We start from the raw sequence: 57,671 nt of genomic DNA, 5'->3' as shown, positions 1-57,671 counted from the left end.
TACCCGGTGTTCCGCGAGACCCTCGACGCGGCGTGCACGCACCTCGACGCCGCGGTCGCCGAGGGAGGGCGGCCGCTGCGCGAGGTGATGTTCGCTGCCGAGGGGAGCGAGGCCGCGGCGCTGCTCGACGAGACCTTGTACGCGCAGCGGGCGCTGTTCGCGCTGGAGGTCGCGCTGTTCCGGCTGCTCGCGTCGTGGGGCGTCCAGGTCGACCTCTTGCTCGGGCACTCGATCGGGGAGCTTACGGCAGCGCACGTCGCGGGGGTGCTGTCGCTGCCGGACGCGTGCGCGCTGGTGGGGGGGCGCGCGCGGCTCATGCAGGGGCTGCCGGGTGGCGGGGCGATGGTGACGGTGCACGCGTCCGAGGAAGAGGTGCGGGCGCTGCTGGCGGCGCGGCGGGAGGCGGGGGACGGGGCGGGCGCGGAGATCGCGGCGATCAACGGGCCGACGTCGACGGTGGTGAGCGGGGACGCGGCGGCGGTGGGGGAGGTGGCAGCGCGGTTCGAGGCGCAGGGGCGGAAGACGGCGCGGCTGCGGGTGAGCCACGCGTTCCATTCGCACCACATGGACGGGATGCTGGAGGCCTTCGGGCGGGTCGCGGAGGGGCTCACGTACCGGCCTGCGCAGATCCCGATCGCGTCGAACGTGACGGGGCGGATGGCGACGGACGCGGAGCTGAGCTCGCCGGCGTACTGGGTCGACCACGTCCGGCAGGCGGTGCGGTTTGCCGACGGGATCCGCGCGCTGCACGGCGAGGGCGTCCACACCTTCCTCGAGCTCGGGCCGCACGCCGTGCTGTCCGCGCTGGCGCAGGACGCGGTGGAGCCTGCGACGCACGAGGGCGAGCGGAGGGGCTGCGTGGCGATCCTGCGCAAGGATCAGCCGGAGGATGGGACCGTCACGGCGGCGGTCGGCGAGCTGCACGCGCGCGGCCACCGCGTCGACTGGAGCGCGTACTTCGATCGGCGCGAAGCTGCGATCCGCCCGCGGCAGGTCGAGCTGCCGACGTACGCGTTCCAGCGCCAGCGGCACTGGCTCGATGCGCCGAGAGCCAGCCGCGCGGATCTCGCGTCCGCCGGGCTCGCGGCGGCGGACCACCCGCTGCTGGGGGCCACGATCGTGCTGGCCGGCAGCGAGGGGGTGCTGTTCACTGGCCGGCTCTCGCGGGTCGAGCACCCGTGGCTCGCCGGCTACGAGGTCTTCGGCGTGGTGATCTTGCCGGGGACCACGTTCGTCGAGCTCGCGGTCGTGGCCGCGCACCGGGTCGGGCTTCCGCAGGTGGAGGAGCTCGCGCTGGAGACCCCGCTCGTGCTCCCGGCTCAGGGGGGCGTGCTCGTGCAGCTTACGGTCGGCGCCGTCGACCAGGGCGGCCGGCGCTCGCTCGAGATCCACGCGCGCGCCGAGGACGCGCCCGCCGGCGTGACCTGGACCCGGCACGCCATCGGCACGCTCGCGACTGCATCACCGGCCAGCGAGCGCATGGCCGCGCTGCACGCGTGGCCACCGCCGGGCGCCGCCGCGGTCGCGCTCGAGGGAATCTACGAGCGGCTCGCCGCAGCGGGGCTCGCCTACGGCGCGGACTTCCAGGGGCTGCGGGGGATCTGGCGGCGCGGTGACGAGCTGTTCGCCGAGGTCGAGCTCCCCGCAGCCACGGCCGCCGACGCTGGACGCTTCGCCTTGCATCCGGCGCTGCTGGATGCGGCGCTGCACGCGCTGGTCGCGCAGGAGCTCGAGGAGACCAGCGGCATCGCGCTGCCGGGCTCGTGGCGCGGTGTGTCGCTGCGCGCGGTCGGCGCGTCCAGCCTGCGCATACGGTTCGCGCGCGGCGGCGCGGAGCACACGACCTCGCTCGCCATCGCCGACGGCGCCGGCGAGCCCCTCGCGCACATCGAGGCGCTCACCGGCAGGCCGGCCTCCGCGGCGCAGGTGCGCGGCGCGCCGGGGGCCTCTCAGGACGCGCTGCTGCGGCTCGAGTGGACCGAGCTGTCGCGCATCGCTTCCGCGCCGGGACGATCCGAGCGCTGGACGCTCGTCGGTGCACCCGAGGGGCTCGAGCTGCAGCCCGCCGGTGTTGTGCTCGATCGCCACCCCGATCTCGCCGCGCTGATCGCCGCGCTCGATCGCGGCGCCTCGGCTCCTGATGCGGTCGTGGTGCCGTGGCGCTCGCGTGTTGCCGCCGCGGCGCCGGCCGACGTGATCGCCGGGGCTCACGAGGCCACCGCGCGGCTGCTCGCGCAGCTCCAGGCGTGGCTCGCCGACGAGCGGTTGGCCTCGTCGCGCCTCGTCGTGCTGACCCGCGGGGCGGTTGCCGCGCGCTCCGGCGAGGACGTGCCTGACCTCGTCCACGCACCGCTGTGGGGACTGGTCCGGTCCGCGCAGAGCGAGCGCCCCGATCGATCCATCTTGCTGGTCGACAGTGATGACACCGAGGCCTCACGCGCGGTGCGGTTCACCGGCGGAGACGCGGCGGAGACCCAGCTCGCGCTACGCGGGGGCACATGTCTGGTCCCTCGGCTCGCGCCGGCGCGGGCCGAGCGAGCGCGCACCGTGCCGCGCCCGCTCGCTCCGCAGGGCACGGTGCTGATCACCGGCGGCACCGGGGCCCTCGGCGGATTGCTCGCCCGCCACCTCGTCCACGTCCACGGCGTGACGCACCTCGTGCTCGCGTCGCGGCAGGGCCCCGCGGCGCCCGGCGCCGACGCGCTCGGCCGCGAGCTCGAGGCCGCCGGGGCACGCGTCACGATCGCCGCGTGTGATGCCGCCGACCGGGCCGCGCTTGCGGCGCTGCTGGCCGGGATCCCGCGCGAGCATCCGCTGACCGCGGTCATCCATGCCGCGGGCATGCTCGACGGTGGCGTCGTCGGTGCGCTCACGCCGGAGCGGCTGCGCGCCGTCCTTGGCGCCAAGCTCGACGCCGCCGTGCACCTGCACGAGCTGACGCGGACGCTGGAGCTATCCGCGTTTGTCCTGTTCTCCTCCGTCGCGGGGGTGGTCTTTGGCGCCGGCCAGGCCAGCTACGCCGCGGCCAACGCGTTCCTCGACGCGCTGGCCCACCATCGCCGCGCCCAGGGGCTCCCCGCGCTCGCGCTCGCTTGGGGACTTTGGAAGACCGGCGCCGGGATGGACGCGCGCCTCACCGACGGTGTCGTCGAACGGCTGGGACGTGGTGGCCTGCGCCCGCTGTCGCCGGACGACGGGCTCGCGCTGTTCGACGCTGCCCTCGCGCGACCCGACGCCGCGCTCGTCCCGGCGCGGTTCGATGCCGCCGCGCTGCGTTCGCACGCCCATGCCTTGTCCCCGGTGCTCCGAGGCCTGGCCGGAGGCCCTGCAGCGCGTCCGGTGGTCACGCACGCCGCGGCGACCTCCTCGCTCCAGCACCGTCTCGGCGCGCTGTCGGCCGAGGACCGCGAGCGCGCCCTGCTCGAGCGGGTACGCGTGGAGGTCGCAGGCGTGCTTGGCCTGGGAGATCCCAGCACCGTGCCGGCCGAGCGGCCGTTGCGAGAGCTGGGGCTCGACTCGCTGATGGCGGTCGAGCTCCGCAGCCGCCTGGCCGACGCGACGGCCGCCCGGCTGCACACCACCCTGCTGTTCGACCACCCGACGCCCGGAGCGCTCGCGCGCTTCCTCGCCCACCAGCTCTTCGGGGGCCCCGAGGGACAGCCCGAGGCCGCGCCCGCGCCTGCGCCCGATCCGAGGGCCGGCGCCGACGAGCCGATCGCGATCGTGGCGATGGGCTGTCGGTTCCCCGGCGGCGTGCGCATGCCCGAGGACCTGTGGCAGCTCCTGGTCGAGGGCCGCGACGCCATCGCCGGCTTTCCGGACAACCGCGGCTGGGATCTGGCGACGCTCTACGATCCGGATCCGGAGGCCGTGGGCAAGGCCTACACGCGCGAGGGAGGCTTCCTCCACGACGCCGATCGGTTCGATGCCGAGCTCTTCGGGATCAGCCCGCGCGAGGCGCTGGCGGTCGATCCGCAGCACCGGCTGCTGCTCGAGACGACGTGGGAGGCCGTGGAGCGCGCGGGCCTTTCCCCGACGACGCTGCACGGCTCCAAGACCGGCGTGTTCGTGGGGGTGATCTACAACGACTACGCGACGCTGCTGCGCGACGCCCCGGGCGATCTCGAGGGTTACGTCGGCCTCGGCAGCCTGCCGAGCGTGGCGTCGGGGCGGATCGCGTACGCGCTGGGGCTGCACGGTCCCAGCCTCACCGTGGACACGGCGTGTAGCTCGTCGCTGGTGGCGATCCACCTCGCGGTTCAGTCGCTGCGTCGGGGCGAGTGCACGCTCGCGCTGGCGGGTGGGGTCACGGTGATGGCGACCCCGGGCATGTTCATCACGTTCAGCCGCCAGCGCGGACTTTCGCCGGATGGCCGGTGCAAGGCGTTCTCGGCGGCGGCGGATGGGACGGGCTGGGGCGAGGGCGCCGGCATGCTGGTGCTCGAGCGGCTGTCGGACGCGCGGCGCCACGGCCATCCGGTGCTCGCGGTGCTGCGCGGCTCGGCGGTCAACCAGGACGGCAGGAGCCAGGGGCTGACGGCGCCGAGCGGGCCGGCCCAGGAGCGGTTGATCCGCGAGGCGCTCGCGGACGCGCGGCTCCGGCCCGACGACGTCGACGTCGTGGAGGCGCACGGCACGGGCACGAGGCTGGGCGATCCGATCGAGGCGCACGCGCTGCTGGCGACCTACGGGCGAGATCGATCCGAAGATCGTCCGCTGTGGCTCGGGAGCCTGAAGTCCAACCTGGGACATACCCAGGCGGCGGCGGGCGTGGGCGGGGTGATCAAGATGGTGCTGGCGATGCAGCACGGGGTGATGCCGCGGACGCTGCACGCGGCGGAGCCATCGCCGCACGTCGACTGGTCGATGGGGGCGGTGCGGCTCTTGAACGAGCCGGTGCCCTGGGTCGCGGACGGGCGACCGCGGCGGGCAGGCGTGTCGTCGTTCGGGGTCAGCGGCACCAACGCGCACGTGATCCTGGAGCAGGCGCCGCCTGGCGAGGAGCCGCCGGAGGGGGCGGGCGGAGCTTCGCTGGCGGTGCCGGTGCTGCTGTCGGCCCGGAGCGAGGCCGCGCTGGCTGCTCAGGCCGTGCGATTGCGCGAGCACCTCGAGGCGCATCCCGGGCTCCCGCTGATCGATGTCGCGTACTCGCTCGCTACCACGCGCGCGCGGCTCGAGCATCGGGCGGCGCTGGTCGCCCGCGATCGGGCCGGGCTGCTCGACGCGCTGACATCCGTCGCGCGGGGAGAGCCGACGCCGCACGCGGTGGTGGGATCGTCCACCGGTGGCGGCAAGGTCGTGTTCGTGTTCCCGGGGCAGGGCTCGCAGTGGCCGGGCATGGCGCGCGCGCTGCTCGACACGGTGCCGGTGTTCCGCGATCAGATCGCGGCGTGCGAGCGCGCGCTTTCGCCGCACGTGGATTGGTCCTTGCTGGCGGTGCTCCGCGGCGAGCCGGGCGCGCCGAGCCTCGAGCGGGTCGATGTGGTGCAGCCCGCGCTGTTCGCGGTGATGATCGGGCTCGCGGCGCTGTGGCGCGCGATGGGCGTCGCGCCGGATGCGGTGATCGGGCACAGCCAGGGCGAGATCGCCGCGGCGCACGTGGCCGGTGCGCTGTCGCTCGAGGACGCAGCCGCGGTGGTCGCCCTGCGCAGCCGCGCGCTGACCCGGCTCGCCGGCCGGGGCGCGATGGCGGCGGTGGAGCTCGGCGCCGCCACGCTCGCCCCGTACCTCGCCCCGTTCGGCGCGCGGGTGGCGATCGCGGCGGTCAACAGCCCGCGCGCGGTGGTGGTCGCGGGCGAGCCCGAGGCGATCGAGACCCTGCTCGAGCGGCTCGCGGGCGCGCAGATCTACGCGCGCAAGGTGCGCGTGGACTACGCGTCGCACGGCGCGCAGGTGGAGGCAGTCGAGGAGGAGCTCGTCCGTGCGCTGGCGGGGATCACGCCGCGCGCGGCGGCGATTCCGCTCTACTCGACGGTGACGGGCGGGCCGGTGGCGGGTGGCGAGCTGGATGGAGCGTACTGGTACCGCAACCTCCGCCAGACCGTCCGGTTTGCGGACGCCGTGCAGCGAGCGATCGCGGACGAGCACCGCTGCTTCGTCGAGGTCAGCCCGCACCCGGTGCTCGCGCCTGCGCTGACCGAGACGTTCGAGGGAGGCGCCGCCGCGGCGGGCGCGGTCGTCGGCTCGCTGCGGCGCGACGACGGCGACCTCGCACGCATGCTGATGTCGCTCGGCGCGCTGCACGCCCACGGTCAGCGCGTCGACCTCCGCGCGTGCTTCGAGCTGCTCGGCGACGTGGCGAGCGGCGAGCCCGGGAGGCAACCGCGCCTCCGGCGGGTCGACCTGCCGACGTACGCGTTCCGGCGCCAGCGATACTGGCCGGAGGTCCGGCCGCGCCATGCGGCGCCGCGGAGCACCCGCGCTGCCGGGGAGCACCCGCTCCTGGGCGTACCGTTCGTATCCTCGCTGCACCCCGAGGAGCGGCTCTGGGAGCAGCCTGCGCTCATCGACGCTGCGCCGTGGCTCGTCGAGCACCGGCTCGGCGGCGAGGCGATCTTGCCGGGCGGGGTGTACCTCGAGATGGCGCTCGCAGCGGGCGCCGCGCTGCACGGCGCGGACGGATTCGAGCTCGCCGGCGTGCGCTTCGAGCGGATGCTGTCGCTGCCCTGCGGCGCGCTCCAGGTGGCGATCGCGCGGGAGGCGGGACGCGCCACGGTGGCGATCGCGTGTCGCGCGGAGGGAGCGGAGGCGTGGACGCGCCACGCGGTCGCGGAGCTCCACGTCGCGCCGCGGACGCGGCAGCCGCGCGAGACGACGCCGGCGGAGATCCGGACGCGCTGCGCGGGCGTCGTGGACGCGGCCGAGCACTACGCGCGCATCGAGCAGCTCGGCGTGGCGTACGGACCCCGGCTTCGCAGTGTGGAGCGGATCTGGGTGGGAGACGGCGAGGCGATCGGCCTCGTGCGCGTGCCGCCGGAGCTGTCGGGCGAGACGGCCGACTATCAGGCTCATCCGGCGCTGCTCGATGGTTGCTTCCAGGTGATGATGGCGCTGGTGTGCGCGCGTTCGGCGGAGCGCACGCTCGTGCCGATCGGGTTTGCCCGCGTGCGGATGCACGCGCGCCCGCCGGCGCAGGTCTGGGTGTACGTCCGCGGCGACGCGCGAGACCTGAAGCTCGCGGTCCTCGACGACGACGGCGGCGTTCTCCTCGAGCTGGGCGACGCGCAGCTCGTGCCGCTTCCGACCGCGACCGATCCGTTCGACGACTTCGTCCACGGCGTGGCCTGGCGTCACCGCGAGCTGCCGATCGAGGCTCCTGCGCAGGCGCGGCCTCGGGAGCGAGCGCCGTGGATCCTCCTCCGCGACGCGCACGACACCGGCGCGGGGCTGGCGCAGGCGCTGCGCGCACGGGGCGAGGCGTGCATCGAGATCGACGCGGCCGAGCCGGTGGAGCTCTCCAGGCTGCTCGCGGGCGCCTGTCGCGGCGTGGTCCACTGCGGGAGCCTCGATTCCGCGCCCCGGGCAGAGACGACGCCCGCGACGCTCGAGGCGGATCTTCGCCGCGGAGCGCACGCAGCGGTGGTGCTGGCGCAGGCGATCGTGCGGCGCGCGTTCCGGAACCCGCCGCGGCTGATCCTGGTGACGCGCGCGGCGCAGGCGATGGGGACCGGTCCGGTCTCGGCGGCCCAGGCGCCGCTGTGGGGGCTTTCGCGCGCGGCGGCGATGGAGCACCCGGAGCTCGAGTGGACGTGCATCGATCTGCCGGCGGTGCCGCTGTCCGGCGAGGCAGATCTCCTGGCGCGCGAGCTCCTCGCGGGCGACGGTGAGGAGCAGATCGCGCTGCGCGCGGAGGGCCGGTTCGTGGCGCGTCTGGTGCGGACGAGCCTGGGCACGCCGGCGCAAGCGGGCGCGCCGCCGGCGAAGATCGCGGCGGATCGGACGTACCTCATCGCGGGCGGGCTGGGCGGGCTGGGCCTCGTGCTGGCGCGCTGGATGGTCGAGCAGGGCGCACGTTCCCTGGTGCTGGTGGGCCGGAGCGCGCCGGGGGAGGCTGCGCGAGTGTCGATCGGCGCGATGGAGGCGCTGGGCGCGAAGGTGCTCGTGGTCCAGGGGGACATCTCGCGCCGGGCCGACGTCGATCGGATCGTCGGTGCGATCTCGCGCGATCTACCGCCGCTGCGCGGCGTGGTGCACGCCGCGGCGGTGGTGGCAGACCGCACGGTGCTGGAGCTTGCGGACGTGGAGCTCCTGGCCACCGCGAGGCCGAAGATCCTCGGCGCGTGGAACCTGCACGAGGCGACGCGGGAGATGCCGCTCGACTTCTTCGTGATGTACTCGTCCATGGCGTCGGTCCTCGGCGTGCCGGGGTTGGCGGCCTATGCGGCGTGCAATGCCTTCCTCGACGCGCTGGCGCATGCACGCGCCGCAGAGGGGTTGCCGGCGACGAGCATCCAGTGGGGCCTGTTCGCGGAGCTGGGCGTGGCGGTCGAGAACGGCCGCGGGCTCCGGCTCTCGGCGCGGGGCATCGGGGCCCTCACGCCGGCGGAGGGCACCGAGCTGTTCGGCCGCGTGCTCGCGCACCCGCGCGCCGAGGTGGCGCTGTTCCGGCTCTCGCTGCGCCGGTGGCTCGAGGCGACGCCGCAGGCGGCGGGTACACGTTACCTCTCCGAGCTGCCGGTCGAGCTGGCTCGCCCCGCGGGGCCTGCGCCCTCCGGGCTCCGCGAGGTGCTGGCGAAGGCGCCGCCGGCGGACCGCGTGGATCGGATCGCGGCCCACGTGATCGAGCAGCTCGGCCAGGTCCTGCGTGTTCCACCGGCGCGCATCGATCGCGGCACGCCGTTCCAGAGCCTGGGCCTGGACTCGTTGATGAGCCTCGAGATGCGCAACCGTCTCGAGAAGAGCCTGGGGCTCCGGCTCCAGCCGACGCTGTTTTTCACGTTTCCGGCGGTGCAGCCGCTGGCCCAGCACCTGCTTTCGTGTCTGGACCTCCCGGCGGCCGAGGCCCCCTCGGTCGCCCCGCTCCCCGCACCGGACGGTGATGGGGTGGAGCGCGGCCAGCACGAGCCGCTGGCGATCGTGGGGATGGCCTGCCGGTTTCCGGGGGGCGGTGACAGCCCGGACGCCTACTGGGATCTGCTGGTGCGCGGCGTCGACGTGGTTCGCGAGATCCCGGCCGATCGGTGGCCGGCCGAGGCGCTCCCCGGCGACAATCCCGCGGCGCGATCCGCGGCGCTGCTCGATCGGGTCGATGGCTTCGACGCGGCGTTCTTCGGCATCTCGCCGCGCGAGGCCGAGAGCCTCGATCCGCAGCAGCGTCTCTTGCTCGAGATCGCGTGGGAAGCGCTGGAGGACGCCGGGCAGCGGCCGGAGGCGCTCTCGGGCACCGCGACGGGCGTCTACGTCGGCTTCAACTCGCTCGACTACCAGCATCGGTTGATCCTGCGGGGCACCTCCGACGTCGACGCGTACAGCGCCCTGGGCAACCTGCTGAGCACCGCGAGCGGCCGGATCTCGTACACGCTCGGGTTGCAGGGGCCGAGCATCTCCGTGGACACGGCGTGCTCCTCGTCGCTGGTCTCGGTCGCGCTGGCGTGTCAGGCGCTGCGCGCGGGGGAGTGCGATGTGGCGATCGCGGGTGGGGTCACGCTCCTGCTGTCGCCCTACACGATGGCGATGGTGGCGGGGACCCAGGCGTTGTCCCCGGATGGTCGCTGCAAGACGCTGGACGCGCGGGCGAACGGCTTCGTCCGCGGCGAGGGCTGCGGGCTCTTGGTGCTCAAGCGGCTGTCGGACGCACAGCGCGACGGCGACCCCATCCGCGCCGTGATCGAGGGCTGGGCGGTGAACCAGGACGGGCGATCGGCCGGCCTGACCGCCCCCAACGTGTTCTCGCAGCAGGCGCTGCTCCGCACGGCGCTGGCACGCGCGCGCGTGTCGTCCGACGAGGTGGGCTACGTGGAGATGCACGGCACGGGGACGCCGCTCGGCGATCCGATCGAGGCGGCCGCGCTCCGCGAGGTGATCGGCGGGCCGCGGACCGATGGCTCGCCGTGCGTGCTGGGCGCGGTGAAGACGAACCTCGGGCACCTCGAGGCCGCCGCGGGCGTCGCCGGGCTGATGAAGGCGGTGCTCTCGCTCGAGCACGAGGTGATCCCGAAGAACCTGCACTTCCGGACGCTGAACCCGAGCATCTCGTTCGAGGGCACGCCCTTCACGATCCCGACCGAGGCGGTGCCCTGGCGGCGCGGCGACCGGCGCCGTGTGGCCGGCGTGAGCTCGTTCGGGATCAGCGGGACGAACGCGCACGTGGTGCTCGCGGAGGTGCCGGCCGTGACGGCGGCGCAGACGGAAGCGAAAGCTCAGCCGGAGCTTTTGGTGCTGTCGGCCCGGAGCATGGGGGCGCTGGAAGCACAGGCAGGGCGGCTGGCGGCGCACCTCGGGGCGCATCCCGAGCTGCCGCTCGGCGACGTGGCGTTCAGCCTGGCGACCACGCGCAGCGAGCTGCCGCATCGGCTCGCGGTGGTGGCGACCGCGCGTGAGGCGCTCGCGGAGTCGTTGTTCGCGGTGGCGCGAGGTGCGTCGCCGGCGGGCGTGTCGCGCGGGCGCCTCGGCGCCGGCGGGCCAGGCCGCGTGGTGTTCGTGTTCCCGGGTCAGGGCGCGCAGTGGATCGGCATGGGCCGGATGCTCCTGACCGAGGAGCCGGTCTTCCGCGGCGCGCTGGAGGCGTGCGATCGGGCGATCCGGGACGAGGCGGGGTGGTCGGTGCTTGCGGAGCTCGGCGCGGACGAGGCGGGCTCGCAGCTGAGCCAGATCGACGTGGTGCAGCCGCTCCTGTTCGCGATCCAGGTGGGGCTCGCCGCGCTGTGGCGGTCGCGCGGCATCGAACCGACGGTGGTGATCGGCCACAGCATGGGCGAGGTCGCGGCTGCGCATGTGGCGGGCGCGTTGTCGCTCGAGGACGCCGCGGCGGTCATCTGCCGACGCAGCCGGCTGCTCCGGCGGATCAGCGGGCGGGGAGAGATGGCGGTCGTGGAGCTGCCCGCGGCCGAGGCCGAGGCGGCGCTTTCGGGATACCAGGATCGGCTGAGCGTGGCGGCGAGCAACGGCCCACGCTCGACGGTGGTGGCAGGTGATCCGGGTGCGCTGGGCGAGGTGATGGCGGCGCTGGAGGCACGGGGCGTGTTCTGCCGGCGCGTGAAGGTGGACGTGGCCAGCCACAGCCCGCAGGTGGACGCGCTGCGCGAGGCGTTGCTCGCGGACCTGTCCGGTCTCACGCCGCGCCGTTCGGCGGTGCCGATGCGCTCGACGGTGACCGGGGTGGCGGTGGAGGGACAGGAGCTCCTGGCCTCCTACTGGGCCGACAACCTGCGGCTGCCGGTGCGGTTCGTCGAGGTCGTGCAGGCCCTGCTCGCGGACGGCCACGGGCTGTTCGTGGAGGTGAGCCCGCATCCCATCCTGGTGCCGGCGATCGAGGAGCTGCTTCACGCGGCGGCGCGGCAGGGCCTGGCGGTGGGCTCGTTGCGCCGCGGCCAGGACGAGCGCGCGGCGATGCTCGAGGCGCTGGGCGCGTTGTGGGCGCGAGGTCACGTCGTGGCCTGGGATCGGCTGTTCGACGCCGGTCACCGGCGCGTGCCGTTGCCGACCTACGCGTGGCAACGAGAGCGGCACTGGATCGAGGCGAAAGCCGGCGCCGAGGCGAGCCGCGGCGGTCGTGGCCACGCGGGCGGCCACCCGCTCCTGGGCGAGCGTCAGACGCTCTCGATCCAGCCCGGGACCAGCCTCTGGGAGACGACCCTGAGCGCCCGGCGCTTGCCGTGGCTCCGCGATCACCGGATCCATGGCGTGGCCGTGTTCCCGGGCGCGGCGTTCCTGGAGATGGCGCTGAGCGCGGAGGTCGTCGGCCAAGGTCCCTGCGAGCTCGCCGGCGTGACGCTGTCGCACGCCCTGGCGTTCTCGGACGACGCGGCGGTGACGGTGCAGATGGTGACGACCGGCGAGCCCGCCGGCCTGCGGTTCCAGATCGCGAGCCAGGTGCCGGGCGCGGAGCGCGGCTCGTGGCAGGTGCACTGCCGAGGCACGCTGGACCGGACCCCGCGCGCCGAGGTGCCGGCGAGGCTCGACCTGGAGGCGCTGCGCGCTCGGCTCGAGGTCGACGCACCGATCGCGACCTTCTACGCGGAGCTCGCCGCGCGGGGGGTGCAGTACGGCCCGGCGTTCCAGGGGCTCGTGGAGCTCTGGCGTGGAGAGGACGAAGCGCTGGGGCGCGTCGAGCTCCCCGAGGCCGCTGGCTCGCCGGCGGCCTACCGGCTGCATCCGGCGCTGCTGGATGCCTGTCTGCAGGTGGGCAGCCAGCGGGACGGCGAGCAGGCGCCGTGGGTGCCGGTCGAGGTGGGCGCGCTGCGGCTGTGGCGCCGGCCGATGGGGGAGCTGTGGTGCCATGCGAAGCGTCGCGCGGTGCAGCCGGGAGGCCGGCGGAGCCTCGACCTCCGGCTGGCGGATAGCGCGGGTGTCGTGGTCGCGGAGATCTCCGGCCTGGTCATCCAGCAGCTCGCCGAGGAGCGCCGCCCGCGCGAGGCCGAGGACGAAGGGTTCCTCGAGCTCGACTGGGAGCGCGCCGCGGTGGCCGCGCCCGCACGCGTGGCGGGCCGGTGGCTCCTGCTCGGCGGAGGCGAGCTCGGCGCCTCGACGCGTGCGGCGCTCGAGGCCGCGGGACACCTGGCCGTGCACGCAGCGATCCCCGAGGACGCCGCGGGTGCGCGTGCGCTTTTCGGGGCGGTGTTCGCCGGGCAGCTCCCCACGGGGGTGGTGCACCTGGGCAACCTCGAGGCGGGCGGCGAGCTCGACACCGACGCGATCGAGACGGCGCTCGCGTGTGGCTGCGACAGCGTGCTTGCCACGGTGCAGGCGCTGGCCGTGGCTGCCGATCGAGACCTGCCGCGCCTGTGGCTCGTGACCCGAGGCGCGCAGTCGCTCGGCGGCGGCCCCCGGCATCGGGTGGCAGCCGCGCAGGCGATGGCGCTGGGGCTGGGCCGCGTCATCGCGGCGGAGCACACGCGCTTGCGTTGCGCCCGGGTCGACCTCGATCCGGACCACCCCGCGGGGGAGATCGACGCCGTGCGAGCGGAGCTCCTGGCCGACGACGCCGAGGACGAGGTGGCGTGGCGCGGCGGCGAACGCCACGTGGCACGGCTGCAGCGCCGATCGCTCGAGCGACGCCGCGCGCAGGACCTGCCGGCAGGCGCGCGCGTCCGCCGAGACGGTAGCTACCTGGTGACCGGCGGCCTGGGCGGGCTGGGGCTCTCCGTCGCCGGATGGCTGGCGGAGCAGGGCGCCGGCCACCTGGTGCTGGTGGGGCGATCCGGTGCGGCGACTCCGGCGCAGCAGGCCGCCGTGGCGGCGCTCGAGGCGAAGGGCGCGCGCGTGACGGTGGCCCGCGCGGACGTCGCCGATCGGGCGGAGCTCGAGCGGGTGCTGCACGAGATCGGCGCGTCCGGAATGCCGCTCCGCGGCGTCGTCCACGCCGCGGGTGTCCTCGACGACGGGCTGTTGTTGCAGCAGACGCCAGCGCGCTTTCGCGCGGTGATGGCGTCCAAGGTCCGGGGCGGCTTGCACCTGCACGCGCTCACGCGCGAGCTGCCGCTGTCCTTCTTCGTGATGTACGCATCGGCCGCCGGGCTCCTGGGCACGCCGGGGCAGGGCAACTACGCCGCGGCCAACGCGTTCCTCGACGCGCTTTCGCACCACCGGCGGGCGCTCGGGCTCCCGGCGCTGAGCATCGACTGGGGCGCTTTCTCCGACGTGGGCCTGGCGGCGGCGCAGGCGAACCGCGGCCAGCGGCTGGCCGCCGGCGGGGTACGGAACATGACCCCCGAGGAGGGCATCGGGGTGCTGGCCCGCCTGCTCGAGAGCGACCATGCGCAGATCGGGGTCGTACCGCTCGATGTGTCGCGGTGGGCAGACCTCCACCCGGCGGTGGCCTCGTCGCGGCTCTGGTCGCGGCTCCGGTCCACCAGCCGAGGGGGCGCCGAAGGGCGCGCGGAGGATCACGCGCTGCTCGATCGACTGACGATGGCCGGACCCGCCGAGCGGACCGCGCTGGTGCGGGCGGTGCTCCGCGCGCAGGTCTCGCAGGTGCTGCGCATCCCGGAGGAAAGGCTCGACCTGGAGGAGCCGCTCACCAGCCTGGGAATGGACTCGTTGATGGGCCTGGAGCTGCGCCATCGCCTGGAGGCGCGGTTCGGCATCCAGCTCTCCGCCACCTTGTTGTGGCGATATCCCACGGCCTCGGCGATCGGGGAGCACCTCCTCGAGGAGCGCCTCCGGGTCGCGGTGCAGTTGCAGTCGCCCGCATCACCTCCGGGCACGCCGAGCTCGGCGGCAGACGACGAAGAAGAAGGGATACTATGAACCTCACGGAGATCCTGCTCGCTGCCGAAGCTCGCGGGGTGAAGCTGCGGGTCGAGGGCGAGAACCTGGTGTTCAAGGCGCCCAAGGGGGCACTGACGCCGGAGCTCCGCCAGGCGATCACCGATCAAAAGGCGGAGATCATCTCGTTCCTGCGAGCCGGCGACGCCCCCGCCAGAGCGCCGATCCCTCGCGCATCGGCGCCGGAGACGGAGCCGGCCCCCGTCTCGGCCGGTCCTGCGCGGCTCTGGTTCCTCGATCGGCTGGTGCCCGGGAGCTCGCTCTACAACGTTCACGTCGAGCTGCGCATGAAGGGCGCGCTCGATCGCGCCGCGCTCGAGGCGAGCCTGGCCGCGGCTGCGGAGCGACACGCGATGCTGAGGGCCACGTTCCCCGAGCTTACCGGGCGGCCGAGCCTCGTGATCGGCCCCCACGCGCGGGAGCTGCCGATCATCGATCTGCGCGCCTTCGCAGGCGATCGGGAAGCCGAGCTCGCACGACGCGCGACCGAGCGCGCCGCCCTACCGTTCGATCTCGCCCGGGGGCCGCTGGTGCGACCGACCCTGATCGCGCTCGGCGACGAGGACCACGTCCTCCTCCTCGTCCAGCACCACATCATCACGGACGGGTGGTCGCTCGGGGTCCTGTTCCGCGATCTGGCCGAGCTCTACACGAGCTCGCGCGAGGGGAGGCCCGCCCGCCTCCCCGAATTGCCGGTTCGCTACACGGACTTCTGCCGGTGGCAGGAGGTGGCGCTCCAGGGCGAGGGCATCCAGCGGTCGACGGTGTGGTGGAAGCAGACCCTCGCGGGGCTGCCGCAGCTCGAGCTCCCGGCGTCGCGGACGGCGGCGCGAGGCCCGAGCCACGCCGGCGACGCGTGCTCGTTCACGCTCTCGGCGGAGCTGACCGCGGCCCTCAAGGAGCTCGCCCGCCGCGAGTCCTGCACGCTGTTCGTGGCGCTGCTTGCGGCGTGGGCGATCTTGTTGCACCGCTATTCCCAGCAGGTGGACTTCGGGATCGGCACGGTCGCGGCGGGACGCGACCTCCCCGAGCTCGCCAACCTCTACGGCTTCTTCGCGAACACACTCGTCTTGCGGTGTGATCTGTCGGGCGATCCCGAGGGCGTGACCTTGCTGCGCCGGCTGCGCGGCGTCGTCGAGGCTGCGCTTCAGCACCAGGACGTGCCGTTCGACCGGATCGTGAGCGCCGCCGGCGCCGCGCGCGGCCGGGATCTCAATCCGCTGTTCCGGACCAGCTTCGTGCTCGAGAATGCGCCGCTTCCGGATCTCGCCGTTCCGGGGATGTCGTGGACCGTGCCGCCGGAGCGGGCCGGCGGCGGCGTGGACGGCACGACCAAGTTCGAGCTCGGCCTGATGATGGTGGAGACCGGCGGACGGCTCGCTGGGCGGCTCGAGTACGCGACCGATCTGTTCGATGCCCCCGCGATCGAGCGCATGGTGGGCCACTTCCAGGTGCTGGCCGAGGGGCTCGTCGCCGAGCCGGGCCGGCGGATCTCGGAGCTGCCGCTGCTCACCGCCGCGGAGCGGCGCGAGCTTTCGACGTGGAACGAGACGGCGATGGCGGTCCCGACGGATCGCTGCGTCCACGAGCTGTTCGAGGCCCAGGCCACGCGGACGCCCGACGCCGTGGCGGTGGTCTTCGAGGACCGAGCGCTCACCTATCGAGCGCTGGACGAGCGCGCGAACCAGCTGGCGCACCACCTCCGGTCGCTGGGGGTAGGGCCGGAGGTCCTGGTCGGGCTGTGCGTGGAGCGATCCGCGGAGATGGTGGTGGGCGTGCTCGGGATCCTCAAGGCGGGCGGTGCCTACGTGCCGCTCGACCCCAGGTACCCGGCCGATCGCCTGGCGTTCATGATCGACGACGCGCGGGTGGCGGTATTGCTCACCGAGGCGCGAAGCTCCCAGCCCGCGCCGGCGCGCGCGGCGCGCGTGGTGCGGATCGACGTCGACGCGGCCGAGATCGCGGCGTGGCCTGTGACGGCGCCGCCACCCCTGGCGACCGCGGATCACCTCTCCAACGTCATCTACACCTCGGGCTCGACCGGCAGGCCCAAGGGCGTCGAGCTGCTCCACCGGGCCATGGTCAACGTGCTCCACGCCACGGCCGCGCGGCACGGGATCGCGGCGTCCGATCACCTGCTCGCTGTAAACAACATCTCGTTCGACTTCGCAGGGCTGGACATCTTCCTGCCGCTCATGGCGGGCGCGCGGCTGGAGATCGCGCCTCGCGCGCTCGCGCTCGACGGCGCCGCGCTCGCCCGCCGGCTCGACGAATCGTCGTCGATCACGATCATGCAGGCCACGCCCTCGACCTGGCAGATGCTGGTCGACGCGGGCTGGAAAGGCCGTCCCTCCTTCCGGCTCGTGGCCGGCGGAGAGGCCGTGTCGCGGGAGCTACGCGATTGCCTCGTCGCGCGTGCCGGGGCGGTGTGGAACATCTACGGGCCCACCGAGACGACGATCTTCTCGTGCACGCAGAAGCTCGACGCCACGGACGGACCGGTGTTGATCGGCCCGGCGATCGCCAACACGCGGCTCCACGTGCTCGATCCTCGCGGCGCGCCCGTGCCGGTGGGGGTGACGGGGGAGCTGTTCATCGGCGGCGCCGGGCTCGCGCGCGGGTACCTCGGGCGCCCGGAGCTGACGGCGGAGCGGTTCGTCCCCGATCCGTTCTCGCCTGGCGAGCGGCTCTACCGCACCGGCGATCTCGTCCGCTTTCGGCCTGACGGCGCCCTCGAGTTCGTCGGGCGCGCCGATCATCAGGTGAAGATCCGGGGCCACCGGATCGAGCTCGGCGAGATCGAGGCCGCGCTCTCGGCCCACCCGGACGTGCGCTCGTGCGTGGTGGTGCCGCAGGACATCGCGGGCGACCGGCGCCTCGTGGCGTACGTGGTGCTCGGCGAGCCCAACCCTTCGCAGCGCGCGCTGCGGGACCACCTGAAGGCCACGTTGCCGGACTTCATGGTGCCGTCGGCGTTCGTCGTGCTTCCCGCGCTGCCGATGTCGCCCAACGGCAAGGTGGACCGGATCCGCCTGCCGGCCCCGACCGTGGCTCGTGACGAGGCGGCGGAGCCGCCGGCCGCGGAGGAGTCCGAGCTGGAGCGGACGATCCGCGAGATCTGGCAGGACGTCCTCGGGATCCCGTCGGTGGGCCTCACCGACAACTTCTTCGACGCAGGCGGACACTCGCTGCTCCTGACCCGGGTCCGCGCGCGGTTGCAGCAGGCGCTCGGGCGTGAGCTCACGATCGTCGAGCTGTTCGAGCACCCGACGATCGCCTCGCTCGCCCGCCACCTCGCACCGCTCCCGGTTGCCACCGGCGAGATCGCGGGGTTGCCGCCGCTCGAGCTCGAGCCCGACGCCCGGCATCTGCCGTTCGAGCTCACGCCGCTCCAGCTCGCGTACTGGGTGGGCCGTGGCTCGTTCTACGAGCTCGGCGGGGTCGCGTCTCACGCGTACAGCGAGCTCGATCTGCGCGGGCTCGACGTGGCGCGCCTCGAGCGCGCGCTCGACAAGGTGATCACGCGCCACGACATGCTGCGCGCGGTGATCGACGCCGATGGCCGGCAGGTCGTGCTCGCCGAGGTGCCGCGGTTCACGATCGAGCTCGTCGAGCCGCCGAGCGAGGCGCGGTTGCTCGAGCTGCGCGACGCGATGTCGCACCGCGTGATGCCGGCGGATCGCTGGCCGCTGTTCGAGCTGCGCGCGGCGCACCTCGGCGAGGGGGTGGTCCGGCTGTTCATCGGCCTGGATGCGTTGATCGCCGACATGCACAGCATCCAGGTGATCTTGCAGGAGGTGGTGCGTTGCTACAGCGACGAGGCCGCCGAGCTCGCGCCGCTCGGGCTCACGTTCCGGGACTGTGTCCGGTGGTCCACGGAGGCCCTGCGCAGCGAGCGCGGCGAGCGCGACTGGGCGTACTGGCGCGCCCGGACGGGCACGCTGCCGCCCGGGCCGGAGCTGCCGCTCGCGGTGCCCCCCGAGGCGATCGGCGTGCCGCGCTTCGAGCACCATGCGCGCCGGCTCGATGCCGCGACGTGGAGCGCGCTCGAGGCACGCACGACGCGGCACGGGCTGACACCATCGAACGTCCTGCTCACCGCGTTCAGTGAGGTGCTCGGGGCGTACAGCCGGTCGCCGCGCTTCACGGTCAACCTCACGTACTTCAACCGGCCGCCGGTGCACGCCGAGATCGGCCAGATCGTGGGCGATTTCACGTCGGTGCTGCTCGTCGAGGTCGACCTCACCGGCGGCACGAGCTTCCTGGCGCGGGCGCGCCGGCAGCAGCACCGGTTGCTCGAGAGCATGGACCACGCGCTGGTCAGCGGCGTGGACGTGATGCGCGAGCTCGCGCGCCAGCGGGGCGCGAAGGCCGCGCGGTTTCCCGTCGTGTTCACCAGCGGCCTGGGGGTCGGCGAGCTGCTCGGCGATCAGGTCATGTCGGGCGTCGAGCTCGTCGGCGAGCCGTACGGGATCGCCCAGACGCCGCAGGTCTGGCTCGATCATCAGGTGTTCGAGCTGCGCGGCGAGCTGCAGATCAACTGGGACGTCGTCGCCGGCCTGTTCCCCGCCGGGATGATCGACGTGATGATCGACGCGTACCTCGATCTGATCCGCGCGCTGGCCGAGCGCGACGAGGCGTGGACGGCGCCGGACCTGGTGGCGACCCCGCGGCGCGAGCGCGAGCGCTTCGCCGCGATCAACGCGACGGCCGGCGCGACCGGGGACGGGCTGCTCCACGACTTGATCGAGGCGCAGGCCGGGCGCTGTCCGGACGCACTCGCGGTGGTCGATGCCGAGCGCCGGCTCACGTACCGCGAGCTGGTGAGCCTCGGGCGGCGGCTGGGCCGGGAGCTCCGCGCGCGCGAGGTGGCGCGCGACGAGCTGGTCGCGATCGTGATGGACAAGGGCTGGGAGCAGGTCGTGGGCGCGCTCGGCGTGCTGCACGGCGGCGGTGCGTACCTGCCGATCGCGGCGGAGCTGCCGGAGGCGCGGCGGGACGAGCTGCTGGCGCAGGGCGGGGTACGCGTCGTGCTGACGCAGCGGCGGCTCGCCGCGTCGGCGTGGCCGGCGGGGGTCACGGTGATCGCGATCGGCGAGGGGGAGCCGTGGATGGCGCACGACGCCGGTCCGCTTTCGCCGCTGCGCACGCCGGCCGATCTGGCGTACGTGATCTTCACGTCCGGATCGACCGGGCGGCCGAAGGGGGTCGCGATCGAGCACCGGAGCGCGCTCAACACGATCCTGGACGTCAACGAGCAGTACGCCGTGGGGCCCGCGGATCGGGTGTTCGGGCTCTCGTCGCTGTCGTTTGATCTGTCGGTGTGGGACGTGTTCGGGGTGCTCGGGGCGGGGGGCACGCTGGTGTTGCCCGAGCCCGGGGCGCTGCGTGATCCCGAGCGGTGGCTCTCGTGGCTGCGGGACGAGGGCGTGACGATCTGGAACTCGGTGCCCGCGTTGCTCGAGATGCTGGTGGAGCACGCCGAGGCGCTGCCGGGGACGCTGCGGCTCGCGCTGCTCTCGGGGGACTGGATCCCGGTGACGCTGCCCGAACGCGTGCGCGCGTGTGCGCCCGGCTGCCGGGTGGTGAGCCTGGGCGGCGCGACCGAGGCGTCGATCTGGTCGATCTGGTATCCGATCGATCGGGTCGATCCGAGCTGGGTGAGCATCCCGTACGGCCGGCCGATGCGGAACCAGACGTTCCACGTGCTGGACGAGCGGCTGCATCCGCGGCCGGTCGGGGTGGCCGGTGAGCTCTACATCGGCGGCATCGGGCTGGCGCGCGGCTACTACGGGGATCCGGTGCAGACGGCGGAGCGGTTCGTGACGCACCCGATGACGGGCGAGCGGCTGTACCGGACGGGGGATCTGGGGCGCTGGCAGCCGGAGGGCACGATCGAGTTCCTCGGCCGGCAGGACCACCAGGTGAAGATCGGCGGCTACCGGATCGAGCTCGGCGAGATCGAGCATCACCTGCTGCAGCATCCGCAGGTTCGGCGCGCGCTCGTGGATGCGCGGGGAGAGCGCCACGCGCGGCGGCTGGTGGCGTACGTGGAGCCGGGCGACGAGCAGCGGCTGGTCCCCGAGGCGGTGCAGCGCTGGCTCGCCGAGCGGCTGCCGGGCTACATGGTGCCCGCGCAGGTGCAGGTCCTGTCCGCGCTGCCGCTGACGTCGAACGGCAAGGTGGATCGCGCGGCGCTGGCCGGGCTCGACCTCGGCGAGGCGAAGGTCGAGCCCAGCACCAAGGTGCAGGCCCCTGGCTTCGAGCGCGCCCGGCACAAGCTCGAAGCAGGCTTCGCGTTCGACGCGGCGAGCGGGGCGCGGGGCGCGGCGCTCGACCTCCCGTCCGCGACGCTGGCGTCGCCGTGGCCGCGCAAGAGCTACCGCACGTTCGAGGGCGAGGCGCCGCGCGCCGACGCCCTCCACCGGATCGCGACGACGGCGCCCCGGCGCTCCGGCGCCCCGGTCGCGCTCGATCGCGAGCTCGTCGGTGGGTTGCTCGGGGTGCTCGCGCCGGTGGCATCCGACCGCGATCCGTTCCCGAAGTATCGCTACGCCTCGGCGGGCAGCCTCTACGCCGTCCACGCGATCGTCGACGTCCCTGACGGGATCGCGGGGCTCGCGCGCGGGCGCTACGGCTACGATCGGGTGCGGCATTGCCTGGTGGCGCTCGGATCGCTCGCCGCGGAGGCGCCGTTCGCCGTGCACCTCGCGGTCGAGCGAGGGCGCATCGAGGCGCGGTACGGCGAGCTCGCGGAGGCGCTCACGTGCCTCGACGGCGGGTACCTCGCCGAGCTGTTGATCGAGCGCGCCGCGGAGCTCGGGGTCGCGCTCGCGGACACGCTCGTCGCGACCGTCGCGCCGCCGGGGCTGACCCCGCTGTGCCGACTCGGGCTCGCCGAGCCGCGTCGGCCGAGCGAGGCGCCCCCGCTTGGCACCTGGCTGGTCGTCCGTCACGACCTCGCCGAGCTGCCGCGCGGCATCTACCGGCTGGGCGCGGCGCCGGCGTCCCCCTGGGAGCGGCTCGGCGCGCAGGCGCTGGCCGACGAGGACTTCCCTCACAACGAGGCGATCGCGGCGGGGGCGCCGGCGGCGCTGCTCCTGATCGGAGCGCCCGGCCCGGAGACGCGGCATCAGGCAGGTCGCCTCGGCCAGCGCTGGATGGAGCGCGCGGCCGGGCTGGGCGTCGGGATGTGTCCGGTCGGCCGCGTGTCGCGCGGGCCGCTCGGATCCCTGCTCGAGCCCGGTCAGGAGATCGTCCATGCGTTCCTGGTCGGCGGGATCACCGCGGAGCAGGCGCGCGCCGAGCAGTCGAGCGAGCCACATCGTACGGCGCCGCGCGTCGCGGCACCGCCCCACGATCGAGACGAGCTCGCCGCGCGGATCGCCATGATCGCCGCCGAGCGGCTGGGGGTGGCCACGGTCGAGCTCGATCGATCGCTGTTCGATCAGGGCGCCAGCTCGATCGGCATGGTCCAGATCCATCGCCGGCTGCGCGATGAGCTCGGCCTCAAGTTCCCGATCGTCGAACTCTTCAACCACTCGACGATCGCGGCGCTGGTGCAGTACCTGGACCCGCCGAGCCTGTGCGACGACGGCGCCGCGCCGGCGGCCCCGGCCGGCGACCCCTGGGCGGACCGGCTGTCCGCCGAGCAAGAGGGGCTCTGGTTTATCCAGCACAGCGCGCCCGACCACGCCGGCTACAACGTGGCCGTCGCCCTGCGCATCGAGTCGGAGTCCGAGCATGCCCCGGTGCTCCGCCGAGCGCTGCAGGCGCTCGTCGACCGGCACGCCCCGCTGCGCACCTCGTATCCGGAGGTGGACGGCGTCCCGCGCGCGCGAATCCACGCGGATCGCGCCGCCCCGCTCGTCGAGATCGAGGCGGAGGGGCAGGGCGTGGCCGAGGTGCTGCGCGCCGCCGCCGTCGTGCAGCAGCGCCCGTTCGACCTCGCCGTGGAAGGTGCGTTCCGGGCGTGCCTCTACCGGATGGGGCCGCGCGAGTCCGTGCTGCTGCTGTGCATCCACCACATCGCCATCGACGCGTGGTCCGTGGCCGTGATGCTGCGCGAGCTGGTCCGGCTGTACGCCGCGGACGGCGGGCCGAACCCGCTACCGGAGGTCGAGCACACCTACCAGCAGTTCGTGAGGTGGCAGCGCGATCTGCTCGCGCAGCGCGCCGACGAGCTGCGCCACGTCTGGCTCGACGAGCTCGCGGGCGCGCCGTTGGTCCTCGATCTCCCGACCGATCGTGCGCGCACCGCGGGTCGGCCGTTCCTCGTCGAGACCCGGCGGCACGTCCTGGGGGCGGCGCTGACCGACGAGCTACGCAGGCTCGCGCAGAGCCAGCGCACGTTCCTCGCCACGATCCTGCTCGCGGCCTACGAGGTCTTGCTCCACCGCTACACCGGCCAGGAGGATCTCTGCGTGGGCTTCGGCGTGACCCGGCGCGACCGGGCCGAGCTCGCCGGCACCTTCGGGTACATGGTCAACCAGCTCGTCATCCGCTCGCGGCTCGACGCGAGCGATCCGCCGGACTTCCTGTCCCTGGCGCACGCGACCCGCGATCGCGTGCTGGCCGCGATGGACCGGCAGGACTACCCGTTCCCGTGGCTGGTGAAGGATCTGCTCACGAGCCGTGACCCCAGCCGCGCGCCCGTGTTCCAGGCCGCGCTCGTGTTCCAGGGAGAGGCGCCGGACGCCGAGGGCGGCCTCATGACAGGTGCGCCCGTCCTGGCCGGCGGCGCGCGGTTCTCGGTCGTCCACGCGCGGCAGGCGGCCAGCGAGCTCGATCTGCTCCTCGAGGTGATCGAGGGCCAAGGCGGGCTCACGCTCGATCTCCACTACAGCGCCGACCTGTTCGACGCCGGCACCATCGACCGACTCGCCCGCCACCTGGAGCGCCTGCTCGAGGCCGCTGTCGCCGATCCCGGCTGCTCGGTCGCGCGGCTCCCGATGCTCACCGACGACGAGCGCCACCAGCTGCTGGTGGCGTGGAACCGGACCGATGCCCCGTTCTCGAGCGAGGCGTGTATTCACGAGCTGTTCGAGGCGCACGTCGATCGCGCGCCCGACGCGCCCGCCCTCGTCGATCTATGCGACCCGGCCGACCCGGCCGCGGGGCCCCACGGCGCAGCCATCACCTACCGGGAGCTCGATCAGCGCGCCAACCGGATCGCCCACCGCCTGATCAGAGCCGGCGTCGGGCCCGAGGTGCGGGTGGGCGTGTACCTGCGGCGCGGGGCCGATCTGATCGCCTGCCTGCTCGGCGTCCTCAAGGCCGGCGGGGCCTTCGTGGTCCTCGACCCCGAGCACCCGCGATCGCACCTCGCGTTCCTGCTCGAGGACGCCGGCGCGCCCGTGGTGCTCACCCACGCGTCCCTGCGCGCCGCGCTGCCCGAGACGCCCGCCCACGTGATCGAGATCGATCACGAGCTCGCCGGCGAGCCCGGCTCCCGGCCGCGGCGTCGCGCGACGCCGACGAGCCTCGCCTACCTCTTGTACACGTCGGGCTCGACCGGGCGGCCCAACGGCGTCCTGATCGAGCACCGCGGGCTCGTCAACGCCATCGAGGCGTTCATCCGGATCATGGAGACCGGGCCCGGCGCGCGTCACGCGCACGCGCTGTCGCTCAACTTCGACGGTGCACTCGGTCACCTGTTCACGGCGCTCTGCTCCGGCGGCGCGGTCTACCTCGCGCCCCGCGAGGGCGAGCACCTGGGCGGCCTCGTCGAGCTGATGGCGCGCGAGGCCATCACGCATATCGTGCTGGTCCCCTCGGTGCTCGCGGCGCTGCCGGACGCCGAGCTGCCCGCGCTGCAGACGCTCCTCGTCGGAGGCGAGCGCTGCACGGCCGAGCTCGTCGCGCGCTGGGGGCGCCGGCGCCGGTTCATCAACGTGTACGGTCCCACCGAGGCGACGATCCTGGCCACCGCCACGCGCTGCGTGGCCGACGGGGCCACGCCGTCGATCGGCAGGCCGCTCCCCAACCTGGCGACGTACGTCGTGGATCGCTTCGGCCAGCTCGCGCCGCCCGGCGTGGTCGGCGAGTTGTGGCTGGGCGGCGTGGGCGTGGCGCGTGGCTACTTCAAGCGGCCCGAGTTGACGGCGCGCAAGTTCATCGACAACCCGTTCGGGACCGGGCGGCTCTACCGCACCGGGGACCTCGTGCGCCTGCGCGGGGGCGGTGACCGGCCGCCGGTGCTCGAGTTTGTCGGCCGCGCGGACCACCAGGTGAAGATCCGCGGCCACCGGATCGAGCTCGGGGCGGTGGAGAGCGCGCTGCGCGCGTCCTCGCAGGTGCGCGAGGCCGTCGCGATTGTGCGCGACGCCGAGGGGGCGTCGCCTCGTCTCGTCGCCTACGTGACCCTGGTCCACCCGACGCCGCCGGACGATCCCACGCCGGGCCACCGGCATCGAGAGCTCGCCGCGGAGCTGATCCGCGAGCTGCGCGAGGCGCTGCCGCCGTACATGGTGCCGGCGGCGGTCGTCGTGCTGCCAGCGCTACCGCTCACCCTCAACGGCAAGGTGGACGTGCGGGCGCTGCCGCCGCCGGAGCGCTCGCCGGGCACGCCGGAGGAACCGGCCGAGCCGCGGACCGAGCCGGAGCGGAAGCTCGCCCAGGTCTGGCGCGAGGTACTCGGGCTCGAGCGGATCGGGATCCACGACAACTTCTTCGAGCTGGGCGGGGACTCGATCCGCAGCATCCAGGTCATCTCGAAAGCGCAGGAGCTCGGGATCGCGCTCCGCGCCGCCCACATCTTCGAGCATCAGACCATCGCGCAGCTCGCCGCGGTGGTGGGGGCACAGGCCGCCTCTGCGGACCAGGGCGCGGTCTTCGGCCCGGCGCCGCTGACCGCGATCCAGCGCTGGTTCTTCGCGCAGGATCGCTCGGCGCCGAACCACTTCAACCAGGCATTTCTCCTCGAGACGCCTGCCGACGTGGACCCCGACCTCTTGCGGCAGGCCCTGCAGCACGTGCAGTCGCACCACGACGCGCTGCGCATGCGGTTCGTGCTCCGCGGATCGTCCTGGCTCCAGGAGGGGCTCGCTTCGCTCGATGCGGTCGCGTTCGAGGTGGTGGATCTCTCGTCGCTCGCAGCCGGCGCGCAGCGCGCGGCAATGGACCTGGTCGCGGCGCGCCTGCAAGGCAGCCTCGACCTCTCGGCCGGCCCCGTGATGCGGGCCGCGCTGTTCACGTTGGGCTCGCCGGGGACCGGGACGGATCGGTCGGGCCGGCTGCTCTGGGTCATTCATCACCTGGTCGTCGACGCCGTCTCGTGGCGGGTGTTGATCCCGGATCTGAGCACCGCATATCAGCAGCTCGCCGCGGGACAGGCCGTGCGGCTGCCGGCCAAGACGACGTCGTTCAAGCGCTGGGCGGAGCGCGTGACCGCGTACGCCCGCACCGCGGCCTTCGAGGAGGAGCGCGCGATCTTGGCGCTCGCGCCGCCGGCCGCGCTCCCCGTCGATCGGCCGACCGGCCGCAACCGCAGGGAGTCGGCCGCGGAGGTCGTCGTGTCCCTCTCGCCGGAGGAGACCCGCACCCTGATCGCGGACGCGCTGAGGCCGTACAACCTCGGCGTGCAGGACGTCCTCTTGACGGCCCTCGCGCGGACCGTGGCGCGCTGGACCGGCTCGCTCGACGTCTGGATCGATCTCGAGGGGCACGGGCGCGAGGAGCTGTTCGACGACGTGGATCTGTCCCGTACCGTCGGTTGGTTCACGTCGCTGTTCCCCGTGCGCCTCCGCCTCCCCGACGGCGATGACCCGGCCGCCGCGCTCGTGGCGGTCAAGGAGCAGCTCCGGGCGGTGCCGCGGCGAGGCATCGGTTATGGCCTCCTGCGCTACCTGAACGACGAGGGAGCGGCGCTGCCTTGGCCGGCGCCGCAGATCAACTTCAACTACCTGGGACACCTCGGTGGCGAGCGCGACGCCGCCGGCGGCCTTCGCCTCACATGGGAGAGCGCGGGTCCGCGGGAGGCCGGGGGCGGGACGCGGAGCCACGTCCTCGAGGTGAACGCCGTGGTGGCCGGTGATCGCCTCGCGGTCATCTTCGGCTACAGCCGCGATCTTCACGAGGCCGCGACCGTCGAGCGGCTCGCGAGCGAGCTCGTCGAGGAGCTCGGGTGCCTGCTCCGCCACGGCATGGCGCCTGGCGCCGGCGGCTTCACGCCCAGCGACTTCCCGTTCGCCGGGCTTTTGCCCCAGGAGCTGCGCGTGGTGCAGGGCCGACTCGGCGAGACCGGGCGCTCGAAGCTCGAGGCGATCTATCCGCTCACGTCGTTCCAGCGGGAGATCCTGTTCGAGACGCTGAACGCCGGATGGTCGAGGATGTACATGACGCAGGCGGCGCTCACGTTCGAGGGAGCGCTGGACGTCGCCGCGCTCCGGTCGGCGTGGGAGCAGGTCGTCCGGCGGCACCCCTTGCTGCGCAGTTGCTTCTTGTGGGACGGCCTGACGGCGCCGGTCCAGGTGGTGCTGCGAGACGTGCCGGTGCCCTGGGACGAGCGCGACTGGCGCGGGGTGCCGGATCAAGAGGCGAGGCTCGCCGTGCTCGGCGACGAGCTCGTCGCCCGCGGGCTGCCGCTCGACGCCGCTCCGATCATGCGGCTGACGCTGATCCGGACCGCCGACGAGCGCTACGAGCTGCGCTACGACTGCCACCACGTGCTGACGGACGGGTGGAGCCTGGGCGTGATCCTGCGCGACCTGTTCGAAGCCTACCAGGACGCGCGGGGAGGCCGGCTCCCAGGCGTCGCCGGAGCCGGGACACGCGTGGCGGGATCCTACGACAGCTATCTCGGGTTTCTCGGGCGCCAGGACCTGGAGCGCTCGAGGACGTTCTGGCGCCGAGCGTTGCACGGTGTGGAGGCGCCGACCCCGCTGGTCATGGAGCGGAGCCAGCCGGCCGGTGCACACCGCGTCTGCGTGCACCAGATCCACCTGGACGAAGGCACGACGGCCCGGCTACGAGCCGTGGCGGATGCCGAACACATCACACTGCACACCATGCTCGATGGGGCGTGGGCGTTGCTGTTAGGCCGGAGCTCCGGTCGCGAGGACGTCCTGTTCGGCACGACGAGCTCGGGGCGTGAGGTCGGCGTTCCCGGGATCGAGGACCTGGTCGGGCTCTTCATCAACGTCTTGCCGACGCGCGTCCGTATCGAGGAGCGCCAGGACGTCTGGACGTGGCTGCGCCGGCTGCAGGCGGAGCAGGTGGAGGCGCGCGAGCACCAGCACCTCTCCCTGGCCGAGCTCCAGCGAGCCGCCGCGGTCCCTGCCGAGAGCCCGCTCTTTCGCACCATGGTGGTCTTCGAGAATTACCCTCTCGATCTCCGCATCTTCGGCAGTGCCGGGCTCACTGTGAAGCTAGGATTTGCAGCCGGCGGGCCTACCCATTATGCGCTGGCGGTGGTTGGCATGCCGGGCCCGGGGCTCGACATCTACATCCAGTACGACCTCGCCCGCTTTGACGCCGAGAGCATCGGCCGGCTGGTCGTGGGCCTCGAGCAGCTGCTCCGCGGAATGATCGGCACACCTGCGCCAACGCTCCGCGCATTGCTCGCGCTGCTGGGCGACGATGCTTGGCCGAGCTCGGCCTCATCGCCGTCGTGACGCGGCTTTGCGCTCGGTCACGATATCGCGTCCTTGCTTTCAGGAGTTCCGGCGCGACCACGGGCTGGACGTCCGCGCCGTCACGAACCCGAACTTCACGATAGCTTGCCCGTCAGGAGGGCCGCTCGGGCGCATCTGCCCCGAGCCGCCCTCGCTGGCGCCGCGCCTGCATGCGCCGGAACTTTTCGCGCAGGTGGTAGAGCGTTTCGAGGAGCGCGCCCAGGAATTCGAGCGCCTCTTTTGCGTCCTGGTGCGAGGCCTTCGGGTCCGTGGGCAGGACGCCGACGTCGCCGAGGAACCGGAGCTCCTCGCCCCAGCGGCAAAGCTCCTCGCTGATGAGGCCCTTCGTGTAGAGCGCCCGCAGGCCGTCGAGGAAACGCTCGTGATCGGGCGCGAACTCGCGCACCACGACCTCGAGCGTGCGCCGCGCCATGACCGCCGTGGCCATCCACGCGCCGGCCGCCTCGCACCGCAGCGTCTCCTGGTAGGCCTCCATCACCCGCGGCGGGAGCTCGAAATCGATGGGCCGGAGCACCGAGGGCCAGAGCTGCCGCGGCTCCGCGGCCCCGCCGTCGGCTTCGTGCTCGTATTCGACGAGCCCCACGCGGTTGCAGCGGGCGCAATGACCGAAGACGTAGTCCTTCGAGGCCCCGTCCTGCTGCTGGTACTTGTGCTCACCGTGGTGCACGAGCTGCACCTGCATGCGACACGCCTGGCAATAAAAGCTCGGGTTGCGGTGCATCGACATGGTTACTCCTCGAAACGATGGAAGCACACTCTTCCACGCATGCCGTCCGGGGGCAATGCCCATTCCGTGCCCGGCGCCCCCGGGCCTCGCGGCCATGGCCCCCCTCCGGGGCTACTCGCCTTCCGGCTTGGGATCTTCGTACTTCGGCGCGAGCGGCGCGCTCTGCCCCTTGGGCTCGAGGAGCTCGAAGGTATTGACGCAGAGGCCGAGCGGGACGACCCACACGTCCCACACGTCGAGCGGCGCCATTCCGATGAGCGCGAAGAGGCGATTGCCGTCCTCGAACATCGTGATGCGCAGCTTGAGCTTGCCGAATTCGCTCGCCTGCAGCGCGACGGCTTCCGCGGCCCAGCCGAACGGGAACTTGTTGAGCTTGATGCGCTCGAGCGCGAGCTGCTGGAGATAACATTGCCGCTCCAGCCATTCGGCCACGTTGCCCTTCTTCGGCGCAGGGCGGACGCCGACCGTGAAGAGGATGGGCGGCAGCATCTCCTTCGCCGCGCTGAAGAGCGCGAGCGGGACGAACTCCGACTCCTTGGAGAAGTCGATTTTATCGATCGGCGCGGGCTGCTGATACCAGCCGTCGGGCAGAAGAATGCTGAAATCGAGATCCGAGCGCGGCTGCCGGACCGTGACGGTGATGCAATCCTTCAGCTCTTCCTCGTTCGGGAAGACACCTTGGGTCGGGAGATCCGGATCGTCGAGCGCCATGTCGAGCTCTTCCTTCGCTGGAGTCGAGTCTAGCACCTTCGTCACAACGGATCGTCGAATACGAAGAGGTGCGCGAGGCCCTCGCCGTCGACGGCGATCGTGCGGTCATCGAACAAGCGGGGCGTGCCGAACACCTCGTCCGGCTCGGCGAGGGCGGCGAATGTCTCGCGCTTGACGTCGAGCAGGACGAGGCGGCTGGTCCCCAGGCGCTCCTCGTCGCCGGGCTTTTCCGTGCGGAAGAAGGCGATGGAGCGGGCCGCGGGCGTGAACGTGGGCGTCCGCGCCGGGTCGAGGTAGCTGCTCTCGTAGAGGACGTGGCCCTCGCCTTCGAGGCGCGGGACGACGATGAGCGCGGTCTTCTCCTGGTCTTCGTGCACGCAGAAGAGGCCGAGCGTCGTGCCCTTGGGCGACCAGAAAGGCAAGATGTGGACGTTCGCGCCGGGGATCTCCGTGAGGATCGTGGTCACGACCGTGCTCTTTTCGCGCTTGACGAGCCAGACCTCGGAGACCTCCTCGCCGTCGCGCCCGGCCGTGTACACGATGTGCTCGCCGTCGGGCGAGACCACGACCTGCGCAGGGAACGAGGGATCGGCGTCGTCCTCGAAGGGGCCGAGCTCGCGCGGATCCTCCTCGTCGAGCGCATACCGAAGGAGCGCTTTGCGATAGGGATCCGCGACGAGGATCGCCTTGCCGCCGGGGGTCCAGCCAAACCCCGTGCCTTCCACGCGCCGGAGCTCGCCCGGCGCATCGGCGCTCGCCCAGCCGACGGTGCCACGCGCGCCGAATCCGAGCAGCGGCGCGACGCGATACGCGATGTGCGAGCCATCCGGGGAAAACGCGAGATCCTCGACGCGACCGGGCTTGAACGGGACGAGGAGCCGGACCGAATGGGCGTTGTGGAGCTCGCCGATCCAGATGCCGGTTTGTCCCTCGGGGCCGTCCTCGCGGACGAAGGCGATACGATGGCCGGAGGGCGCGAGCCGGCAGAGCCGCAGGACGGCGTCGCTGGGCACGGGCGCGTTGAACGTGCGGTGCTGGTAGCGGAGTCCGGCTAGTTGGGTGGCCATGCCGTGAAATATCCGTTGAGCTCGTGCAGGCGTTCGATGAAATCAGCGAGGTCCGGATCCTGCGCCGGCTCGAGCTCGCGGGCGGCGAGGAGGCCGATCGTGATGGACTCTCGCTCGTCCTCGGTGGGCGCGCGGCCGCTCTCCGTCATCGATTGCATGGCGGCGAGCTGGCGGGCGATGGATTCGTACAGGGCGGAGCGCGGCGCTCGCTGGAAGCGCGCCTCGGCCTCGGTCCGCGTCTGCTCGAGGACTTCGAAAAACTCCTTCCGGCTGTCGATCGGACGGTTCATGCAGGATCAGGCGGCGGGCTTCGCGCCGATTTCGAGGATGTTCGAGTTGTCGCCGATGTAATACTGGGTCATGCCGCCCGGGGTCATCGCCGGCTTGTTTTGCACGCTCCACGTGTCGAGGATCTTCGCCGCCGTGGTCTTCAAGTAGGGCGTCGACGGGGGAATGGCGTACGGCTTCGTGATCTTCTCGACGACCGTGCCGTCCTGCTTCGTCCCGAGCTTGCCAATGCCGAGATCGGGCGGCGTGGCCATGGAGCTCGCGAAGTAATTGCCCTTGAACCCGTCCGGGACCTGCCATTGCGTCAGCCGCTTCGGCGCGGGCGGGGGCGGGCCCACGGAGAGGGGCTCCTTGAAATCGATGCCCCTCATGTGGCTCAGGATCTCGTTGATCTCCTCCGGGTACTTGTAATTGCGCACCTTCTGCAAGGCCTTGTCGAACTTCTGGCCCATGTCCTTGTAGAAGTGGAGGGCGACCTTCTTCCGGGCGGCGATCTGCTCGACGCTGTTCCCCTTGGCCGCGGCGACCTTGAACATCTGCGGCGTCGGCGGGCGGAAGCCGATGACCTGGCGTTGCATCGCGAGGCGCACGGCCTTGGACTTTGGCTGGCCAAACGTCTCCAGCACCGCGCCGAGCGTGCGGCCCTGGGGCCTGCGCGCGCCGTCGCTCGCGCTGCCCTCGACCTTGGGCGCCTTGCCCGGCACGCTCTTCGTGTTGATGTAGACGTGTTTGCCCTCGATGATGACGTCCTTGCCCGATTTCAGGACGACGTTGCGATCGGCGAGCAGGTTGATGTTCGCGTCGTCGATGATGCTCGTGCCCTTGCCCGTCGTGAGCGAGATCTTCGGGTGGATCGTCTCGATCATCGTCTCTTTGAGCACCATCGTGGGCTCGTTCGGTTTGTCCGGGTCTTTCTCCCGGAACTCGACCATCGCGGCGACGCTGCGCTGGCCGACCATGACGTTGTCGACGGCGCCGATGAAGGAGCTGCGGTTCGCGCCCACGAAGATCGAGCGATTCGCCCCCGTCCGCTCGTTCTCGTTCGCCTTGACGAGCTTCGAAAGGTTTCGCTGGGCCTGCATGTAGAGCACCTCCTTGCCCGCGGCGTCGTCGAAGGTGATCTCGTTCCAGCCCTCGGATTTCGGCGAGGACTGCGATTTCCACGTGCTCACCGTCCGTTGCTCGGGGAGGTTGAAAGGCACGGGCGCGACCTTGTTGTACGCGCGGCCGAGGAGGACGGGCTGGTCCGGATCGCCTTCGAGGAAGGCGATCAAGACTTCCTGGCTCACGCGAGGCAGCACGATCATGCCGAACGCGCCGCCGGCCCAGCCCTGGCTCACGCGAATCCAGCAGGAGGATTGATCGTCGTATTGGCCGTCGCGATCCCAGTGGAATTGCACGCGGACGCGGCCGTGCTCGTCGGTGTGGATCTCCTCGCCCTTCGGGCCCACGACGATCGCGCTCTCGACGCCCTCGACGACAGGCTTCGGCGTGACCTTCTGCGGCCGGAACCGCGTCTTCTCCTCGACGAACGCCGCATACCCGGAGAGCGTCCATTCGCCGTCGTGCGTGCCCTCGACGCTGATCTCCGTGCAGAGGAAGTGACCCGCCGAGACGTCGCTGCGCGGGTGGCTCTCCACCTTGAAGAGCAGCCCCGGCGCGAGGTCGTACGCGTTCGAATCGAACTGGAGCTCGCGTTTGCCGCGGCGCGCGGCCGCGAGGTCGATGTCGGCGACGAGCTTGCCCTCGGGATCGGCGGGCACGCGCGGCTGCTCACGCCGATCTTTGACGAGCCCGGCGGGGGTGTACCGGTAAAGCTCGTAAAAGTCTTCCGGCTTCGACGCCTTCTCGGCGTCGCCGAGGAGGTGGAAATCGGGGCGCACGAAATCGTAATCGCGGAAGCTCGCCGCGCCGGGACGAATGCGGTGCGCGACCTTGACGTTGCGGACGAACTCCTTGCGCGCGTCCTGGTTCGGCGTATACACGAAGGGCAGGGTGGGGCGCTCCTCGCCCGCCTCGGGTTTGTCCGCGAGGACGAGCTCGGTCGTGTACGTGCCGGCGTTGCCGCCGCCGACCTGCTTGAACCAGTACGAGATGCCCTCTTCTTCGAGCAGGCGACTCACGAAATCGTAATCGCTCTCCTCGTACTGGACGCGATACTCGTGTTCCTGGTGCTCGTCGACCGTCTTCATCTGGTGGACGATCGAATACTCGTCGAGGATCTGCTTGACGATCGCAGGGATCGTCATGTGCTGGAAGATGCGGTTCCGCTTGCGAAGCCGGAGGAGCCACATCTGCGGCACGATGCGCACGAAATAGGTCGAGAGGCCCGTCGGCTCGGCCTGCACCATCTGGATGTGGCTGGCGACACCCGACCACGCGCGCGGGCCCGCGAGCGGGCCGCCCATCATCAGGAACGCCGCGGGTCTCCCGACGAACCCTTCGAGATCGAGCCCGGGCAAGCGCGAGCGCGCGAGGACGCCCACGTCGAACGAGCCGGAAATCGGCTCTCGGACGGTGAAATGCCGCACCGAGAGGGAGTCTTCATTGTTTTCGAAGGCAAGCTCCAGCAGCGCCATGATCTTCCTCTTCGATTACGTCAGATCGTGTCGTCCGGGTCGTCTTGCTTCACGGGGCGCAAGGGCGGGAGCGCGCGTCCGTGCGTGATGTCCGCGACGCGCGCGAACCAGCGCGTCGTCCACGTGGCAGCGAGATCCCTGAGTTTTTCCACGCCCTCGTCGAGCATCTCCCGCGTCGTCGTGGCGAGGGGGAAGTCTTTCTTCAGGAAATAGATGCGTTTGTCCGGGTCGAGGTGGAAATACCCTCCCCCCTGGTCGAAGAGCCCGCCGATCGCCGGATCGTTGAGCGCGCGGCCGACCTTCATGAAAGCGTCGATCTGCGCCTCGGGCGCGCCCTCGCGCCACGCCTTCGCCACGAAGACGCGCGCCACGAGCGCGTCCTTCTCGGGCTCGTGCCGGAAGCCGAACTCGCCGAACGAAATGTCCCCGCTCGCGTCGAGCTCCGCGTCGTAGCGGTTCTCCTTGCGCGCGTAGAACTGCATGAGGGCCTCGGCCCTGTCCCGCCCCGGCGGCATCGCGCTGTTCGTCGCCATCGTCGTCCCTCTGCCTTCCGCCTCGGCGTCTTACTTGTTCTTGCCGCAGCCGCAGGTGTCGCCGGTGTTCCGGTTCTGCTGCTGGTAGGCCTTGAAATAAAGATCGTCGTCGATGCCGTGGTATTCGGTCATCCCCGGCAGCCAGTGCTTGTCGAGGTTCTTGCCGTTCGTCTCGAAATCGGCCGCCTGGCCGCGCTCGCCCGAGAACGTGACGACGTTGCCGCCGCCCGCGTATTTCGCGTGGTTCTGCGGGTTGTCGCCGAGGCCGAACACCATCGGCGTCGCGTCGTTCACGTGCACGTAATGCGTGTACTTCGGCCCGCTCACCCATTGCGGCGCCGCGGAGCCGAAGCTCGTGACCTTCACGTTCTCGTCGAGGCCCGCGTTCGGCGAGGGCGAGCCCGCCTTCAGCGTGTTGTTCGCGTCGTAAAGCGCGAGGCTCGTGACGGCGCCGCCCTGGCTGTGCGCGAAGATCTCGACGGGGCGGCCCGATTCACGCTCGGCCACGACGAGGTCGCTCAGCGTGTTCACGGCGGGGTTTCGGCCGTCCGTCGTGAGGTCCTTCTTGCCCGCGGCCGCCTCGCGGATGAGGCGCCGATCCTTCGAGGTCTGCTGCGCGTCCTTGGCAAAACCCTCGGTCGCGTTGTACACGCCGACGACCGTGGCGCACGTCATGTCGCCGAGCTGCTTCAGCGTCTCACAATGCGTGGTGCGCGTGGTATTGATACCGTTGACATAAAAGATCGTGCGCGGAGGTTTGCCCTCGGTGCATTTCGCGCAGCAATCCTTCGTGGCCTGCGAGGTGTTCCGCGTCGGATCGTCCGGCCGATCGGCGTCGTAGGCCGAATGCGTCGGCGAACTTGGGTTGTAGCCGCTCTTTTTCGCGTTTTCGATGTCGGCCCGCGTGACCTCCTGGCCTTTCTGCGTGAGCGGCACGCATTTGCCATTCACGTAGCCGAAGATCGCGCCGTCGTGGTCGACGTCCTTGCCGGTGCACGCGATGCAAGGCTGGGCCGGGGGTTTGCCCGTGAAATACTCCTTGGCCTTCCCATACGCGTCGCTGACGCGCTTCGCGCCGGAGTCGAGCGCGTCCTTGCCCGCGCCGACCGCGTTGTAGCCGGCGTCCGCCACGGCCCGCGTCGCGCCGCGGACGCCTTCCTTGACGCCGTCCTTGACAGCGATGGCCGCGTTTCCGACGGCCTTCGCGCCCGTGACGGCCGCGTTTCCGACGGCCTTCGCGCCGCTGACGACCGCGTTGCCGGCGGCCTTCGCGCCGCTGACAATCCCGTCGCCGACCATCTTCGCGCCACCCGTGATGGCGCCGGCCGTCTTCTGGGCCGCGTTCGAGGCCGCGCCCCAAGCTCTCTGCAATAGACCGCCACCAGGCATGACTCAGGTCTCCTCGAGCGTACGAAGAAGCTTGCGCGTGAAGTCCGAGATCCACGCGGCCTTGTCACCGGACGAGAGGTGCTTGGCCGCGAGCGTCTCCGCCACGGCCGGCATCGCCGTGTCGAAATCGCCGCCGAGGGCCCAGGCCGTGATCACGTACGTCACGAGCTCGAGCTCCGTCGTGAAGCCATGCAGCGTGCGCGCGCGATCGATCTGATCGGCGACGAAGTACTTGAGCGAAGGCCTCGGCTCTTCCCGCGCGTCCGGGAACTGCACCTGGAGGAAGTTCACCGTGCGATCCGTGAAGCGCTCCTCCGAGGCCTTGGCGAAGGCGCGCATCTGCCCAGGCCGCAGTTTGTAGAGGAGGTCCTCACGCCTGCGCGGCGCGCCCTCGACGAGGCGCTTCCAGAAGAGCGCGCCGAGGCCGTCTTCCGTGGGGATGCCGTACTCGCTCACCGGGCCGTAGAAGTCGTCGAGCTCGGGCGGGGTGCAGCAGTCGAGCCACGTGACGAGCACGCGCGGATCGTAGAAGCGGAAGTTCATCTTCGTGCCCGCCGGCGACTGCACCAGGAGGTAGCGGCGGAAATGACGCCGCATGCCTTCGAGGTTCGTGTCGGCGATCGCGAAGATGCAGAGGCTCGGATCCTCGGCGAGGCCCTCGCGCAGCCAGCTCCAGGTCGAGAGATCCACCTGGAAGAGGTACGGCGCGGCGTCGGCCCACTCGGTCGCGTCCTTGGGTCTGTAGAGACAGACCGCGGCGTGAGGGCCCGCTTGTGCCGCCTTCTCCGCGACGAACGGCGCGTCCGCCGCGTCGACCGCGGCAAACAGGCGGCCCGCGCGCGCGAGGCGCTCGATGCCGTCGGCGAAGGCCGCGGTCGTGACGAGGGGGGACTCGTGCTCGTTCATGCCGGTGTCCATCGAGCCTCGTTCCCCCTCAGAAGTCGCACTTGATCGGCGTGAACGGCGCAGCCGCGCGTTTCGCAGCCTTGAGCGTCAGCGCCTGGGATTTGTTGCGGATGCCGACCGCGTCGACGATGACCCCCGGCGGTTGATCGGGCGGGGGCGCGCCGGGCATGTACGGCGGCGGCACACCGCCGATGAGCACGGTCATGCAGCCGATCGCGATCGGATCGATGCCCGCGACGCCGGGGACGCCGGGCGCCTTCGGGGGCTCCTTCTTCTGTTCGGCCGGGCCGATCTCGATGTTGAACTTGAAGCCGAGGCCCGCGAGCAGCGCGCCGACCTTCGCGCCGAACCCCATGCGGAGTTTGCCGTCGCGGTAGCCCGCGAACGCGCTCGCGCGCGCCTCCGCCGTGAGCAGCGCGCCCGAAGCCTCGCCGCCGATGCTGACGTCGAGGTTCACGAGCGGGATCGTGAACGTCTTCTTGCCCGCGACCTTGCCCTCGACGACCGACGCGCCCGCGCCCGCGGACGCCTCTGCGTACGCGGACTCGAGTTTGCCGTCCTTGACCTCGGCCTGGATGCCTGCGGCCGCGTCGGCCTTCGCCGTGAGGACCTTCGCTTCGCCGGAGACCTCGCCCCAGCCCTTCGCGTCGCCGGCCTTGCCCGAGGCCGCGAAGAGCGAGCCTTCGACCTCGGCCTTGCCGCCGGCGTTCGCCTTCATGTTGCGAACGCCTTCGAACTCGGCGTTTGCCCCGTACGAACCCTTCGTCGAGCCCGAGAAGAACTGCGCGTAGTTGTCGACGGGTTTGCCGTCGGGGCCCTTCGGGACCGTGCTCGCGCTCCAGAGCTCCTTGTTGGCGCCGACCGCGACCTTGGGCTTCCACGCCTGGTCCTTCGGATCGCGGCCGTTCACGACCTGGTCGATGGCCTTGTCGCCAGCCTTGTTGTTCGCCTTGTCCCAGGCGTCGCGCAGCGACTTCTCGCTGTAGTCTTCGCCGTCGGTGGCGTACTTGTTTTCCTTCGTCGCGGCCCCGTCCGCTTTGAAGGTCCACTTCGCCTGCTCGGGTTTGTCCCCGCTGCCGCCGCCCAAGGCGGTGGAGGGAATCATGCAGGTGCACGCGTCGCCCACGCGCGCAGCGCCGACCTTGTTGATGAAGACCGTGAGCGAGGTCTGCGTGACGGGCCCAGGGCCGTGCAGCGGGCAGACGTGTTTGTCGAGGAGGCGCGCGGCGGCCATCCCGCCGATGGTGACGTCGGGCGAACCTTCGGCGATCACGCCGCCGTGCACCGTCAGATCACCTTTGCGTGCGGCTTGCGGCATGGCGGGCTCCTAGCAGTTGATCTTCACGAACGGGCCGCCGTGGATGACGACTTCGCCGCCGGCCTTGAGGTTGATGTCCCCGTCGGCCTTGAGCGAGATCGTGGCTCCGTCGAGCACGATGGTGGCCTTGCCTGTCGTCAGCGTGATCTTGCCGTCGACCATCTCGATCATGGTCTCCTGCTTCTCGACGTCGGGGCTGCCCATGGCCTCGACCTTGAGATCCTTGGGTTTGGCCATGACGAGCGTGTACTTCGATCCGACGAGCGTGGTGTCGACGGCGCCGACGACGCTCGATCGGTTTGCCCCGACGACCATCGTGCGGTTCGCGCCGGTGCGTTCGGTCTCGTTGCGCTTGACGAGCTTCGAGAGATCACGCTGCGCCTGGACGAAGAAGAGCTCCTTGCCCGCCTTGTCCTCGAACATGATCTCGTTGAAGCCGCCGGTCGTCGGCGAGCTGTTCGTCTTCCAGGTGCTCTTCGTCTTCTCGTCGGGCAGCTTGTACGGGACGCGGTTCTTGCCGTTGTAGAGGCGGCCGACGATGACGGGTTCGTCCGGGTTGCCCTCCCAGAAGCCGACGAGGACCTCCTGGCCGATGCGCGGGATCGTCATCATGCCGTACGCGGCGCCGGCCCAGCCCTGGCTCACGCGGATCCAGCAGGTCGAGGTCTCGTCGTACTTGCCGTCGCGATCCCAGTGGAACTGCACGCGCACACGGCCGTACTCGTCGGTGTAGATCTCCTCGCCCTTCGGGCCGACGACAAACGCGCTCTGCAGGCCGTTGATCTTGGGGCGCGTCGTGCGCTGCGCGGGACGATGCGGCACGTCGACGAACGTGGCCTCGCCGGAGAGCGTCCACTCGCCGTCGGGCGTGCCTTCGTGGAGCGCTTCGAGGACGAGCAGCTTCTTGCCCGGATCGAGGTCCTCGCGCGGGTGGTTGTCGATGCTGAAGATCACGCCCGGCGCGAGATCGAAGGCGTTCGCCTCGTACGACACGACGCGCTTCGTGCGGCGCTCGGCTTCGAGGAGGATGTCCGCGCGGCGCTTGCCCTCTTTGTCGTCGGTGAAGGCGCCGTGCTCGTAGACGTATTGCTCGTAGAAGTCCTCCTTCTTGGCCTTCTCGGCCTCGCCGCGGAGGAGGAACTTGGGTTTTTCGAAGTCGTAGTCGCGGATCATCGCGGCGCCGGGGCGGACCTGGTGCGCGAGGTGGACGCGGCAGATCCACTCGTTGTTGCCCGGCTGGTTCGGGTTCTCCGCGTGGCGGATGGGCTTGCGCGCTTCGCCGCGCGTGGGCGCGTCGGCGAGGTGCAGCTCGCTCGCGACGTTGTTGCCCTTGAGGACCTGGCCGAACCAGTACGAGATGCCTTCTTCTTCGAGCAGGCGGCTCACGAAGGCGAAATCGGTCTCGCCGTATTGGACGCGGTACTCGTGCTCGGGGTGCGGCTCGGTGAGCTTCTCCTTCGGCTCGATGCCGTACTCGCCGAGGACCTTCTTCACGATGTCGGGGATCGACATCTTCTGGAAGATGCGGTTGCCCTTGCGCTGCGTGAGCAGCCACATCGTGGGCACGATCCGGACGAGGTAGGTGGAGAGCCCGAGCGAGGTGCCCGTCGGCGGCTCGACGTCGATCTGCTCGGCGTGGCTGACGACGCCGGTCCAGCCGCGCGGCACGTTCAAGTTGCCAATCGCGAGCAGGCCGCCGGCCTTGCCGACGAGCGATTCGAGGTCGATGTCTTCCTTCGGCGAGCGCGCGACGACGTTGGCGCTGAAGAGCGTCGAGATGCCCTCGTGCACCGAGAAGTGCCGCACCGAGAGGCTCTGCTCGCCGGACTCGAAGGAGAGATCGAGGATCGCCATTGGCCCAGCCTACGGAAAGGCGGGCGAGACATGCAAGAGGGCCGAGTTACGCAAAGGCATATCGACACCCCGCGTCATGCTGATGGAAGGCGCTATCCGTGAAAAATGCTGCCGGCGGTGTAGATTGGCGTGGCCGGGACCCCCATCGCGCGGGGGCCGTGGTCCGGCATGCCGAGGCGGAAGGGGATCGGCGGGATCAGCGGTCCGCGTCGCGGAGCTGTTTCTTGAAGGTGAGGCGGACGATGGGGACGATGGTGGGGTCGTCCTGGATTTCGCGTTCGAATTGGAGGACGTCGTAGTAACCGCAGCGGCTCTTGCCGGGGTATTCGCGGCAGGCCTGGGGGCGGCCCTCGTAGATGGTGCAGCCGCGCGTCTCGGGGTGGAGGAATTTGCAGGACCTGCCGAAGAAAGGATCTTTCTTGCGGCGAAGGATGCGGCCGCCGAAGCGGTGGACGGTGAAGCGTTTCTCGGCGACCTCGGGGGTGAGGCCGAAATGGGAGGCGAGCCGCTTGACGTCCCGGGCCGTCACCTCGACGCGCTCGTAGATGGAGCAGCAAAATGCCACGCACTTGGTGCAATCGTATTGAACGCGCGTTCGTCCGGCAGCCACGGCTGACTCCAGGGAGAATTGGAAATGGTTGGATGCCGCGTCCCCTGACGAGGCGGCGCGAGTCTAGGCGCATCGAAGGCCGAGGTCGAGGGGGTCCGAAGGGGGTTCGTCCAGGCAGGCGAGGTGAGTCAGAGTACGCATTCAACGCTTGGGGGCTACGCTCGGACAAGCCGAGCTGCGCCCCCAACCCCCGCTCGGGACGAACCCATCCCGTTCGGGGCGGTCTCCCGCGTGTCCGAAGCGGCCAGGATTGTGTGTAGTCTCGCAATTCGTCGTGACGGGGTCGAATGCGGGCGCTACCTTTCATGGACTCACGCGGAGGTGCTGTTCATGCGTGTTTTCTTGGGCGCCGCTCCGCTTGTCTTGCTGCTCGCGTGCTCGCGCCCGGCTTCGCCCGAGGATCACGGCACGTCGGCCGAGGCGCTGTCCGGGCCGCCGCGAATGCAGAGCCTCGCGTCGGTCGGGCCCGCGAGGGTGAGGCCGGCCCCGCCTCCGGGCGGGCGGCGATTCCGGGTATCGCCGTCCGGACGAGACGCAAACGATTGCTCGGAGCGCAATCCGTGCCGGGAGATCCAGCGAGGCATTTCCCTCGCGACGGCGCCGGGCGACGTGCTGCTCGTGGAAGACGGGGAATACGCGCGCTTCACCGTGGACGGGCTGAGAGGCGAGCCGGGCCGGCCCATCACGATTTTCGCGGTCGGCAGGCGCGCGCTCGTCCGGCCGGACCCGAATTGCAAGAACCAGAACGCTTGTCGGGATAATATCATTCTACGGAAATCCCACCACGTCGTCCTCGACGGGATCTCGTCGCACGGCGCGCCGCGCGCCGCGGTGGCCGTGTTTTACGGGACGAACGTGACGATCCGGAACGGGACGTTCCTCGACAACGGGCGGTGGGGGATCTTTTCGTCGTTCGCGGACGACATGACGGTCGAGAACAACGAGATCCGGCGGAGCCGGCGCGAGCACGGCATCTATCTGTCGAACAGCGGCGACCGGCCCGCGATCCGCGCAAACGTGCTGCGCGAAAACGACGGCTGCGGCGTCCAGATCAACGCCGACATGCGCGAGCGGCCCGAGACGGACAAGTACGGCAAGAGTTTTTACGATGGTGTGGCCGACGGGCTCGTGACCGGCGCCGCCATCGAGCGGAACCTGATCTTCGGCAACGGCGGGGGCGCGCTCGCGAACAACAAGAAGCGGAAAGGCGCGGGGATCAACCTCGACGGCGTGCAGGACTCGATCGTGCAAGGGAACGTGCTCTACGACAATGCAGCGTCGGGCATCGTGGCCTTCGGCGACGCCGACGGAATGGAGCAGGACGCGGAGGAAGACGGGGACGGGCGTGCCGGTCCGAAGGGGCTCTCGATCGTGCACAACACGGTGGTGATGCCCGAGGGGGCGCGAAACGCGCTGCAGCTCCGATTGAGCGCGGGGCCGAACGTGGTGCGGAACAACATCCTGTTCCACCGCGACGCGCGCCGCGCGGGGCTCGAGCTCGTGACGGAGAAGGACGCGAAGCTCGTGGAGAGCGACGGGAACGTCCTCGATCGGGTGGCGATCGGCGATCAGGTGCGGTCGCTCTCCGATTGGCGAAAGCAGCTCGGCAAGGACGGGCATTCGCTCTCCCTGCCGCTCGCGCGGCTCTTCGTGGATCCGTCGCGGGGCGATTACACGCTCTTGCCCGCGTCGCCGGCGGCGCGGGCCGCGACGGCGGATCCGGTGGACGAGCACCAGGATTTCATGGGGAAATCACGCATGCGGCGGGAGAAGGGGCACAGCATCGGGGCCTGCGAGGTGGCGCCCTCGGAGGCCCCGGGGATCAAGGGGTCGCCAGTCGGACCACGCGCTCACCAGCGATGAGGACGAGGTCCTTTCCATCGACGGTGACGGCGCGGACGCCGCGCGGCGCGACGGAGAGGGGCGGCGCGCCCTCGCTCGCGAGGCGGCCCGGCGCGCCGCTGCCGAAGACGTGCGCGAAGAGGCTCGAAGGCCCGATCGCGCCATTCGTGTCGGGCTCGACGACGACGAGCGTGTGGCCGAAGTCGTTCGCGATGACGAGCTCGCCCGTGGGGAGGAAGGTGATGTCGCTCGGGCGGTTGAGGCGCAGGTCGGAGAGGGCGCCGGGTTTGGCGACGCCATACCGCTGGCTGTCGCCGGAGATGACGTTTTCCGCCGTGAAGGGGCCCGCGGCAGGGACGCGGCGCACGGCGTTCGAATCGTACGAGGCGACGTAAAGATCGCCGTTCGGCGCGAAGGCGACGCCGCTGATGTTCGGGCCGAGGCTGAGCGGAACGTCGTCGATGTAGCCGGGCTGGAGCGTGACGCCGAAGGTGGTGATGGGCTGGTTCGTGACGTTGATGATGCGGAGGTAGCTCGAATCGGCGAAGTAGAGCGCGCCGCTCGGGCCGACGACCGCCTTGCCCGCGCCCGTGTTGATGGCGACGCGCGAGGTCGCAGCGAGTCCCGCGGCCTGCTGTTCGGCGGTCGTGGCGGCGCGGCCGTCGCCCGCGACGACGGACAGCAGGCCCGTCGCGAGGTCGACCTTCGCGACGCGCGGCAAGCTCGCTTCGAGCAGATAAAGCGCGTCGCCCGCGAGCTCGACGCCGCGCAGGGTGGCGAGATCGGAGGTCGTGGCCATGCCGTTCGGGCCGATGGTGTTGCCGGTGTAGCCCGTGCCCGCGAGGGTCGTGAGCAGGTTCGTCGTGCGATCCTGCGCCACGACGCGCGCATCCGAGGTGTAGACGTAGCGGTTGTTCGCCGCGTCGACGCGGATGGAGCTCAGGCTGTTCAGCGCGCGGAGGGAGAGCCCGGGGAGATTGTCGACCTTGCTGGGGCCGATGCCGGCGACGGCTTCGACGAGGCCCGGATTCCCCGCGGCGTCGAAGAGGACGCGGCGCAGGCGGCCCTCGGTGAGGACGAGGAGCGAGCCGTTCCGATCGACGAAGGGGCGCGAGAAGAGCGCGAACGCGGCGCTCTTGGCAGGGCCGCCGTCACCCGCGTATCCGGCGTTCGGGATGGCCTTGCCGGCGGTCCAGCTCCCGGCGACGAAATCGATGCAGTCGCTCTCGTCGAGCGCGATCGCTTGGCTGCCGCCGGCAGGGCGAACGCGGCGCACGAGGCCGTGGCGGCTGCCAATGAGCAGGTCGCCGCGGACTGGATCGACGACGGCGCCGCGGTTGACGCCGAGCGATGTGGTGATCGCAGGGCAGCCCTCGGCGGGCAGGCTCGAATTGTTGCCGCCGCCCGCGAGGTGCAGGCTCTCGGCGTACATCGGATCGCCGGCCGGCGGGCGGTTCGCAGGGATCTTGCGGACCTGGAGCGAGGTTGCCGTGTAGATGCTGCCCTCGGCGTCGAGGGTGACGGTGAGCGGGTTGACGACGCCGGGGTTCGCGATCTGATCAACCGCGTCGGCCGCGATCGTGACGCCCCAGGCCGTCGTTGCCGTGCCCGTGGTGTTGATCGCGCGGATCGTGCCGTTGTTGTTGTCCGCGACGAGCAGGATGGAGCCGTCGGCCGTGAAGGCGAGGTCGCTGATGCCGTTGAAGCTCGCGCTGAGGCGATTTCCGCCGTTGCCGCCGTTGCCGCTCGACGCGGTGCCGGCGTAGTCCGTGATGGTGCCGTCGGTGCGCTTGGCGCGGAAGATGCGGAAGCCCGTGGCGAAATACGCGTCCTGCGTGACGGGGTGGATCGCGACGGAGCCGACGCCCTCGGGCGCTTGCGCGACGGTCTGGATGGTCTTCGGCTGGATCGTCTTGCCGAACATCGTGACGGGCGCAGAGCTGTTGTTGAGGACGCGGACGCGCTTGCGATCGGCGATGTAATAGTTGTTGGCCGCGTCGGTCGTGACGAACTCGCCTTCGATCGAGGCGAGCAAGGGATCCGCGCCGTCGCCGATCTCGGTCTCCTCGGGGCCGCCGCCGGCGAGGATCGTGTAATCCCCCGTGACGCCGAAGACGCCGGCGTTCGTGGTTTGTCCGGCCGAATCGATCAGGATCTCGGCCGGGCCGAAGTCGACCGCGGGGACCTCGACGACGAGCCGATGGGGCTCCGCGGAGAGGACGACGGCTTCCACGCCGTCGAACGTGACCTTGTTCATCGCGGCGCCCGGGGCGAAGCCCGACCCGCGGAGGACGAGCGCGCTGCCGGGCGCGCCGCCGGCCGGGGTCGTGTCGAGCACGGAGAGCACGGGCGTGGTGCCGGTGATCGTGGCGGCGACGTAGCTTCGCGCGGGCAGGCGGCCCGTGGCAGCGAGGTGGATCGGGCCGGTGACGGCGTCCGCGGGGACGGTCACGACGGCCTGCGTGCCGGCCGCGTTGATCGAGGTGACGGTCGCAGGCGCGGCAGCGCCGGAGAAGGTGACGGCGAGATCCGCAGGCTGGAGGCCGACGAAGCCGGCGCCCGTGAGGGTGATGCTCTCGCCGGGCGCGTGGGCCGCGTCGAAGCCTGTGACCGCGAGCTCGGCGGGGATCGACGCGTCGGTGATCGTGAGGGGGAGCCAGTTCGAGCGGAGGCCGTTGATCTCGATGGCGACGGCGCCGGTCGCGAGCGTGGACTCGGAGTTGCCGACGCCGAGCGCGAAGGCGAGGTCGCCGGAGGCCGCCTGGTTCGTGACGATCTTGCGGCGCGTGCCGCTGCGGCCCGGGATCGCGAGCTGGTTTGCCTCGACAGACGCCGGATCGAAGCCGAGGCCCTGGACCTTCAGCGTGGAGGAGAGTTTGGCCTGGGTGACGTCGGTCGACGCGGCGACGGGAAGGTGGGTGAAGCCCGGGGAGAACGTGGCTTGGGGTTGGCCGTTGATGGTGACCGTGACGGTGCGGGTGCGGGCGACGGCGGCGGGCGTGGTGACGCTGAGGGTGCCGTCGTCGAGGACCATGACGTCGGCGGCCGGGACGTTGCCGAAGAGGACGCCGATGGCGCCGACGAAGCCATACCCGCTGATCGTGACGAGCTCGCCGCCCGCGGCGCTGCCGGCGGCCGGTTGCATGCCGAGGATGTTGACGGCCGGCTCGACCTCGATCGTGTAGTCCTGTTTCGCGCTCTGCCCGTCGGGGCCGGTGGCCACGAGCGAGACGATTTGCGGCCCTTCCTGGCCGGCGGCGGGCGTCCACGTGACTTCGCCCGTCGCGGGGCCGACCTGCATGCCGTCGGGTTTGCTCGCGAGTGTGTAGGTGATCGTATCGCCGGGCAGGGCGTTTTCCTGGACGGCCTGTGACGCGTACACGTAGGGGTCGCCGACGCGCGCGACGAGCACCGGCATCGTGGTGAACGAGACCGGGCCGCGCATCTCTTCCTGTCCGCCGGAGCCGCCGGAGCCGCCCATGCCGCCGGCGCCGCCCATGCCTCCGATCCCGCCGGAACCGCCGATTCCGCCGGAGCCGCCGCTGCCTGCGGGGTTTGTCGTGCCGGTGGTCGTCGACGAGTCGTCGGAACAGCCCGTCGCGAAGGCGGCGAGCGGGAGGCTGATCAGGAACGCGAGCGAGATTCGGCTTTTTGCGCGGGAACGCATGGCGAGCTCCTCCTGTGAACGAAGGGGAAGAATCGAGGAGGATAGAGCGGGAGCCCTCTCCGCGAAAGGGGGGAGGGGAGCGGCGGTCAGTCAACCTTCTGACGCAAGCGGACCGTTGATCTGCAAGAGCCCGCATCCGAAGAGGCCGAGGGCCGCGATTCCAATCGCAAGATGACCGTGCTTCATGTCCGTTTCCTGTTCGGGGGCAGGCGTGATGGGTTGCCCACGCCCCATTCGGAGCGCGCGCCGCTCTCGTCGTAGGCGGTTCCGACATGCAATGGAAATCGGTTTCCAGCCCGAGAGCGACGTGACGGTGGCTCGCCAATGCCACTGGATGAACCGCGGGATCCCACCCATGACGAGAGGAAACGATTCTCCCAAGAGCAACGTGCGACGGGGCGTCGTCGTGGCGCCCGCGCCAGGAATTTGCTCTCGGCTGCCCTGCGCTTTCCGGACGGGTGCGAGATGGTTTATGTTCGAGTCGTCAGCATGGACTCAAACCAAACCGAGCTTTCTTTTATCGCCCTCGCCCTCGCCCTCGTCATCCCCTTCGCCGCTTGTTCGTCCGAGAGCGACAGCGGGACCATGACCGGCAGCGGCGGCTCTTCCTCCTCGGCCTCCTCCGCGTCGTCGGCCTCGTCGACTTCGTCGGCCTCCTCGACCTCCTCCGCGTCGTCGTCGTCATCGTCATCGTCGTCCGGAGGCGGCCAGGTGCATACCGACCTGTTTGCATGCGGCGTGACGACCGATTGCCCGCAAATGAACATTCACCTCTACCCGGGGCCGGAGGCGGCCGTCATCTGCGCCGCGAAGTTCCTCGTTTCGAACAAGCCGGGTGCGCTCAGCGCCATCGAGGTGCCTGGTGGCAACATCTTCGAGACCGAGCAGCTCATCATCGTGCAGGGCGACGGCAAGGCTCTGGTGCAATCGCGCCATCGGGAGTGCGAAATCGGGAGCTGCCCCACCCCGCTTCCGTGGGAGCCTTCCTCGGCGCATCAAATCTGCGACGTCGTCCTCGGCGACGGCGTCGCGGCAGGCTGCGCGGCCATGGACGACATGACGTGCCGGTGGTCGCCGTGGGGCCCTGGGAGGCTCGAGAACTGCGTGGAGGTCGAAGATTGGAGCTGCGACGACGTCGCGGCGGTCCTCTGATTTCAAGACCGTTGCAGGAGCCCCCTTGCGCCTCGGCGTAGCCGTCTCGTTATGCCCCTCGTACGATCTTTGCGACGGCTGCGAAGTGCATCGCGGCGGCGACGACGGTGCAGGCGTGGAAGACCTCGTGGTAGCCGAAGACGCCGACGACGGGGTTCGGGCGCTTCGATGCGTAGGCGAGGGCGCCGACGGTGTAGATGATGCCCCCGCCGAAGAGCAGGATGAACTCCGTGGTATCGAGGGCGCGTCCCACGGCGCTCAGAAACGGCACGATGCACCAGCCGGCGGCGACGGCGATGGCAGCGGTCACCCATTTCGGTGATCCGGACCAGAAGACCGATTTGAGGATGCCGACGGCTGCACACGCCCACGCCAATGTGCAAAGCTTCGTCCCGTCTCCGGGGCCCAGGGCGATCAGGGCGACGGGCGTGTACGTGCCAGCAATGAGGACGAAGATGGCCGCGTGATCGAGGCGACGCATCCGCAGGCGCGCCCTCGGGCCCCAGTTGATTCGGTGGTACGTCGCGCTGATCGAGAAGAGGGTGAGCAGACTGAGGCTGTAGACCGCGGCGGCCACCGAACGGCGGATCTCGGTGGCGATGTACACGAGCGCCACGCCCGCGACGAACGCGACCACCGCCGCCCATTGGTGGATGACGCCCCGGAGCAGGGGCTTCTCGGAGTACGGTTCGCCGCCGTTCGCAGCGGGCGTAAGCAAGTCGTCGTTCATGCGGGGGCCTTTCGCGGGGGCCAGCGGCCGCGCGTTTACCTACGGTAGCGTAGATACGAGCGAGGAGACAAGAGCTCAAACGGTCATGGGATGCCGTGGTGATCCTGACCGAAAAATGACTGCAAACGTTCGATTGACGGTCGGCGGGCCGGCGTAGAAAAACGAACCTTGGGTCTTGAAACCTACTCGGACGTAGGTAGAAGGAGCCATGGCTTCCGCGAGCGGCCATCGCAGCAACCGGCGCACCGACACCCGCGGGGCTAAACTCGCCACGATGCCGCCCCGAGCGCCCCGCCTCTCTGCTTCGGCCCGCCGCGCCTCGATCATCGACGCGGGTCGGTTCGTCTTTGCGCGACGTGGTTACGAGGCGACGTCGGTCGAGGAGATCGCCGAACGCGCCAAGGTCTCCAAGCCGGTCATCTACGAGCACTTCGGTGGGAAGGAAGGGCTCTACGCGGTCGTGGTCGACCGCGAGATGGACTATGTGGTCCGCAGGATCTCCGAGGCGATCGCCCAAGGCGGCCCACGCGAGCGACTCGAGCAGGGGGCCCTCGCCTTCCTCACCTACGTCAAGGACCACCCCGATGGGTTCGCGATCCTCGCCCACGACGCCCCTGCCGCCGGCGGCGGGATGTTGTCGTTGCTCAGCGACCTCGGCGTTCGGGTCAGCGAGGTCTTTACCACTTCTTTCAAAGCTGCCGGGTACGACGCTCGGGCGGCGCCCATTTACGGTCATGCCCTCGTCGGCATGGTGACGTTCGTCGGCCAGTGGTGGACGACGGTCCGCAAGCCCCCGATCGAGGAGGTGGCCACCCATATCGCGGCTCTCGCGTGGATGGGTCTCCGTCACCTTCCCAAGCGCGCAACGAGTCTCCCAAAGCGGTCGGGTTGATTCCCCCTCAGCACCTGGCGAGCCCGAGCAGCACCAGGACGGTCTCCGTGGACCGCTCCGCGAAATCGGCGCTCCGCGTGTTTCCGGAGGGGGTGAAGGCCCCCGCTGCCTCGATCTCGTTCTCGTATCGATCCTCGCCGACGTGCCGACGCCGTGGCTTCGCGCTCGCTCGGGCGACCCTCATTGACGAGATCGCCTCGGGTGGGTAGGGTCCGCGCCATGCACGAACCGAACGTTCGAGTCGATAGGAAACGATCGTATGCGCGCTGGCGGGGATTCTCCTCGCTTGCAATGGCGCTCGGCACGCTCGCGGCCTGCGGCGGCAACGAGGTCACGGAGAAGCCCGGCGAGGCCTTTCGCGAGCCGGAGGATGCGGCGGCCGAGCCGCTGCGCACGAAGCTCCGCGCGGGGTTCCCCGGGCAGGTCGAAGAGGTGCTTCGGTCGTCTCCCTTCGAATCGGATGAAGCCGGTTATCGTCGGCGCCCGCCCCGGGGGGTCGGCGCATGGGACGATTTGATCGTCGCGCTCCCGCGGGAGGGCGAAGGCGCGGTGCGCTTTCGTGCCGCCGACGGCTTCGAGCTCCTGGTGCGCGAAGAAGGCACGAGCGGCCGCGCATTCACGGTCGATGATGCCGTCGCGTATCCGCGCCGAGGAGGCACGTCCCTCTGGGTCGCCGGCGCGGGCGGCGTCGAGGAATGGCTCGTGATCGAGGCCGATCGCGCCGCACCGGGTGAGGTGCTCGGCGCGTGGCGTGTGGACGGGGCCGAGGCGCGAAACGACGCTTCGGGGGTTCATTTCTTCGATCCGGCCGGCCGGGCGCGTCTCCACGTCACCGCGCCGCGCGCCTTCTCGGAGGGCGGTCATCCGATCGGCGTGCGCCTCGCGCTCGACGGCGCGACGATCAAGCTCTACCTCGAGGATGCGCCGCCGCCCGGCGCGGCGCTGCTCGTCGATCCCGCGTGGACCACGGTCGCGCCGATGAACACGCCGCGCGATAACCACGCGGCGTCGCTGCTCGCGAATGGCAAGGTCCTCGTGACCGGCGGCTATTCGGTCGGCGACGTGGCCACGAAATTCGCCGAGCTTTATGATCCGGCGACGAACCTGTGGAGCTTCACGGGTTCCATGAAGGATGCGCGGTACGCCCACACGTCGACGAGGCTCGCGGATGGCCGGGTGCTCGTCGTGGGTGGCCTGAGCAGCATCTTCGGGAGCCTCGCAGCCGCCGAGACCTTCGACCCCGCGACGGGGACGTTCAGCCCGGCGGGCGTCATGTCGATCCATCGCTACACGCACCGCGCCGCGCTCCTGCCCGATGGCCGCGTGCTCGTCACGGGCGGCGCCGACGCTTCGACCGAGATTTACAATCCGGCCACGAATGGCTGGACGGCCGGCCCCGTGATGGACGATTCGCGCGAGGCGCACGCGCTCGTCACGCTGGCGAGCGGAAAGGTGCTGGCGATCGGCAGCGCGGGCCTTTCGGGAGGCTCGTTGACCGCGGAGGTCTACGATCCGGCGACGAACGGCTGGAGCCTCACGGGTCCGCTCAACGTGCCGCATGCCTACAATACGGCGGTGCTCCTCGGGAATGGGAAGGCGCTCACCTGCGGCAACACCGATTCCCAGGCCTTCTGCGAGCTCTACGATCCTGCCACCAATGCGTGGACGCTCACCGGATCCATGGTCAAAGGCCGCTACGCGCTCAGCATGACGCTCCTGCCCACGGGCAAGGTGCTCGTCGCGGGCGGCATGGGCCCGTCGTCGCTGGCGAGCGCTGAGCTCTATGATCCGAGCACCGGCGCGTGGTCCACGACCGCATCGCTCGGCCTCGCCCGCGGCTACCACACCGCGACCCTGCTGCAAAATGGGTCCGTGCTCGTCGCCGGCGGCGATCCTCCGAACGTGCTCTACACGACGAGCGCTGAGATCTATACCTCGACGACCCCGATCGCATGCAGCGTCCCGGCGGATTGCGCGAATGGGCTCTGCGTCGACGGGTATTGCTGCGACTCCGCATGCGGGGGGGGCGCCGCAGGTGATTGCCAGGCGTGCAACGTCCCCGGGGCCCAGGGCATCTGCAGCCCGATCGCCGCGGGCACGACCTGCCGAGTGGCCGCGTCTGCGTGCGACATGCCCGAGACGTGTAATGGTGTCGCGACGACCTGCCCCGTGGATGTCGCGCTGCCGAACGGCACGGGCTGCAACGATGGCAATGCATGCACGCAAAACGATACGTGCATGAGCGGCTCGTGTATGCCCGGCAGCCCCGTGATGTGCGTGCCGCTCGACACATGCCACACCGCGGGCACGTGCAATCCCGCGAGCGGCGTGTGCACGAATCCCGCGAAAGCGGACGGCAGCGCGTGCAACGACGGCAACGCGTGCACGCAGACCGATCAATGCGCGGCCGGCGTGTGCACGGGCATGGCCCCGGTCGTGTGCGCGCCGCTCGACGCATGCCACGAGGCCGGCACCTGCAATCCCGCGAGCGGCGTGTGCACGAATCCCGCGAAAGCGGACGGCAGCGCGTGCAACGACGGCAACGCGTGCACGCAGACCGATCAATGCGCAGGTGGCGTGTGCATGGGCATGGCCCCGGTCGCGTGCGCGCCGCTCGACGCGTGTCACGAGGCAGGCACCTGTGATGCCGCGAGCGGCACGTGCTCGAACCCCGCGAAGCCTGATGGCATGCCGTGCGCGGGTGGCGTGTGCGTCGCCGGTGCGTGCGCGATGGATCCGAGCGGCTCGGGCGGCTCCGGTGGCGCGGGCGGCAATGGCGGCTCAGGCGGCATGGGCGCGGGTGGCGCTGGCGGCGCGGGCGGCAATGGCGGCAATGGCGGCTCCGGCGGCGCCGGCGGCATGGGTGCGGGTGGCGCGGGCGGCAATGGCGGCGCGGGCGGCATGGGCGGCATGGGCTCTGGCGGCAATGGCGGCGCGGGCGGTATGGGCGCGGGCGGCTTTGGCGGCGCCGGCGGAGGTGGCGGCGCGTCGTCCTCGTCCTCGAGCGGATCGGGCTCGGGCGGCTTTGGCGGTGACGCTGTGACAGAGGAGGGGAGCTGCGGCTGCCGTCAGGTCGGCGGGGGCTCGCACGGCGCGTGGTGGGTGCTCGGGCTTCTGCTCCTCCCCCTGCGTCGAAAGAATCGGGTGAACCAGGCGCGCGCCTGAACGCGAACACGGGAGCCGCTGCCGTCGAATCGACGGCCGACTTCGCGGCACCACGGGCGCCTCCGCGCGCATGCACGCGCGGAAACCCAGGTCGCCGGTCTGTCCCCCCTCCAAGAGCACGTCCCGAATCCTGCTCCTCGCGGAAGCACGATGGTCCTCGTCCGCACCGACGTGTAGCATCGTGGAAACCTGGCCGTGTCCCGGCCATTTCCTTGCAAGCCCGACCGTAGGGGCGGCGGACACACCCGATCGACCGCACGCTCGACGAGATAAGGAAGACGCCTTGATGAACGATCGCTCTGGGATACATGGGCCGATGAGGCCTCCGCGCGCCGCGCGGCTCGCTGGACTCACGTTGCTTCTCCTTGGCGCCGCCGCCTCCGCCGTCGCGGCGACGCTGACGCGCGCGCCGTCGCCCGCCGCTGCGGGTTCGCCGGCGCCGCTCCTCCCTGCCTTCCGTGGTGGCGAGGGCGTATGGACTGCCGGAGGGGACCGATATGCCGTGCGCGCCTCCACGGAGGCATTCGAGCTCGCGCCCCTCGCCGACGGAAAAGGAAAAACCCCCGCCGCGCGCCCGTCGCCGCTTCGTATCGAAACGACGGACGTGACGCGCGGCAGCCGTTCGCTCGGCCAGGCCGCGTCTGCGGCGAAGCCGGCTGTCGATGCGGGCGGCGAGCTGATCCTCGACCGGGGCGAGGTCGCGCAACACCTGAGGCCCATGCCGGAAGGCGTGGAGCTGAGTTACACGTTCCCCGCGCGCCCCGAGGGCGAGGGAGACGTCACCGTTCGCCTTCGGGTCTCCGGCCAGGCGTATGCTGGCGAAGGCGCGGCAGGGCATCGCTTCGCGGATCACGCCACCGGGCTCGGCGCCCGTGTCGGACATGCGACGTGGATCGACGCCCGCGGCGCCCGCGCCGACGTGCCCGTGCGCGCCGTCCCCGGGGGCCTCGAAATGCGCGTCGCCGCGAATCTCGTGGAGACGTCCGCCTACCCGGCCGTGCTCGATCCGCTCATTTCACCCGAGACGGGCACGGATGATCCCCTCTTCGGTCCGGCCGGTTTTGCCGAGCATTCGACCTCGGTGGCCTTCGACGGCACGCAGCACCTCGCCGTCTGGTACGACGGCCGCGGCGCGCCGGCGACGATTTACGGCGCGCGCATCCTGCCCGACGGGACCGTCCTCGACCCGTACGGGCTCGGTCTCGCGGTGGGGAGCGAGCCACGCGTCGCCGAGGGCGGAGGCGTGTTTCTCGTTGCTTTCCTGAGTGGCACCGAGCTCCAGGCCGTGCGCGTGGATCCGAGCGGCGCCGTGCTCGACCCGACCCCGATCACGATTGGCGCCACCGGTGTCGGAGGCCAGGGATTCGGCGTCACCTATGCGGCGGGGCAATTCGTCGTGGCCTGGTCGAGCTCCAATGCCCCGGCTGGCCTGCGCCACGCGCGCATCACGCCGGCCGGCGCCGTCCTCGATCCGGGCGGCGTCGCTTCCATCGCGGGTCCGTCCTGGTCCTTCAGCGGCCTCGGGCTCGCTTCCTCGGGCGCGGACACGCTGATGGTGTGGCATTCGAATGGCATGCTCCGGGGCGCGCGTATCGACGCCCAGGGGGCCGTGCTCGACCCGGGCGGCGTCGACCTCGCACCCACGATGGCCGGTTACACGGGCGACGAGTTCATCAGCGCGCCGGCCGTGGTCTTCGATGGGACGAATCATCTCGTCGCGTGGGAGACGGCCTGGACCGAGAGGGCATTTCATACGGTCCGCGTGTCGGCCGCGGCCGTGCCGCTCGGGGCGCCGAACACGCTCGCCACCACGGATCCCATCAACGACGAGCTGATTCGCGTCGGGCTCGTCGAGACCAGCTCCGGGTTCCTCTTGACGTCGAGCAACAGGTGGGAGGTGGAGCTCGTCGAATCGGGCGGGACGCTGCGGCTCCTTCGGCTGGACGCGCAGGGAGGTTTTTTGGATCCGGCGCCGAGCACCCTCACGACGTCGGGCCGGGACGTGGCCATCACGTCCGATGGGACGAACGCGTTTGTCGCCTGGTCCGCGTTCGCGGGGAACGACTTTGGCGCACCCGATGTCGCCGACATCGTTGGGGCGCGCTTCGCGACGGATGGAACGCAGATCGATACGACGCCGATCCTGATCTCGGCGAGCGCGAACAGCCAGACGGACGTATCGCTCGGCTGGAATGGGCAGAATTACCTCGTCGCCTGGGAAGACGATCGCAACTACGCGGCGGGCTCCATGGACATCCTCGCGACGCGCCTTTCTCCCGCGGGGCAGGCGCTCGACACGTCGGGGCTGCCGATGGCCACAGGCCCGCTCCACCAACGTGATCCCCTCGTGGTCACGGGCGGGCCGTCGACCCTGCTCCTGTGGTCCGCGTTCGATCTCCAGGCGGGGGCTTTGGAGGAGCAAAACTCGCTCCGTGCTTCGCGCGTGGATGACCAAGGGATGCTGCTCGACAACCCGCCCCTTCAACTCGGGGAGTACAAGGTCGTCGCGGCGACGGCGGTCGCGGCCGACACGTTGCTCGTCCTTCAGTATGCGGGCGGCTACCTCTACGGCGCCCGGATTCCCTTCCGCCTCGACGCGCAAGGGAATGTCACCGAGTTCTCGGCGCTGCCCTATGGCTTCAGCGGCGCGCTCGCCTCCGACGGCACGAACGCCTTGTACGTCTGGGGCGCGGACCCGAATGGCACGGGATCGGGGAATCCGACGATCCTGCGCGCCTCGCGCCTCGACACGAACGGGGCGATGCTCGATCCGGGGGGCCTCACGGTCGCGAACCAGAACGAGATGCTTTGTGGGTTCGACGTCGCGTTCGGCGGGGGCGTCTACTTGATCGCCTGGAGGGCCTTTGATCTCGGGACGAAGGTCACCCGCGAGCGCGCGGCGCGTATCACGCCGGATGGAATGGTCCTCGATTCTCAGGGGCTCTGGCTCGACGAGCACCCGGACCCGAACGGGTACAATGGATGTCGCTACAGCCATTGGGAGCAGCGTCCTGCCGTGGCGTTCGACGGGAGCCTGTTCGTCGTCGCGCGGTACGCGCCTGGGGCTTCCCCGCGGCATGAGATTCTTCGGGGCGTGACCGTCGCTCCGGACGGGACGGTCAGCGCGCCGTTCGACATCTCGACCGAGCCTGGCATCCTCAAGCCCGTCGAGCTCGCCTCGCGCGGCGACGGGGAGACGATGGTGGCTTTCTCGCGGTTTGTCGAGGGCGCCCCCTACGAATCGGTTCGCGTGCGTCTTTCGCGGATCACGACCTGCGGCGTTTGCCCGAGCGGCTTTTGCTCGGACGGCGTCTGTTGCGACACGGCATGCGGCGGCGGCGATACGACCGACTGCATGGCGTGCAGCGTGACCGCCGGTGCGCCGGCCGATGGGGTGTGCGCCCCGCTCGACGGCACGACGTGCGGCGATGGGACGAACGTGTGCTCGGCGGGGACGTGCATGGAGCCGGTCGATCCGCAGGACGCTGGGACGGACGGCGGCGAGCCGCTCGATGCGGGAATGGATGCCGGTGAGGTGATTGATGCTGGAACGGACGGCGGCGAGCCGCTCGACGCTGGAATGGATGCCGGCGAGCCGCTCGACGCTGGGGCGGGCGGCGGCGAGCCGTTCGACGCGGGGACCGGCTCCGATGCGGGTCCGGGCGGCGGGCCCATTCCTGGCGGCGGCTGCAGCTACAGCGTAGAGGACGCAGAACGCGCGCCCTCTTCGTCGCTGCTCTTCCTGGGTGCGCTCGGGATCCTCTTGTCGGTCAAGCGGCGCGCAGGCGGCGCGCGGCGGTCGCACCCCAGGGCCTGAGCCGACCCATCCTCGGCTGCCTCGGGACTCTCAACCGAGAATTTCGCTTTCGCTCCCGGTCGTTCTGCGCATCTCCTCGCGCTCGAACGCCTCTTTTTGCGCCAGGAGCCACACCCGCGCGGACGCCTCGTCGTCGAAAAAGCCGGACACGTACTTCTCGCCGTGGATGAAGTTCGTGGCCCGATTCCACATGTTCACGAAGACCCGCAGGCTGAAGCCGGCGCCGATGTAGGCGGTGAAATACCGCTTGGCAGGCTTGGGGTTCGTCGCGCCGAGGCGCCGCGTCTCGCCGTCCATCCCCTCGAACGCGCGGATGTCACAGAGCAGGAGCACGGCGTCCGGCACGTTCGAGAGATCCTCCGTCGCGAGGATCTCGCGCATCTCGTTGTACGAGACGCGGCCGCGGTAGGTCATGGTGGAGACGTCGTCGTCGCCGTAGACGAGCGTGTGTCGCCCGATGTCATGGATTTTCATGCGACCGACGCCTGTGAACGAAGGTCGTTCCGGTTGAACGGGGCCAGGGAGCGGTCGAGCAGCGGCTTCGGTTGCATCAGGGCGGCGCGATGGTCGCTCCCGCCTCCGACAATGTCAACACGCGTGCATTTCCGCTCGTGCTGTCACCAATGCGGAAATGACCAAAAGCTGAAGGTGTGAGACTCGCTCTTTGTGCATCGACCGCATTGCGGTCGATGCTCCACGCGTCCAGGGCTGGCCCTGGTCCGGGTCGAGGGGTGGACAACCCCTCGTCGGGTCCGGGGTGAAACCCCGGCGCTACGCTGCTGCCAAGCCTCCTCACGCAATGCGATGCAGCAATGGCTCCCCCTGGAGCAGCCGCTTCACGTTGCCGGCGACGATGTCGGCGATCCGGGCGAAGGCTTCTTCGGTGGAGCCGGCGACGTGGGGGAGGACGACGACGTCGTCGCGCCGGTAGAGCGGGTCCGTGGGGTCCCACGGTTCTTCCCAGAATACGTCGAGCCCTGCGCCGCCGAGCTTGCCTGTCTCCAGGGCGTGGAGGAGGGCGCCTCGATCGACGATGGGGCCCCGCGCGACGTTGACCAGCAGGGCCCCGGGCTTCATCCGCGCGAGAAAGGCTTCACCGACGAGACCCCGTGTCTTTGGCGTGAGCGGGCAATGGATGCTGATCACGTCGGCGCGGGCAGCGAGGTCGAGGATGTCTTCGTGGGACGTGGTGCTGCGCGCGGCGAGGATACGCATGCCGAGGGCCTCGGCAATCCGGGCGAGGGCGGCGCCGGAGCGGCCGAGGCCGAGGATCCCGAGCGTGCGGCCGGCGAGTTCGATGCCGAGGGGCGCGCCGATGGAGCGCTCGGTGAAGGCGCGGCTCGCCCGGGGGAAGCGGCGCGCGAGGGCGAGGATCAAGAAGAGCGCGGCTTCGGCGACCGATTGCCCGTTCGTGCCAGGCGCGTTGCACACGGGTACGCTCCGGGCGCGCGCGGCGGCGAGGTCGATGCCTTCGGTGCCGACGGCCGGCTGCTGGATGAGGCGGAGCTGGCGCGGCGCGGCGATGACGGCGGCGTCGAGACGCGCGTTCGACGGCAAGAGGATGTCGGCGTCCTCGACTTGGCCGGCAAGAGGCAAGCTCGGGTCCCAGGTGCGCAGCGTGATGCCGAGGGGCAGCCGCGCGCGGATGGCGTCGACGATAGGAAACCAGCCCGTGCCACAGAAGACGATCTGCACCGGGGACCGTTACCGCCGTCGCGGCGCGGGCGCACGCGTCGAGGACGGTCCCGTCGCTCGGGCAGGCAGGCGTGTTCCCGCCGTGTGTGGAAAAAGATACAGGCTTTTCCGTACGTCGGCCGACCGAGTTTGCGGCGGAGGCGCAACCTTTTGCCGGTTCGCCGTCGGTTTCCGTTAGCATGGTCGATCGTATGGATTTGGCTCCGGGCTCAATCATCGCGGGACGGTATCGGGTCGACGCGCGTGTCGGAGCGGGCGGCATGGGCGAGGTGTGGGCCGGTGAGCACCTCGCGATCGGCATGAAGGTGGCGATCAAGACGCTGCTCGCCGCCGCTGCCTACGATCGCGAGGTGGTCGCACGTTTCCGGCGCGAGGCGAACCTGCTCGGCCGCATCCGGAGTGATCACGTCGCGCGCGTCGTGGACTTCGTCGAAGACCCGAGCGTCGGACTCGTGCTCGTCATGGAGTACATCGAGGGCCAGCCGCTCTCGAAGGTGCTGCACCAGCGAAGGCTCTCCGTCGAGGAGGCGATCGACGTCGGATGCGACGTGGTGGACGCGCTTGGCGATCTGCACCGCGCGCACGTCATCCACCGCGACATGAAGCCCGGCAACATCATGATGGAGCCGACGCCAAACGGAAAATCGCGCGCGATCATCGTCGACTTCGGC

Annotated in this window: 24 protein-coding genes (2 of these 24 only partly in view); 8 read left to right on the top strand and 16 right to left on the bottom strand. The window is 70.9% G+C overall.

The window, feature by feature from the left end; genetic code table 11:
- A protein-coding gene (locus tag POL67_RS33790; RefSeq protein WP_271924734.1) for a type I polyketide synthase crosses the window boundary here: on the top strand, positions 1-14,406 show its 3' portion. 6,363 nt of this gene lie to the left of the window's left edge; the window shows 14,406 of its 20,769 coding nt (coding positions 6,364-20,769); its start codon lies off the left edge, out of view; the stop codon is at positions 14,404-14,406.
- Entirely contained in the window at positions 14,403-28,037 is a 13,635-nt protein-coding gene (locus POL67_RS33785; RefSeq protein ID WP_271924733.1) for a non-ribosomal peptide synthetase, read from the top strand. The genes POL67_RS33790 and POL67_RS33785 overlap by 4 nt, the downstream gene beginning before the upstream one ends.
- Before the next feature lie 112 nt (positions 28,038-28,149).
- On the opposite strand, the gene POL67_RS33780 is transcribed toward POL67_RS33785, so the two are convergent.
- The 11 genes from POL67_RS33780 to POL67_RS33730 form a co-directional block, all read right to left on the bottom strand.
- Positions 28,150-28,785, bottom strand: a complete 636-nt coding sequence (locus POL67_RS33780) for a DUF4145 domain-containing protein (RefSeq protein WP_271924732.1) — start codon at positions 28,783-28,785, stop codon at positions 28,150-28,152.
- A gap of 111 nt (positions 28,786-28,896) precedes the next feature.
- Positions 28,897-29,541, bottom strand: a complete 645-nt coding sequence (locus tag POL67_RS33775) for a hypothetical protein (RefSeq protein WP_271924731.1) — start codon at positions 29,539-29,541, stop codon at positions 28,897-28,899.
- A complete protein-coding gene (locus POL67_RS33770; protein WP_271924730.1) occupies positions 29,538-30,563 on the bottom strand; it encodes a TolB family protein in 1,026 nt (341 codons plus the stop codon). The genes POL67_RS33775 and POL67_RS33770 overlap by 4 nt, the downstream gene beginning before the upstream one ends.
- Positions 30,548-30,853 carry an immunity protein Tsi6 family protein gene (locus tag POL67_RS33765; protein ID WP_271924729.1) on the bottom strand — a complete coding sequence of 102 codons (306 nt, stop codon included), beginning with the start codon at positions 30,851-30,853 and terminating at the stop codon, positions 30,548-30,550. The genes POL67_RS33770 and POL67_RS33765 overlap by 16 nt, the downstream gene beginning before the upstream one ends.
- 6 nt (positions 30,854-30,859) lie before the next feature.
- Complete coding sequence (gene tssI / locus POL67_RS33760; RefSeq protein WP_271924728.1) at positions 30,860-33,430, bottom strand: type VI secretion system tip protein TssI/VgrG; 2,571 nt, start codon at positions 33,428-33,430, stop codon at positions 30,860-30,862.
- A gap of 20 nt (positions 33,431-33,450) precedes the next feature.
- Complete coding sequence (locus POL67_RS33755) at positions 33,451-33,963, bottom strand: hypothetical protein (RefSeq protein ID WP_271924727.1); 513 nt, start codon at positions 33,961-33,963, stop codon at positions 33,451-33,453.
- A gap of 30 nt (positions 33,964-33,993) precedes the next feature.
- Positions 33,994-35,352 carry a hypothetical protein gene (locus tag POL67_RS33750; protein WP_271924726.1) on the bottom strand — a complete coding sequence of 453 codons (1,359 nt, stop codon included), beginning with the start codon at positions 35,350-35,352 and terminating at the stop codon, positions 33,994-33,996.
- Positions 35,353-35,355: 3 nt separating this feature from the next.
- The gene (locus POL67_RS33745; RefSeq protein ID WP_271924725.1) at positions 35,356-36,270 is read right to left on the bottom strand and encodes a DUF4123 domain-containing protein; all 915 of its coding nucleotides are present in this window, start codon (positions 36,268-36,270) and stop codon (positions 35,356-35,358) included.
- A gap of 16 nt (positions 36,271-36,286) precedes the next feature.
- The gene (locus POL67_RS33740) at positions 36,287-37,576 is read right to left on the bottom strand and encodes a PAAR domain-containing protein (protein WP_271924724.1); all 1,290 of its coding nucleotides are present in this window, start codon (positions 37,574-37,576) and stop codon (positions 36,287-36,289) included.
- A gap of 9 nt (positions 37,577-37,585) precedes the next feature.
- On the bottom strand, positions 37,586-39,430 hold the full coding sequence (locus tag POL67_RS33735) for a type VI secretion system Vgr family protein (protein ID WP_271924723.1): 1,845 nt from the start codon (positions 39,428-39,430) through the stop codon (positions 37,586-37,588).
- Between the two features lie 196 nt (positions 39,431-39,626).
- On the bottom strand, positions 39,627-40,040 hold the full coding sequence (locus POL67_RS33730) for a YkgJ family cysteine cluster protein (protein ID WP_271924722.1): 414 nt from the start codon (positions 40,038-40,040) through the stop codon (positions 39,627-39,629).
- Positions 40,041-40,370: 330 nt separating this feature from the next.
- Between POL67_RS33730 and POL67_RS33725 the strand changes: the two genes are divergently transcribed.
- On the top strand, positions 40,371-41,903 hold the full coding sequence (locus POL67_RS33725) for a right-handed parallel beta-helix repeat-containing protein (protein ID WP_271924721.1): 1,533 nt from the start codon (positions 40,371-40,373) through the stop codon (positions 41,901-41,903).
- Here the strand turns inward: POL67_RS33725 and POL67_RS33720 are convergent.
- Positions 41,863-45,549, bottom strand: coding sequence for an IPT/TIG domain-containing protein (locus POL67_RS33720; RefSeq protein WP_271924720.1), 3,687 nt, complete (start codon positions 45,547-45,549; stop codon positions 41,863-41,865). The genes POL67_RS33725 and POL67_RS33720 overlap by 41 nt on opposite strands.
- Positions 45,550-46,038: 489 nt before the next feature.
- Between POL67_RS33720 and POL67_RS33715 the strand changes: the two genes are divergently transcribed.
- A complete protein-coding gene (locus POL67_RS33715; protein WP_271924719.1) occupies positions 46,039-46,701 on the top strand; it encodes a hypothetical protein in 663 nt (220 codons plus the stop codon).
- 49 nt (positions 46,702-46,750) lie between these two features.
- Here POL67_RS33715 and trhA read toward each other — a convergent pair whose 3' ends face one another.
- The gene (gene trhA / locus POL67_RS33710; protein WP_271924718.1) at positions 46,751-47,431 is read right to left on the bottom strand and encodes a PAQR family membrane homeostasis protein TrhA; all 681 of its coding nucleotides are present in this window, start codon (positions 47,429-47,431) and stop codon (positions 46,751-46,753) included.
- Positions 47,432-47,705: 274 nt separating this feature from the next.
- On the opposite strand from trhA, the gene POL67_RS33705 reads away from it, so the two are divergent.
- Positions 47,706-48,323 carry a TetR/AcrR family transcriptional regulator gene (locus POL67_RS33705; RefSeq protein ID WP_271924717.1) on the top strand — a complete coding sequence of 206 codons (618 nt, stop codon included), beginning with the start codon at positions 47,706-47,708 and terminating at the stop codon, positions 48,321-48,323.
- Between the two features lie 7 nt (positions 48,324-48,330).
- Here the strand turns inward: POL67_RS33705 and POL67_RS33700 are convergent, their stop codons facing one another.
- Positions 48,331-48,507: a hypothetical protein gene (locus tag POL67_RS33700; protein ID WP_271924716.1), complete on the bottom strand. Its 177-nt coding sequence runs from the start codon at positions 48,505-48,507 to the stop codon at positions 48,331-48,333.
- Positions 48,508-48,542: 35 nt separating this feature from the next.
- On the opposite strand from POL67_RS33700, the gene POL67_RS33695 reads away from it, so the two are divergent.
- Both POL67_RS33695 and POL67_RS33690 read left to right on the top strand, forming a co-directional pair.
- On the top strand, positions 48,543-51,488 hold the full coding sequence (locus tag POL67_RS33695; protein ID WP_271924715.1) for a tRNA wybutosine-synthesizing protein 4 beta-propeller domain-containing protein: 2,946 nt from the start codon (positions 48,543-48,545) through the stop codon (positions 51,486-51,488).
- Positions 51,489-51,804: 316 nt separating this feature from the next.
- Positions 51,805-55,305, top strand: coding sequence for a hypothetical protein (locus tag POL67_RS33690; protein ID WP_271924714.1), 3,501 nt, complete (start codon positions 51,805-51,807; stop codon positions 55,303-55,305).
- Positions 55,306-55,335: 30 nt separating this feature from the next.
- Here the strand turns inward: POL67_RS33690 and POL67_RS33685 are convergent, their stop codons facing one another.
- On the bottom strand, positions 55,336-55,779 hold the full coding sequence (locus POL67_RS33685) for a hypothetical protein (protein ID WP_271924713.1): 444 nt from the start codon (positions 55,777-55,779) through the stop codon (positions 55,336-55,338).
- Positions 55,780-56,097: 318 nt separating this feature from the next.
- On the bottom strand, positions 56,098-57,000 hold the full coding sequence (locus tag POL67_RS33680) for a 2-hydroxyacid dehydrogenase (protein WP_271924712.1): 903 nt from the start codon (positions 56,998-57,000) through the stop codon (positions 56,098-56,100).
- Between the two features lie 191 nt (positions 57,001-57,191).
- Between POL67_RS33680 and POL67_RS33675 the strand changes: the two genes are divergently transcribed.
- Positions 57,192-57,671, top strand: the 5' end (the start) of a protein-coding gene (locus tag POL67_RS33675; RefSeq protein WP_271924711.1) for a serine/threonine-protein kinase. 1,047 nt of this gene lie beyond the right edge of the window; only the first 480 of its 1,527 coding nucleotides appear in the window; its start codon is at positions 57,192-57,194; its stop codon lies off the right edge, out of view.

The sequence above is a fragment of the Polyangium mundeleinium genome (assembly GCF_028369105.1).
Lineage (GTDB): Bacteria > Myxococcota_A > Polyangia > Polyangiales > Polyangiaceae > Polyangium > Polyangium mundeleinium.
The sequence above is the reverse complement of the archived record's forward strand: the minus strand, read 5'-3'. Positions and strand labels throughout refer to the sequence as shown.

Coding starts and splice junctions, on each gene's coding strand:
- POL67_RS33785 (WP_271924733.1), top strand. CDS start 14,403: ATGAACCTCACGGAGATCCTGCTCGCTGCCGAAGCTCGCGGGGTGAAG.
- POL67_RS33780 (WP_271924732.1), bottom strand. CDS start 28,785: ATGTCGATGCACCGCAACCCGAGCTTTTATTGCCAGGCGTGTCGCATG.
- POL67_RS33770 (WP_271924730.1), bottom strand. CDS start 30,563: ATGGCCACCCAACTAGCCGGACTCCGCTACCAGCACCGCACGTTCAAC.
- POL67_RS33765 (WP_271924729.1), bottom strand. CDS start 30,853: ATGAACCGTCCGATCGACAGCCGGAAGGAGTTTTTCGAAGTCCTCGAG.
- tssI (WP_271924728.1), bottom strand. CDS start 33,430: ATGGCGCTGCTGGAGCTTGCCTTCGAAAACAATGAAGACTCCCTCTCG.
- POL67_RS33755 (WP_271924727.1), bottom strand. CDS start 33,963: ATGGCGACGAACAGCGCGATGCCGCCGGGGCGGGACAGGGCCGAGGCC.
- POL67_RS33750 (WP_271924726.1), bottom strand. CDS start 35,352: ATGCCTGGTGGCGGTCTATTGCAGAGAGCTTGGGGCGCGGCCTCGAAC.
- POL67_RS33745 (WP_271924725.1), bottom strand. CDS start 36,270: ATGGACACCGGCATGAACGAGCACGAGTCCCCCCTCGTCACGACCGCG.
- POL67_RS33740 (WP_271924724.1), bottom strand. CDS start 37,576: ATGCCGCAAGCCGCACGCAAAGGTGATCTGACGGTGCACGGCGGCGTG.
- POL67_RS33735 (WP_271924723.1), bottom strand. CDS start 39,430: ATGGCGATCCTCGATCTCTCCTTCGAGTCCGGCGAGCAGAGCCTCTCG.
- POL67_RS33725 (WP_271924721.1), top strand. CDS start 40,371: ATGCGTGTTTTCTTGGGCGCCGCTCCGCTTGTCTTGCTGCTCGCGTGC.
- POL67_RS33720 (WP_271924720.1), bottom strand. CDS start 45,549: ATGCGTTCCCGCGCAAAAAGCCGAATCTCGCTCGCGTTCCTGATCAGC.
- POL67_RS33715 (WP_271924719.1), top strand. CDS start 46,039: ATGGACTCAAACCAAACCGAGCTTTCTTTTATCGCCCTCGCCCTCGCC.
- trhA (WP_271924718.1), bottom strand. CDS start 47,431: ATGAACGACGACTTGCTTACGCCCGCTGCGAACGGCGGCGAACCGTAC.
- POL67_RS33705 (WP_271924717.1), top strand. CDS start 47,706: ATGCCGCCCCGAGCGCCCCGCCTCTCTGCTTCGGCCCGCCGCGCCTCG.
- POL67_RS33700 (WP_271924716.1), bottom strand. CDS start 48,507: ATGAGGGTCGCCCGAGCGAGCGCGAAGCCACGGCGTCGGCACGTCGGC.
- POL67_RS33695 (WP_271924715.1), top strand. CDS start 48,543: ATGCACGAACCGAACGTTCGAGTCGATAGGAAACGATCGTATGCGCGC.
- POL67_RS33690 (WP_271924714.1), top strand. CDS start 51,805: ATGAGGCCTCCGCGCGCCGCGCGGCTCGCTGGACTCACGTTGCTTCTC.
- POL67_RS33685 (WP_271924713.1), bottom strand. CDS start 55,779: ATGAAAATCCATGACATCGGGCGACACACGCTCGTCTACGGCGACGAC.